Here is a 49,363-nt window from a genome sequence, read left to right as displayed (position 1 = left end):
ATTTAAGACATAGTTAAGTCTTTAAAATAACTACAGGGGTGTAGCTCCAACTGGCAGAGCAGCGGATTCCAAATCCGCGTGTTGGGAGTTCGAATCTCTCCACCCCTGCCATCTTCAAGAAAGCCTCGACAGTAATGTCGGGGCTTTTTTACGTCTGTATTCTTATGGATATTGGGTGTAGCTCCAATTGGCAGAGTAGCGGATTCGCCTTACTGAAAATCAGCGCGTGTTGTGAAGTTTGAATATCGCAACCCCTGCCATATTAAAGAAGGCTCATATCGAAAGATATGAGCCTTTTTGCTATCTGTAATTTATGTTTGTAGCGTTAACTGTCAAAGCAGCGGATTCACCATACTAAAAATCAGCGCGTGTTGTGACGTTCAAATATCGTAACTCCAGCCATCTTCAAGAAAGTCTCGATAGCAATGTGAGGCTTTTTTACGTCTGTATTCTTATGAATGATTGAGTGTAGCGTTAACTGGCAGAGCGGCGGATTCGCCTTACCGAAAATCAACGCGTGTTGAAAAGCATACCGTAATATTGATAGTGGTTATTTCAACGCCATTAGGTCGATGTCGTTAGAGGTAAAATGCCTTAATTTCTATCGCTGCATTCATGCATACTAAGCTTGTTAGCCTATAAATATTTTATAATGCTATTAAGTGTTAAAAAATAGAATAAACAATGACAAAGCAATAAAAGTTAGTTTGATGTATTTGAAATTAACCGCAGTGTTGACACTTTATTTGCAATAAAAAGCTCTTGAATGGAGAGCGAAGGTGGTAATGTAGTGGGGTAAATAGTCAATTTCTTGGAGTTTTTATGCCACATCTTCGCTTTCGTGCTGTTGCCTTTGATACAGTAAAACAGCTATCAACTAAGTTGGTTGATGATTTACAACCATTGATGGATTGTCCTCGTGAGGATTTTACTATTGAGCATATTCCAGCATCATTTATTTTTGATGGCGAAGTCTCTGATGCTTATCCTTTTGTTGAGGTATTTTGGTTTGATCGGGGTCAGAACACTCAGGATCTTGTTGCTAAAGCGATTACTAATATCATCAGAGAGGCTGTTGATGATCCACAGCAAGATGTCGCTGTTATTTTTACTGCGCTGAAACCGTTAGCTTATTATGATAATGGTAACCACTACTAAATTCTCTTTTATGCTTACATTGATGTTGTTATTTCTAATTTTACGATGATATCAGCCCATTACTATGATGGGCTGAATTGTCGATGCAGGCTTGTATTATGGCGCGTAGAACAAAAACAAAGGTGGTTGCTGGCTTAGGTGTTGTCGCTGGTGCCTTGGGGCTAGGAGCATTTAATTCTTCATTTGATGTCTCAGTGCAGCCTGAAATTACTAATGAGGTATTTGCTCCTCATTTTAGTTATCACTGTATTGAAAGTGAAATTGCACCACCGCTTGATAATCATGGCCAATTAACTGTCGCGGTATGGAATATTTATAAGCAGCAACGACCTAATTGGCGTTCAGCGTTAGCATCATTTACTCAAAAAAGTGATTTAGTATTATTACAAGAAGCGAGTTTAAATACTGAATTACAAACCTATTTGAATGATAGCCAATGGCAAGTAAGAATGGCGAATGCATTTCGATTTCTTGATACGCCCGCAGGGGTTATGAATCTATCGCGAGTATCGTCACGTCAGACGTGCGCTTATCTTGCGATGGAGCCATGGTTAAGGCTACCTAAATCAGCTTTATTATCACAATTTGCATTATCAAATGGACAAACTCTCGCAGTGGTTAATTTGCATGGTGTCAATTTTGCAATTGGTTTAAACGAATATAAACAACAATTAGATAGTTTAAAAGCAGTGTTAGAGCAGCATCAGGGGCCGATTATATTAGCGGGTGACTTTAATACATGGCGTAAAGCTCGTATTAAAGTGGTGCGAGCTTTTGCCCATTCGTTAGGTTTAAAAGAAGTGCACTATCATAATGATCAGCGAGTGCGAGTGCTTGGTAAGCCGCTAGATCATCTTTATTATCGTGATTTACGTTTAGTAATGGCAGAAGCACCTAAGACAGATGCTTCTGATCATAATCCATTATTAGCAACGTTTAAGTTAATATCGCCGACTGTACATTAGGCTGAAATAATCAATAGTGGCCATACAATTATGGTTAAGACCCACGGTAGTATGGCGACAATGATAGCTCTAGCACGATCGAGATCTGTCCATGCACTCACTGCTGCATAGGTTAGAGCGATGTACCATGGTGCTAATAGTGGCATTGTGGTCGCAATTGCTGCCCAACGGTTATTCATCGGTAATTTTAATAAGCCATTAAAACTGTTTAAATCGGCCGCATTAGGCAGAATATTGTTGTGGTTAAAAACAATATTAATGTAACTCGCAATGTCACCAATAAAAGATGGCAGCATAATAAAGCAAGTCGCAGCAAGCCATTTACCATAGCTGTGTTGATGCTGGCTGCTTTTCGTGGCTAACTTTAACCATAAAGCTAATACAAAAATTACCACTGTGCGGCCAGTTATATCGCTAAAGACCTCACCAGCAAGTAGCACTTCTCGTGTTAGCCATGATTGTTGTACATTTTCACCAATATTACCAAGTTGAGCTTGAATTGCTTGTTGCAACCATGGCATATCGACATGATTAAAGTAGCTCCCCCATAAAATAAATGAACCCAAAATAGTCATTAAATACGGTAAAATTGCCCACTTGGGACGCTCATAAATTGCAGCAAAGCATTCTATTGGTGAGCGAAACAAGTCAATTATGGCGATGACTGGGTTTTTTGATGGCGTCATGCTTTAACCTTACGACTTATAATTAATTTTAGCTGTTGGCCTTGCTTAATATACTGACTATTACCCAGATTATTCCATTTTTTAATCTCAGCAATCGATACATCGTAACGCTGTGCGATAACGCTTAAGCTATCACCGCGACGAACTTTGTAACTGATCGTTTTACGGCTCGCTGTGGTTTTTTTAACGCTTGCTGATACTTTTAACCGTTGCCCTTTTTTCAGCACTATACTTTTGCTAAGACGGTTAAGTTGTTTCAGTTTAGTAATACTGGTTTTATGTTTGCGAGCAATGCTCCATAAACTATCGCCAGACTGCACTACATAATGTTGTGCTTCGATATTTAAAGCGGCACGATGCTGACGGTTAACCAACGAAATAGGTGATGTTGGAATGGTCAGTAATTGTCCAATACGAATATTGGTTGTTTTAAGCTTATTGACCCTTTGAATCGTTTTAACGCTGCTATGATAACGCTTAGCAATTAACCCTAAGCTTTCACCTGCTTTTACACGGTGATGATGAGTTACGATGCTTGCATTGCGGTTCTGTGCTAATTCACGCTTAAAACGCTTAACGGTATTGATGGGTAGTAATAACTGGTTAAGTCCATTGGGTGCAGTTACACCACGACGGTAAGCCGGGTTTAGATCTTTGAGTTCAGTTAAGCTAATGCCTGCAAATTTGGCTGCAATAGTCAGATCCATTTGCACACCAGGTTTCACGATAGCTACAACGGGTTTATTGCTAATCGGTGGAATATGAAAACCATACTTTTTAGGGTGCATGATGATATCAGCAACGGCGTAAAGCTTAGGAACATAGCTACTGGTTTCGTTGGGTAAATCAAGTGCCCAATAATCAGTAGGCTTACCTGCGGCTTTGTTTTTACGGATAGCACTAAACACACGGCCTTCGCCAGTATTATAAGCTGCTAATGCTTGTTGCCAGTTACCATCAAATTTCTTATTTAAATACTCAAGTAAATTAAGTGCCGCGGTAGTGGATTTAACTACATCGCGACGACCGTCATACCAGCTATTTTGTTTTAAGCCAAAACGGCGGCCAGTGTCGGGAATAATTTGCCATAAACCAGCAGCAGCCATACTTGAATAAGCATGAGGGTCAAATGAGCTTTCAACGATCGGTAATAATGCCAGCTCTAGCGGCATGCCACGCTTTTCGACTTGTTCTGTGATGTAATATAAAAAAGGCTGTGCGCGTTGAGCAATAATTTCAAGATTACGCGGGTTTTTTAGATACCAGTTACGGTAGTACTGGACGCGCTTATTATTTGGAATTTTGGTGGTGATCTGCATTGCGATGCGATCCCATACGTCCTGCTGCTGTTGCGGAGTCAGTTTTACAACTTCTGCTTGAGGCGGTTTAATAACCGATGCTACAGGCACAACAGGCGTATTAGTTGGTTGCTCAACGACAGTGTTTTTTGAATTAGTATCGACCTGTGCTGTCTCTTTTGTCGTTTGACAACCTGCGATAACAAGCACACTTGCTAAAAGAATTTTGAATTTCATGACAGTCGTTTGTAGCCAAAATGGTTGGTGATGATACTTGCCCAACCACCTTGGTTACAAGAGGAGAAACGTTAAAATTCGTCTTTCCAACGTCGAAGTGCTGCAAATGTCTCAATATCTGAATTATCGTACGCTTTATCAGCAACTGAGCGTTTAATACTTGGCTGATCACAACGTAAAAAAGGATTAATAAGTTTCTCGTTACTGAGAGTTGTCGGTAGGGTACTTTGGCCGTTAGCACGCAGTCGGTTGACTTGATCGCGATAACGTTGCAAATGGGCATTATCTTGTTCAGCGACTAATGCGAAAGCAAGGTTACTCGCAGTGTATTCGTGAGCACAGTAAACTTTAGTTTCGTCAGGCAGTGAAGCAAGTTTTTGTAAAGAATTAAACATTTGTGCTGGTGTGCCTTCAAATATACGACCACAACCTGCAGAGAATAATGTGTCACCACAAAAAAGTTTTTCGTCGCCAACATAAGCGACATGACCGAGTGTGTGTCCTGGTACACTAAGCACCATAAAACGTTCACCAAAGATATCGACTTGATCGCCATCTTCTATCGGACGTGTGATGCCAGGAATAGGTTCATCATTAGGTCCAACAACTTTGGTTGCAGGGAAACGACGTTTTAACTCACTGATGCCACCGACATGGTCATGATGATGGTGAGTGATCAAGATCGCATCTAGAATTAAATTGTCTTTTTCTATTGCCTCAAGAACCGGCGTGGCATCCCCTGGATCAACAACGACACAATGATTGTCTGGGTTTTGAATTAGCCAGATGTAATTGTCCTTAAATGCGGGTATGCTTTTAACAGTTAACATGAATTTTGTCTCCAGCCTTATCAGGTGTTGAGCAGTATCTTATGAAGCCAGCGCGTACAGTAACACATATTGAAGTCCCTTATACATGGTCGAATGTGATCAATGGTGAATGGGTAGCAGAATTATTACAAGCACGCCTTGATGAGTGGTGTCCGAAATTGTTTGGCTATCATATGTTAAAGCTTGGTGGCTTAAGTGCAGAGCTGACCAGTAGCCATTGTAATATTCAGCATCAAATTAATGTCGATAAGTTTAGCTCTAAACGCAGTGTCGTTGCTGATGCGATGGCGTTACCTTTTATTGAAAAATCTTTTGATGCGTGTTTGTTAATGCATCAATTAGACTATGCAACTGATCCTCACCGTTTATTACGAGAAATCGATAGAGTGATGGTTGATGATGGTTATTTAGTGTTAAGTGGTAATAATCCGTTAAGCCTATTAGGCTTACGAGGCTTATTACCGTGGAATCGTCGTCAAGCACCATGGACAGGAAGGATGTACCTGCCATTTAGAATTAATGATTGGCTACGATTACTTAATTATGAAGTGGTGTACCAAGAAATGTTTGCAATAGTGCCTGCGACGCGTCACCTTGCTTGCGCAGCATGGCTTGAGCATGTTCTCTCAGAGCCATTATCTGCGGTGGGTAGTTTATATTTTATTGTTGCACGTAAACGTACCTGTCCATTAAAACTGATTAAACCTACTTGGAAATTACGTCGTCAATTAGCTCCTGTGCGAATTAACTGCTGTACTCAAGCTGAAAAAACAGTACCTAAAATTCCACCGCAGTCGTAATCCTAGATTCAGTTTGGCTGATAACCAGTATCTGGTTGAGTAGGATTTTCAGCTGCAGTACGCGCTAAAACATCACAGCGTTCATTTTCTGGATGACCAGCGTGACCTTTAACCCAATGCCATTGGACTTGATGACGTTGTGTTTCTTGATCCAGTTGCTGCCATAAATCGGCATTTTTGACCGGTTTTTTATCTGCTGTTTGCCAACCTCTTTTTTTCCAATTATGAATCCACTGCGTAATTCCTTGACGCACATATTGGCTGTCGGTGGTAAGATCGACGTGACATGGTTGTTTTAAACTCGCGAGTCCCATAATGGCGGCTAGCAGTTCCATGCGATTATTGGTGGTCATAAAATAGCCACCACTAAGTTCTTTTTCGTGTTGTTTGTATCTTAGTACGGTGCCATAGCCGCCGGGACCGGGATTACCTAAACACGATCCATCGGTGAAAATCTCTACCTGCTTTATCATTGTGGGGAGTTTTGCCTTAGATAAAAACTTAAGTCTGACACATTAACTACTATGAAAGCCACTAACACGAATCAACGTATTATTGTATTTGATACAGAAACAACAGGTATGAACATGACCGGCCCTCATTATGAAGGTCATGGTATTGTCGAAATTGGTGCGGTTGAGATCATCAATCGTAAGTTAACCGGTAATACGTTCCATGTTTATATCAAACCTGATCGCACGATTGATCCTGAAGCGATTGCTGTCCACGGTATAACCGATGAATTTTTACGTGATAAGCCTGCGTATGCTGATATTCACCAAGAATTTATTGATTTTATTGATGGTGCTGAACTTGTTGCTCATAACGCATCGTTTGATACCGGTTTTATGGATTATGAATTTCATAAAATGGGCGCATCAATTGCGAAAATTGAGGATATCTGTCAAGTAACCGATACCCTAGAAATGGCGAAAAGGCTATTTCCAGGTAAACGTAATAACCTTGATATTTTATGTTCACGTTATGGCATTGATAACTCTCATCGTACCCTACACGGCGCATTACTCGATGCTGAGATTCTAGCTGACGTTTATTTGATGATGACGGGTGGTCAAACATCATTACGTTTAAGTAGCGGTAATGATGATTCGACAACAGCAACCAGTATTCGTCGTTTAGCCACTGATCGAAAAGTATTAAAGGTTATCAATGCTACTGCCGATGAACTAACAGCACATCAAGATAGGCTTGATCTGATTGGTAAAAAGACTGACGTTATTTGGCGTCTTTAGGGGGAGTATGTTGCGGCGATTATGGGTACTTATTTTTTATGTACCGCTCTGTGCTTGGGCACAAACAGAGACCAGATTAACTTGGCTTGATAATCGTTTTCGCGTTGATCCTGAGATCGAACAAATTACATTTATTGTGGCGCGAGAACAGCCAAGTCAGTCTGTGGTATTAGTCGCACCAAATGGGCGTAAATATTATGCCGATCGTCATGCTAAAACGATGTCATGGTACAGCGATAAGGGGATGGATATTATTTCTATTGATTACCCAATGGCTGGGCCTTGGCAAGCTTTGGGGAAAGTATCGTCCAATAATGGCATTAAAATAGTGTCTAATATTGAGCTCGATGTTGATCAGCTGCCAACACAATTATATCAAACCGAAGTGTTGAAGTTTAGAGCCCGCTTAACCCAAAATAAACAGCCATTATTGTTACGTGATTTTTTAGAACGGGTGCAGCTGGAAGTTATCTTTTATCCGATTAATGTTGATGTAGGTGATGTTAGCGCGAAAGATCCAGCTCCGATAGTAGTTGGAACATTTGCTGATAATGGTCAAGGATATGATGAGATTGGTGGCGATGGCGTCTTTACTGTTGCGCTTGATGTAGATGTTGTACCTGGAAAATATCGTGTCAAAATAGCATCAACAAATGGTGTTTTTGAGCGAGCAGTAGAACAAACAGTATTAGTTTATCCTAGTCTAATAACAACCACGTTTATTCAAAGTCATCAGCCGTTAGTCTCTCATGTCGTTAAGATTGCAACTAACGATGACCAAGCTGTCGTTGGTTCATTAGCGGCTTATCTAAGGGTTAAACAACCTCACCGTCAACCGCAAATTATTCAAACCAGTGCTCAACCGCAACAATCACAATTAACCCTAAAATGGTCTAATAATAGTCAGGTTGGTAAGGCGTGGTGGCGTGGTTGGGCTTATGTTACCGATACGCTGACTCAACGTGAATTGGTGTTTCGATTAGCCAAACAACATTATACTTACATTGCGCCTGTTACCGTGGATACTTCGTCAGTATTGGCTAAACGACAGCGTGAACAGCAGTTAGCCGCAGAAAAGACTGAGCAGCTTCAACAACGGTTATTATGGTTAGGGGGGGCTAATCTTATCGTCATGATTAGTGTCATGGGATGGTTGCTGCTATGGCGACGTAAACGTGTGCCCAAATCGGATTTAGTTATTCCTAAATAAGCGTTATAAAACAGGGAAGCATCATGCTTCCCTGTTGGTTATTAGAATGTTGGACGTATTAAGCTGCGCTATTTATTTGTGATGTTGCTTGGCGTGGATTAGCCGCTAATTGTTGTGGGGCAAAGTCATCAACATTAATAGTGTATAGCCGTCCAGCCTCTGCTCGATGGAGTAACTCAGCTTCTTCGGCGGTAATAACCCCCAGCTCTAATCCTACTGCCGCAACTTTACCTAATTGCATGAAGGGTAACGGTGTATTCGCTGCTTGACAGACACGATCATAAATTGGCTCGGCAATGAGAATATCACGTAGCGCAACTTCCATCATGCCGACAGTATTATTCGCTGTAGCTTCTAAAAATAAACCACGACCAATGCGATCTCGTGTTGCCGATGGAGTCTGAATTAAACCTGCAAGTTGGTGATCAAGCTCATCGATGGGTTTTCGACGACGTAATCCTGTTGGCAAGATCAGTAACCGTAATCCGTAAGCAATGGTTTTATTGGGAAAGTTCGCTAAAAAATCATCAATGGCGACTTCAGTTTGATAAAGGGCATCTTGTAGTCCCCAATGAATGAGGGCGATATCTTGCGATGGCTGGCCGTCATCGATATAACGTTTTAAGGTTGCTGAGGCTAAATATAATTGACTGAGTACATCACCGAGTCGCGCAGATAAGCGTTCTTTTCGTTTAAGTGAGCCGCCAAGAGTAGCCATTGAAATATCAGCTAATAGAGCGAGGTTAGCACTGTAGCGGTTCATTTGTTGATAGTAGCGTTGAGTCTCATCTTTATATGGTGCTGATGAACCACGTCCATCAGTGAGTCCTAGCCATAAACTACGGCTCATATTACTGATTACAAAGCCGATATGACTAAACAATGCACGATCAAATTGTTCGACAGCGTGGTGGGGATCATCGCTATAAGCTGCATTGATTTCCTCAAGGACATAAGGATGACAACGAATAGCCCCTTGCCCAAAGATAATCATTGAACGTGTGAGAATATTTGCACCTTCAACAGTGACAGCGATAGGTGCACCTTGATAGCCTCGAGCAAGAAAATTACGTGGTCCCATACAAATTCCTTTACCGCCAGCGATATCCATTGCATCAATGATGCTGCGTTGGCTGCGATGGGTGCTGTGGTATTTTATAATGGCTGAGATAACCGCTGGTTTTTGGCCTAAATCGATACCAGTAACTGTAAATGTTGTTGCTGCGTCAAGTACATAAGCATTACCCACAATACGAGCAAGAGGCTCTTCAATCCCTTCCATTTTACCTATGGGTAATTTAAATTGACGACGAATACGTGCATAAGCACCTGTTGCCATCGCTGCCGTTTTCAAACCCCCAGTAGCGTTTGAGGGCAGGGTAATTCCACGCCCAACAGAGAGGCACTCAACTAGCATTCGCCAGCCTTGGCCAGCCATTGCTTGACCACCAATGATAAAATCAATAGGAACAAATATTTTATCACCACGGGTGGGACCATTCTGAAATGGAATGTTGAGTGGAAAGTGGCGACGACCAATATCAATCTCATCAATATCGGTTGGAATTAAAGCGCAAGTAATGCCTAAGTCAGGCTGTTTACCGAGTAAGTGGTCTGGGTCGAATAATTTAAATGCGAGCCCTAATACTGTCGCTACAGGGGCTAAGGTGATGTAGCGTTTATTCCATGTTAGCTCCATCCCAAGTACTTCTTTGTCTTTCCATAAGCCTTTTTTAACAATACCAAAATCGGGAATCGATCCAGCATCAGATCCCGCTTCTGGGCTAGTAAGCGCAAAACAAGGGATCTCAGTGCCTGTAGCTAGACGAGGTAAGTAATAATTTTTTTGTTGTTCAGTACCGTAATGTTGCAGTAGTTCTCCTGGACCAAGTGAATTAGGCACACTCACTGTAGTTGATAATACGCTAGAGACCCCCGTTAATTTTTGAAGCACTAATGATTGTGCATAAGCTGAAAACTCTAAGCCGCCATATTGTTTTTTTATGATCATCGCAAAAAACTTATGCTGCTTGAGGTACTGCCACACTTCAGGTGGTAAATCTGCAAGATCGTGTGTGACATGAAAGTCATTTACCATACGGCAAACATCATTGACGGGGCCGTCTAAAAAAGCTTGCTCGGCATCGGTGAGTGTTGGTGGCTCAATAGCATGTAATTTGTTCCAATCAGGCTTACCACTAAAAAGATCTGCCTCCCACCATACCGTACCAGCGTCAATGGCTTCTTGTTCTGTTTGAGACATTTTTGGCATGACTTTTTTGAAACTATTGAGCGCATGGCCTGTGAGTAATTTTTTACGTAAGGGGGCAATATTTATTACTAATGCAATGATAGTAAAAATGAACCAGCCCACTATTCCGATACTGTCTAACAGAGTACCTAAGACCAATAGTGCTGCAATCGTCGTTGTAAAAATAGGACGCGATACACGGTGATAAGCGAGGATGGCAACCACACTAATAAAGCTGATTAAGTATATAAATGTAGGCATAGCGATTCTCCGTAATCATATAGCAGCATTGTAAACAGCAGTAAAATTTCATTTCAGCATCGATTGAAATTTTAAGAGACAACATTGTGCTACGGTTGTGTAGATCATGCTCGATAACAAGGTAAGAGGTCTAACCACTGTTTTATTTAGTGTAAGTTAAATATTAAATTAATGTAAAATATTTATTATTGAATGTGTGGTAAAGATAGTGATGACAATATTAAGGCGATATTTTTACAGTGATTGGGTTTAATGGTTGCGAACTTTTTAGCTAACAATGGAGTGTCGTTGATGTGTTATCCGGTATGGTTGATAGATTTTTCTGACAATGTTTGAGTGGAATATTTACATTACGGCTCCAATTTTGGCATTAGAGTAAATTTTAGTGGTTAATTCCGACATAGCATCACATCAATAGTCGACACTGGAAGTTATTTGTCTGTAAACTGCGATTAATGATGTATTGCAGTATCCAGTGAACAGCTTGTTCACTTGATTTGTATTTAATGGTGAACATTGAGAGAGCAGCTTATGTATAAAGATCTGATCCGTAGCGAATTAACTGATGCCGCTGACGTCCTTAATCGTTTTTTAAATGATGATAAAAACTTGGCAGATATTGAAGCTGCAGCTAAATTATTAGCTGATTCATTTAAACAAGGTGGGAAAGTATTATCGTGTGGTAATGGTGGTTCTCATTGTGATGCTATGCATTTTGCCGAAGAACTGACTGGCCGTTATCGTGATGATCGCCCTGGTTACCCAGGAATTGCCATTTCAGATCCAAGTCACTTATCTTGTGTCAGTAATGATTTTGGTTATGAATACGTATTTTCACGTTATTTAGAAGCTGTGGGCGCTAAAGGTGATGTGTTGTTTGGGCTTTCCACCTCTGGCAATTCGGCGAATATTCTTAAAGCTATTGAAGCTGCGCAAGCTAAAGGAATGAAAACTATTGCCTTAACCGGTAAAGATGGCGGCAAAATGGCAGGATTAGCCGATGTAGAAATTCGAGTCCCCCATTTTGGTTATGCTGATCGCATTCAGGAAATACATATTAAAATCATTCATATTTTAATTATGTTAGTTGAAAAAGAAATGGAAAAATAATCGTATATATTGCTACTTAATAAGTAATAATCATGATTGTTAATATTTAAATGAGCATGACTCAGCGTAAAGAGCAGAAATAAAAATGTGTGAATTATTAGGCATGAGTGCCAATGTGCCAACAGATATTTGTTTTAGCTTTACTGGCTTAATGCAACGTGGTGGGAATACAGGCCCTCACCGTGATGGCTGGGGAATTACTTTTTATGAAGGTAAAGGATTTAGAACCTTTAAAGATCCTAACCCGAGTTGCCAATCACGTATTGCTGAGTTAGTGCAACAATATCCAATTAAAAGTCGTGCTGTTGTGAGTCATATTCGTCAGGCTAATCGTGGTGGGGTGAGTTTAGAAAATACCCATCCTTTTACACGTGAGCTATGGGGTAATTATTGGACGTTTGCGCATAATGGCCAATTGACAGGCTATGAGCAATTAGCAACGGGGCGTAATCAAGCTGTTGGTGATACTGACAGTGAGACGGCATTTTGTTGGTTAATGAATCAATTAGAAATCCGTTTTCCGGTATTGCCGGCTGATATGACGCCTGTGTTTGACTACTTTGCCGAGTGTTGTAATACATTGCGTCAATTAGGTGTGTATAACATGCTACTGAGCAATGGTGAGTATGTGCTAACTTATTGTACTAATAACTTGCATTGGATCACTCGTCGCGCGCCGTTTGGTAAGGCATCATTAATTGATGAAGATGTCACTATTGATTTTCAACGTGAAACAACGGCTAATGATATCGTCACTGTGATTGCGACTCAGCCGTTAACGAATGATGAAAATTGGCAGAAGATGGCAACAGGTGAGTTTCGCGTATTCCATTTCGGTGAGACAATTTATGATGCTATCTCCGCTGATGTTAGTACTAGCTAACGACAAACGGCAATATTCATAGTAGATAATAAAAAGGCGATCTCAATGAGATCGCCTTTTTTATATCATTAGATTAAGTGTTTATTGTGCAGCATAGCCTTGTGGTGGCAGCTTGTTGCCATCGAGTACGGCATAACCATTTTGCATTGATAGCCGCTGACTCAATAGCCACTGTGTGACTAATGGATAGATATTATGTTCTTGTTGTTGAACACGTTCTATTACGTCATCAACATTATCTTCTGCAAAAATGGGAACTTTCGCTTGCAAAATAACCGGCCCACCATCAAGTTGCTCGGTAACGAAATGGACACTGGTGCCATGTTCTTTATCACCCGCATCTATGGCACGTTGGTGAGTATTTAATCCCGAATACTTAGGCAGTAAAGAAGGATGGATATTAAGCATTCTTCCTTGATAATGATGGACAAAATTCGCCGATAAGATCCGCATAAAACCGGCAAGGATAATCACATCAGGCTGATAAGCATCTATTTTTTCCATCAGTGCTTGATCGTAATCTTGACGATTATCGTAATCTGTCGCTATCACACAAAGATTATCTATATTGGCACGTTGAGCGCGTTTAAGACCATAAGCATCGGCTTTATTTGAGATCACAGCAGCAACCTGGCTATTGTTGATAATGCCATTACTACAGCCATCAATAATTGCTTGTAAGTTACTGCCATTTCCTGAGATTAAGACAACGATATTATGCATAAACTTAATTAATCTCTACTTGCTCTTCGCCTGCTGCTGCTGTTGCAATTTCACCGAGCAACCATGCGTTTTCGCCCTCTGCTTGTAAAATTTCAATCGCAAGTGCCGCTTGAGCTTGTGGGAGTGCAATCACTAACCCTACACCACAGTTGAATGTACGGTACATTTCGTAAGTATCGACATTACCTGCTTGTTGTAGCCAGTTAAAAATTGTCGGCCATTGCCAGCTGTTACCATCAACAACCGCTTTTGTCCCTTGAGGTAATACGCGTGGGATGTTCTCCCAGAAACCACCACCAGTAATATGAGAAATTGCGTGAACATCACAGCTTTCAATCATTTTAAGGGCTGATTTTACATAAATTTTAGTTGGGGTTAATAAGTGCTCAGACAGTTTTTTACCATCAATATCTTGATTAAGATCGGCTTGAGAAACCTCTAGAATCTTACGTACTAATGAGTAACCGTTTGAGTGTGGGCCACTTGAACCTACAGCGATAAGTGCATCGCCAGCAGTTACTTTTGAGCCATCAATGATGTCAGCTTTTTCAACGACACCAACACAGAAACCGGCAACATCGTAATCTTCGCCATGATACATACCTGGCATTTCAGCAGTTTCACCACCAATTAATGCACAGCCAGATTGAATACACCCTTCACCAATACCAGCAACAACACTTGCTGCTGTATCAATATCAAGTTTACCTGTTGCGTAATAATCTAGGAAAAATAAAGGTTCAGCACCTTGTACAATCAGATCGTTAACACACATTGCAACCAAATCAATACCAATAGTATCGTGTTGTTTCAGATCCATAGCTAGGCGAAGTTTGGTGCCTACACCATCAGTACCAGAGACTAAAACCGGCTCTTTGTATTTGGTAGGAAGTGCGCATAAGGCACCAAAGCCACCAATGCCACCCATAACTTCAGGGCGGTGAGTGCGCTTAACCACGCCTTTAATACGGTCAACTAATGCATTACCAGCATCAATATCAACACCAGCATCTTTGTAACTAAGAGAAGAGTTTTTGTTGCTCACAGATGATCCCTCAAACGTATTAAAGTAAAAAACCATCGTATGATAACAGCAGTCATTATGTCAGGGCAAACGTTTGCGTTAATTTGTTGTGTGATTAAATTTTAGTCAATTAAACATTTGATACTATCGGCAATCGATTGGCATGGTATATAATAATGCGATTTTTTATTTTTTATAATTTAGTACCCAGGAGTCAAGATGAAAGTCGTTGAGGTGAAACACCCACTGGTTAAACATAAGATCGGTCTTATGCGTGAAGGTGATATCAGCACTAAGCGTTTTCGTGAACTGGCAACCGAAGTTGGTAGCCTATTAACGTATGAAGCGACTTCAGACTTCGAAACAGAAAAAGTGATGATCGAAGGCTGGAACGGTCCAGTTGAGATTGATCAGCTAAAGGGTAAAAAAGTGACGGTAGTACCTATTCTTCGTGCTGGTTTAGGCATGATGGATGGTGTATTAGAACACATGCCAAGTGCACGCATTAGTGTTGTTGGTATCTACCGTGATGAAGAAACGTTAGAGCCTGTACCATACTTTAATAAATTAGCTTCAAATATCGATGAGCGTATTGCATTGGTTGTTGATCCAATGTTAGCAACTGGCGGTTCAATGATCGCAACGCTTGATTTATTAAAAGAGCATGGTTGTACACAATTTAAAGTGTTGGTACTTGTTGCTGCTCCTGAAGGTATTGCAGCACTAGAAAAAGCCCACCCAGATGTAGAACTATACACAGCAGCTATTGATGAGAAGCTAAACGACAAGGGCTATATTGTTCCTGGTCTTGGTGATGCGGGCGATAAGATTTTCGGTACTAAATAATAATTTTATTGTTTATAACTGATATAAAAACCGGACTAAGTGAGTCCGGTTTTTTTAACTATTGGTTGTGATTGGCAATAAATTATCGTGACAATTACAAATGTTCAGTATCTTCAATTTGAGCATTATCAACCACATTGTTTTCACCTAAATCTTGCGGCAGAATAAGATTTAGTAAGATCGCAACAATGCCACATAAACTAATACCTTGTAAGCTAAACTCACCAATACCAAATGCCATACCACCAATGCCAAATACCAAGGTTACTGCAACGATCACTAGATTGCGGGCTTTATGTAAATCAATTTGATTTTTGATTAGTGTATTTAAGCCAACGGTAGCAATCGACCCAAATAATAAAATCATAATGCCGCCCATCACAGGAACGGGAATGGTTTGTAATACCGCACCAAGTTTACCCACAAAAGCCAATACGATAGCGGTAACAGCAGCCCAAGTCATGATCGCTGGATTAAACGCTTTAGTGAGCATTACCGCCCCGGTTACTTCTGAGTAAGTCGTATTAGGCGGTGCACCAATAAGTGATGCAGCCATGGTGGCAATACCATCGCCAGCCATAGTACGGTGTAGTCCTGGCTTTTTAAGGTAATCTTTACCAGTAACATTTGAAATCGCTAAAATATCGCCAACATGTTCGACCGCCGGCGCAATCGCCACCGGGATCATAAATAACACCGCATTGATATTGAACTCGGGTAGAGTAAAGTTTGGTACTGCCAGCCAGCTTGCTTGGATGACAGGTGTAAAATCAATAACTCCAAAACCAAGGCTAGTAATGTAGCCTGCACTAATGCCACCGACGATTGGGATTAATTTCAAAATACCTTTAGCGGACACACTTAAAATAATGGTTACGGTAAGAGAAACCGCAGAGATCCATAATGCGGTATCGTGAGCAATCAATTGAACATCGCCACCACCAGTTTTACCAACCGCCATATTAACTGCGGCAGGCGCTAGTCCTAAACCGATAACCATAATCACAGGGCCAACGACAACCGGAGGTAGTAGACGATGAATAAAACCAACGCCACGAACTTTAATAATGCCACCCATGATCACATAGACTACACCCGCCATCATTAGGCCCCCCATGGTACTAGCAACTCCCCATGTTTGAATGCCATACATCATTGGAGCAATAAAAGCGAAAGATGAGGCGAGAAAAATAGGGACAGAGCGTTTAGTCACGACTTGAAATAACAGTGTGCCAGCACCAGCACCAAATAAAGCAACATTAGGATCTAAGCCGGTAAGTAACGGCACCAGAACTAAAGCACCAAATGCTACAAATAGCATTTGCGCACCTTGAAGAACCTGCATCATGGTATTTATCCATAAGTAAAAAAAATCGCGCAATCCTAGCATGGAAGCAAACGATAACCTATATGCATAAAAGTTAAAATATACTCATAATTGTTCAGATTTAGAACGATTGGCGCTTTATTTGCATGACAATAGCCATCTCGCAGTCAAAAATGTGAGTTATAAAATTATATTGTCGAAATTGTCGAATGAAATTTACAAACTGTGCGCTATGATACTGCACCAATGATAAAACCTGTTGTCTGCCTTACTAGGTCTATTTTTTGAATTAACCATGAGTCTTACTATGTTGCGATTTGCATTATTATTTTTAGCAGTATTGGCATTGCCAGTACGTGCTGCGACGGTAAATGATCTTTATCAAACCCAGGTCGCTTTGATTGGAAGTGATCAGCAAGCTGATCAAGCTGCGCGCGAGCAAGGACTGGCAAATGTGTTGGTCAAAATATCAGGCAATACTGATATTCTTAATAACTCGGCAATTAAAGCGGCAATTACTAACAGTGGTCGTTATATAAGCCAATTTGGTTACAGCCAAGTTGATGGCCAACGTGCGCTTGATCTAAGCTTTGATAAAAATCAGATCAAGCAGTTATTGATACAGTCAAAAGCCAGTATTTGGAAAGATCAACGTCCTAATATTTTAGTATGGATGGTTGATAGTGATGGCCAGCAACGTAATATTTTGTGGGATCAATCAACCAACGCGTTGGTTAATGATACTAAACAAGCAGCAGATAGCCGTGGATTACCATTAACATTTCCAGTCGGTGATATAACAGATGCAACAGCAGTTAATGTGTCAGATCTTTGGGGTAATTTTATTGATCCGATAGCTGCGGCAAGTCATCGTTATCATGCTAATGGCTTGTTACTGGTTAAAGCACAGCAACAACCCGATGGTACTGTAAGCTTGAATTGGCAATTTTACCCCCAACAACCAAGTAAAATTGCAACAGCAGAAACACAACCTATAACGGGCACCGCATCTGGTACATTGGCACAAACATCGACGCAGATGATCAATAAAGTGACTGATTATTTAGCCAATAAATATGCGGTAGCATTAGGCGGTGTTGCTGGTGGTAAGGTTAATATTGAGGTTGATAATATTCAGTCGACAGAAGATTTTTTTGCCCTAGAGAAAATGCTGAATAATTTAACTACCGTGGGTAGCGCTAATGCGATGCGGATTAAAGGTAACAGTGTTATTTTCCAATTGAATCTTCAAGGTTCAGAGCAAGCATTCCGTCAAGAGATCAGCCATGACAATCAAGTAAGTCAGGCTCAATCAGCGGTAGCTTTTGCTGCAGATCCGGTACCAACGCCAGCTGTTGCACCTGCAAGTGCTACCACGACAGCATCGGCTGTTACTGCAACAACACCGTCATCTGTGACACCACTAACGGTATCACCACAAAATATTTATGATTGGAATAGCTAATTTCATTCTAAACTGAATAGATAGTGCTGATAAGTGCAAAAAAGCCTGAGTATTTTATGTACTCAGGCTTTTTTATTGCTGTTTAAATGAGGAAAGATTAGCCGTTATAACGGACTCGCTCTTCACGTTCAACCTGTGATAAGCGTTTTAATTTAATCCCTAATTCTTTGGCTCTTAAACGGGAAAAAAGGATATTACTGATAAAGCATAATGTTACCAGTATAAGCTCGATTGCTGCGAGGCTGCGTTCACCCTCGTTTATCGTTATAAGGGTTGTGGCATGGATAAAATAAAACATTAAAATAAAATTTGCCCATGCATGGGTATAAGGTTTGGCGGTGATCATTCCGACAAGAGGCAATAATAGTGGAGCTATCCATACCAGAGCAATAACAGTAGCAGATAAGTGTAAGTGGGGAGACAGCAATAGTTGCCATATGCCAATAAAAATAATTAAACCACAATGACACAATAGTGCAGATTGGCGTGCAAAATAGGTTAAAGGTCGCATTTGGGGCATGAAATGATCCTTTTTTAGCCATTGAGTTTACCTGCAATCGTTGCTAAACGTCGGCCGATAGCTTGAGCAAGTGCTATTTCATCTGGGTGAAGCTGCTTATTAATGCCATGATTAACGTGTGATGCACCATAAGGTGTTCCACCGTGGCTGGTGGTATGTAATAAGGGTTCAGAATAGGGGATCCCTACCAATAACATGCCATGATGCAACAGAGGTAACATCATTGATTGTAGAGTAGTTTCTTGACCGCCGTGCAGTGATGACGATGATGTAAATACGCAAGCTGGCTTTCCTATCAAGGTTCCCGATAACCATTCACTGCTGGTCGTATCTAAAAAATGTTTTAGTGGCGCTGCCATATTACCAAACCGAACAGGGCTTCCCATTGCTATGGCAGCACATTGGCTAAGATCGTGATGACTAACAATGGGATCGATTGTTTGGTTTGTCGGGGCATTTGGGGTTATTGCTGCCGCTGTTGTTATCTCGGCAACGGTTCTTAGTACCGCTTCACAGCTATCGATTTGTTCAATACCACGGCCTATATGGCGGGCTAATTGACGAGTATTACCGTGTTGGCTGTAATAAAGTACTAAGATTTTAATCATTATAAAATATCCAACACATTCTCAGGTGGACGACCTATTGCCGCTTTATCATTATTAACCACAATGGGACGTTCAAGTAATTTAGGATGCGATACCATTGCTTCAAATAATGCCATATCAGTTAAGCTTGGATCGCTCAGTTGCAACTCTTGGTATTGTTGTTCCTTAGTACGCATCATTTCTCGTACCGTGTTATAGCCTAATTGACGGTACAGTTGTTGTAACTGTTCAACGGTTGGTGGTGTCTCTAAGTATTTAATTATAGTTGGTTTAATACCGCGCTCAGTGAGTAATGTTAATGTTTCACGACTTTTTGAACACCGTGGATTATGGTAAATAGCAACTGTCATCATGAGTCCTTGTTGAATTTGTTAAAATTAAAAAGAAGAACGTAAGGCTTCAAATTGCGCTTGTTGAATACGCAATTGATCTAACCGTGCGTCATACCGAGCTTGATCGAGCGAACCTAATGGTGCTTGTTGAGCCGCTTGCGTATAGTTACTAATTGCAAGTTTCCATTGAGCACGTAATGCTGCCAATTCCCCCATAGCAGCAAGCTCACCAGCACGTTGGTTTTGTTTGGCATAATTTTGCGCCAATAACGCCCAACCATTGGTATCATTTGAATGCTGATAGGTGTAGCGAGTGAGTATATTGAGACTATGTTTATAGCGTTTAGCGTCTAATAAGACATTAGCTAAGTTAAGTTGTAATACAGTATTTTCTGGTTGATATTGCAATGCTTTTTCTAAACGTGTAATCGCTTTATCATAATGCTTTTGATATAAATCTATATCAGTCATGGCATCAATATAAAATAAATTATTGGGCTCTGCTGTGAGTAATGGCATCAGTAATTGTTGAGCTTTGGTATATTGACCGTTATCAAGGTACACCAATCCCTTACCATAATTGAGCTCTTTGCGTTGGTTTGCAGGTGCTTTTTTGAGCTCGGTGTTAAACCAGTTAAGCGCAGATGTTTGACTAAAACCCAAGTTACGTGCCACGATCCGTGATTTTGCTAATAAGTAACGCTCTGACGGTGGCAATCTTACTGTTGAATAATTATCAGCTCGCATACGACTGTCGGTGATACGCGATTCAGGCAGTGGATGGCTAAGTAGCATTGGTGGCAGGGTAGTGGTATAGCGATATTTTTCAGCTAAACGGCCAAAAAAATGGGGCATTGCTTGAGGATTAAATCCTGCTTTAGCAAGGGTGTCTATACCAATCCGATCGGCTTCTTTTTCATTACTACGCGTGTGATTGAGCATTCCTTGCATTGATACTGCGGTGGTGGTGTGTAAGGCTGCCATACCGGCTTCTGGTGCTGCAACGACTAATAATAGTGAACCAATCAAGGCTGCCATCGTGGCAGGATTTTTTTTAGCTTGATCTTCTAAAGTTCGCGCAAGGTGTCGTTGAGTGACGTGGGCAATTTCATGGGCAAGAACAGATGCTAATTCACTTTCTGTTTTAGCATGTAAAAATAGCCCTGAATGGGCGCCAATATTACCGCCAAATAAGGCAAAGGCATTAATGTCATAATTTTGGATCAAGAAAAAGTTAAACGGCGTTTTAACACCATCAGCATTAGCTACTAATTTATGACCGAGATCTTGAATATATTCAGATAAAACGGGATCGTTAATGATAGGACGACTGGCACGCATCATGCGCATGTACATATCGCCGTATTGGATTTCTTTATCAATCGTTAGTGTCGATGCCGCAGTGGTACCGATATCAGGCAGTAATATGGTATTACTAGCAACGGCTGATAAACTTGTAGTGAGCAAGGCTGCCAGTAAAATTGACCTTGGCGCTTTAGCTAATTGGAACATATTAATAATACAACCACCATGTCGATTAATATAGGATAACGGATAATTATCGATAACCTGTCGCGTTGTTATGACAGCAAATTTTAACTTAGGTTCGCTATCGTGATATTCGTTTGTGGTTATCTCGCTTATTCCTTGCGGTTAAGGGTACAATACGACAATGGATAATCACTGTCACTTTATTGGAATGGAAATCCTCACGCTTGATCTTATGGCCTACCGTTGCCCGTTAGCATTATTGATGGTGAAGCGAAGCTGCAGAGACTTATCGCTAACTCAAAAACTGGTGATTAGAGTTCTACAATCCAGTACAAAAACGGATATTTTTCGTTATTTACAAAATAATGGATTTACTATTGATATACAGGCTGAAGCGATTGATCAGTTGGTAATTATTGTGAAAAAAGGACAGTAACGCATGTTGGATATGTTAAAAAGTTGGTATCAACGCCGATTCTCTGATCCTCATGCTGTGAGTTTAATGATCATTTTAGCTGGGGCGTTTTTAACCTTATATTTCTTTGGAGGGTTAATTACACCGCTATTAGTGGCAATCGTTTTGGCTTATTTACTTGAATCGCCAGTGGCACGTTTGGCTCAGTTGGGGCTGCCGCGAACATTTGCTGTTGCGATTGTATTAATTGTTTTTGCAGGATTAATGATCCTGGCATTATTAGGTTTAGTACCGACGATTTGGCATCAAATTTCTAATTTAAGTGCTGACGTGCCGAAAATGTTTAATGATTTGCAGCTATACGTTTCCAGCTTACCTGAACGTTATCCTGATTTTGTTCAAGCTCATCAAGTTACTGTATTTACAGATACTTTACGCGAGAAAGTATTAGCACTTGGTGGCAGTGTTGTTAAAGGTTCATTATCATCATTAGTCAGTTTGGCGACATTGGGAGTGTATTTAATCCTAGTGCCGTTATTGATCTTCTTTTTACTTAAAGATAAAGATATTATTTTGCGGTCATTTATTGGGGTATTACCTAAAAATCGACGTTTAGCCAGTAAGGTTAGTGCCGAAATGAACCAGCAAATATCTAATTATATTCGCGGTAAAGTGATTGAAATATTTATTGTTGGTATCGCGAGCTATATCGTATTTGCGGTTATGGGGCTTCAATATGCGGTACTATTGGGGGTGTTGGTTGGTTTATCGGTATTGATACCTTATATTGGTGCCGCTGCAGTAACTGTGCCTGTTGCAATGGTCGCTTTATTTCAATGGGGCTGGACACCTGATTTCTGGTGGTTATTAGTCGTTTACGGTATTGTGCAAATTTTAGATGGCAATGTATTAGTTCCGGTACTGTTTTCTGAAGCGGTTAACTTACACCCAGTAGCAATTATTGTTGCAGTATTAGTTTTCGGTGGACTATGGGGATTCTGGGGGGTATTTTTCGCGATTCCATTAGCAACCTTAGTCAAGGCCGTATGGGGAGCATTATTGATGAAAGATACTGTGCCGCCAGTGAATTACTGATTTTTACCATAGAATACGAGCTAAACAAAAAGGCCGATAATGGCCTTTTTTCGCTGTTGCTGTTTGAAAATGATTATTGGTTTAGATAATCCAATACCACTTGGTGGTGATCTTTCGTTTTAAATTTATTAAACACATGATCAATGTTGCCATTCTCATCAATTAAGAAGCTGATGCGATGTAGACCATCGTACACTTTACCCATGAACTTTTTCTCGCCCCAGACACCAAATTGATCGGCAACGGCATGATCTTCATCCGATAATAATGTGAAGTTAAGGTTATCGCGCTCAATAAATTTAGGCAGGCGCTTAACAGGATCTATACTAATACCTAATACAACCACATTATGTGTATCCAGTTCAGCTTTACTATCGCGTAAACCACAAGCTTGTACCGTACAACCGGGTGTCATTGCTTTAGGGTAGAAATAAGCCAGTACTTTTTTGCCTTTGAAGTCAGTTAAACTAACGGGTTGACCATCTTGATTAAGCAAAGTAAAAGTTGGGGCGAGCATTCCTGCTGTTAGGGTATTCATGCAGCTGTCCTTTTAATAAGTTTAAGGTAATAACATGTGCTGTTATGCCGTATTTCGTGGAATGAGTTATTAATGGTGGCCAATAAAATTAACTGTACCATTAGCATTTAGTTGCTTACACAATGCTTCGTACTCTTCTTGTAAGCTCACTAAATTACAATCTTCAGGTAAATTGGTACTAATTTGCAGCACCAATTGATTATCAATATTAGCATGGCCACTTTCAATGGTATTGGCACTTAAGGTTGATATATCAATTTTTCGACTGGCCATAAAATGGGTGAAATGTTTAATCAGCCCTGGGCTATCTTTGGCTTCAATATGAAAATCTGCCGTATATGGAAAGAAACGGGCAATGTGTTTATTGGTACGTTTCATCACCGTGATTAAATCATGCTCTTGACCTTTAAGAGGCAATGTTGATTCAATTCTGGAGATGGCATTGCTATTCCCAGAGAGCAGCATAATCAAGGTAAATTCAGAGCCAAAAAGTGCAATTCGACTATCAATGATATTACAGCCACTGTGCGCGACAAGATGGGTGATCTCATCGGTGATACCAGGGCGATCAGTACCTACTGCTGTTATTACGAGATAATTTTCCATATTTAGCGCCATTTTTCGTGATCATTATTAGCATGTTAGCACAGAGTGATTATTCAAAAGAGCGCAAATTAGGGTCAATAATCACAAAGTTTTTTATTATAATTGTATGGTTAACAATAATAATCGCTGAAAAAGATTTGTATTTGGTGTTAGAAACGTTAAACATTAACGACAACTTAAAAATGAATACGATAAAGCGTGCCAGTTAAGGGTTTTCAGTCACCCTTTGCTTGAGTTTATAGTCATGCAAAAGTACCATGACTTATAACTAGCTATATACCGTAACCATTCCTATTGATTGGTTGTTAATGTTGTTAGCTTTGAATCGTTACGCTATATAACAAAGGGAGACGAATATGTTTTCAGGAAGCATGGTTGCATTATTGACACCATTTGATTCATCAGGTGAAGTTGATTACATCGGCCTACAAAAGCTAGTTGATTACCATATTGACGCGGGTACCAAGGCGATCATTTCGGTTGGAACAACGGGAGAGTCGACGACACTAACGGTTGATGAGCAAGTCAAAGTTGTTTTAAAAACGCTAGAGTATGTTGGTGGACGTGTGCCTGTTATTGCTGGCACTGGTGCTAATGCAACTCATGAAGCTGTAACGATCACTAAACTGTTCTCTGGTACTGGAATTGCGGCCTGCCTAAGTGTGACACCGTACTATAATAAGCCGACACAAGAAGGTTTATATCAGCATTATAAAGCGATTGCAGCGGCGACAGATATTCCACAAATCTTATACAATGTGCCGGGTCGTACTGCGGTTGATTTACTGCCTGAAACAGTAGCGCGACTAGCAAAACTTGACAATATTATTGGTATTAAAGATGCAACCGGTGATATTACTCGCGTTAAAAAAACACGGGAACTTTGTGGCGCAGATTTTATCCAATTAAGTGGTGATGATGCGACAGCTGTTGATTTTGTTGCAGAAGGCGGTCATGGGGTTATTTCTGTTACCGCAAATATTGCCGCGGCAGAGATGGCTACAATGTTTGATTTAGCCTTAGATGACAATATTGAAGCAGCTCAAGAAATAAACCAACGCTTGATGCCATTACATACCAAACTGTTTGTTGAAGCGAATCCAATTCCTGTGAAATGGGCAGCTCACCAGATGGGATTAATTGAACACGATAACTTACGACTTCCGCTTACTGTTTTAAGCGAATCACAGCAGCCTATTGTTAAACAAGCACTTATTGACGCTAACGTATTGTAATACATCGTTATTAATTGAGTGATTGTAACAATCAAGGAGCGCAGGAGCATAAATGAATTATAAATACCGGCTAGCATTAGCCGCTGTCGTAGTGACAAGCATTACAGCATGTTCTAGTGGTGCAGATAGTCGCCGTCAGGCAGCGCAAGATTTTAATTATCTTGATACGCCAGCACTTGAAAGTTGGACGTTGCCAGCAGGTGCTCAACCTTTTAGTAATACTAACTACACTATCCCACAACGTGTTTATAAGGGAGAAGTCGGTACTAAGGTTGATATTCGTCCACCGTTGCAGGTGCTAGAGTTGATCCCTGGTGTCACTTCAGCAATTGATGGTCAAGGCGTAACCTTGTTTATGCCGTCATCAAATGAGTTAATGAAGATCTGGCGTGTGACTCAGCAGCTGATTGCTGATAATAAAGTCGGTATTGTAAAACAAAGTGCTGATCGTATTGATACTGATTGGGTTTCTTGGACCAATGAAGATGAAGATACCAAGATCAGTAGCCGTTATACGATTGAAAAATCACCGAATATCAACAGTTACCGTATTACGTTAACCGATTGGCGCGAAGATGGTAAGGTTAAGCCTGTTAGCGCAGATAATAAGCGTCGCTATAGCATTTTAATGACCAATTTAGTGATGGCGAAATACGACAATATGTCTCGTGAACAAGCGCGTATTGCAGCGGCTGAGCAGTTGAAAAACGTGCCTATCATGATGGGTACTGATCGTAGCGGCTTACCTATTATTATTGCCCGCGCTTCTTATGATGATATGTGGGAACGTTTACCGGTAATGCTTCAAAAACTTGGCTTTACGGTTGAAGATCGTAATCGCTCACAAGGTTTGATTGATGTTAAATACCGTCAACCAGATGATGCATTTTGGACTAAGCTTGGTACAAAGCCTATGAACTTAACCAATGATAAGTATCGTATTTTGGTGGGTGATCTCGGTAACCGAACGTCATTAAATATTACGGATAATGATGGTAAGCCAGTAACAGAGTCAGTATTAAACTCAATTGCTCCCGTATTTGGTGCTGCTTTTGCTAAATAACTAATTTGTTATCTTGGTTATTAAAAAACCGCTTTAGTGAATGACTAAAGCGGTTTTTTATGGAAATTAATAACTAACCAATTATTTAATTTCAACGCCTTGAGCTTGTAGATCTGCATGGTAAGAAGAACGTACAAACGGACCACAAGCAGCATGTGTAAAGCCAAGATCAAGCGCGATTTGTTTTAATTCGTCGAACTCTTCTGGTGCTACGTAGCGTTCAACCGGTAAATGGTGGCGACTTGGTGCTAAGTATTGACCGAGGGTTAGCATGGTGACGCCATGTGCACGAAGGTCTTTTAATACTTGAATGATCTCTTCTTTTGTTTCACCTAGCCCCATCATTACGCCTGATTTGGTCGGTACTGTTGGGTGGATTTCTTTAAATTTCTTTAACAGATCTAACGACCATTGGTAATTAGCACCAGGGCGAGCTTTACGGTATAAACGTGGAGCTGTTTCAAGGTTATGGTTAAATACATCTGGGGCTGTATCACGGAAGATATCCAATGCTCGATCCATACGACCACGGAAATCAGGCACTAAGGTTTCAATGTGGATTTGGGGACTTTTTGCTCGAATATCATTAATACAATCGACAAAATGCTGAGCACCACCATCACGTAAGTCATCACGATCGACAGAAGTGACAACTACATAGCGTAGCTTCATGTCGGCAATTGTTTGCGCTAAATGACTTGGTTCTTCTGCGTTGGGTGGTAACGGACGACCATGGGCAACATCGCAAAATGGACAGCGGCGAGTACAAATAGCACCTAAAATCATAAAAGTAGCTGTGCCATGATTAAAACATTCAGCTAAGTTTGGACAAGATGCTTCTTCACATACAGAGTGAAGATTGTTTTTTCGTAGCGCTGATTTGATTTCTTGAATGCGCTTACTGTCAGATGGCAGTTTTATTTTCATCCATGAAGGTTTACGTAACACCTCTTTGGGTGCTTCTTCTTGGGCAACATTACGCACCGGAATCAATGCCATTTTATCAGCATCGCGGTATTTAACGCCTTGTTCAATTTTAATTGGTTTGCTCATAGTTGATTGCTTTCCGTCATCCACTCGACGTGTGAGTAGTCGAGTAATTTTGTTAATTCTTCAATGAGTACCGGCTGAACTTCCATCAATTCATTGGGACCATTTAATAACGCAGTTTGCGTCATTTCCATTCCAGAATAACCACAAGGGTTAATTCGTTGAAAGGGGGCCAAATCCATATTTATATTAAGTGCCAGACCATGAAAAGAGCAGCCGCGCCTGATCCGTAATCCTAATGAGCATATCTTGCGATTGTCGACATACACACCGGGGGCATCAGGGCGAGCATTAGATGTAATCCCAAATTGAGATAAGGTATTAATAACTGTGTTTTCGATGTGGCTGACTAAGTCACGAACACTGAGTTTTTTTCTGCGTAAATTAATCAATATATAAGCGACTTGCTGACCCGGGCCATGATAGGTCACTTGACCACCACGATCACTCTGTACCACTGGAATATCACCTGTATTGAGTAGGTGTTCTAGTTTTCCAGCTTGGCCTTGAGTAAAAACTGGGTGATGCTCAACCAGCCATACTTCATCGGCAGACATGTCGGTGCGGTCGTTAGTGAACTGATGCATAGCATCAAAAGTGGCTTGATAATCACAACGGCCCAGATTTCTAATAATAAGAGATGTTTGCAAATTTGTGCCTATTTATTGATATAACGCAAAGCGCCATTGAATGGCTGTGAACGGAGTTATTATACCTAAACTATTTAAATATGCATGATTAACCAGTTATTCACTTATTATTAATATATTTGACAATTACATTGTGAGTCTATTAAAGAGGGGAAAAGCTGCGAGGAAGGTAATGAGGCATAAAAAATGGCGACTAAGAGATAGTCGCCATTGGTTGTAGTATTAGATTGTTATAGTACAACACGCACAATATCGATAGCGCCAAGTTCTTTGTATAGCGTTTCAATTTGTTCAATATTAGTTGCGTTAACAGTCACAGAGACTGCTGTATAAGTCCCTTTACTGCTTGGCTTTGTCGTTGGAACGTAATCACCAGGGATTGTTTTTTGAATAACTTCAACAACACGATCAGCCAATTCTGGTTTATTCTCACCCATAACTTTAAAGGCAAAGCTACAAGGGAATTCAAGTAAATCTTTAAGTTTTGGTTGCTCTTTATTTAAATCTTGCATAATAGAACTCCAAGGTTCAGGTTTTTCTGGTTTTACACCGTGGTATAGATCACAAATCACGGTAATATGCTGGCATCTTAATGCGTCAGTAGCTGGAAAACAAGGTTGTGATTATCTTGGTTATTAGAAAATGTGTATGCAGGCTTGTAAACTTAAAGAAGCCGCCCGTTGGCAGCTTCTTTATTTTGGCTGGTGGGTGCTATTACAACAACTTAAAACCAGCTTTGGATAAGCATTTCAACATAGTCAACCAAGCGGCTAAAGAAACTACCTTGCTTTACTTCTGTCAATGCAACTAATGGGTATTGCGCGATATCAGTATCACCTAAGCGGTAATATAGTGTTCCCATCACCTCACCTTTTTTAATCGGTGCTTTAAGCTCTTTCGTTAATACGAAGCTTGCTTTTAAGTCTTTCGCTTGGCTACGAGGAATGGTCACATAAGTATTTTCATTAACACCTAGATCAACTTTATCGGTGTTACCCATCCAGACTTTTTCAGTCACAAATGTTTGATCTTTTTTATACGGCGTTAGCGTGGTGAAGAAGCGAAAGCCATAGGTTAATAACTTTTTACTTTCAGCAAGGCGAGCATGTTTACTTGCAGTGCCCATCACTACGGAAATAAGGCGCATGTTGCCTTCAGTTGCAGTGCTCACCAAGCTGTAACCAGCATTGTCTGTATGGCCTGTTTTTAAGCCATCAACATGCATGCTTTGATCCCATAATAAACCGTTACGGTTATATTGGGTAATGCCGTTATAGGTGAATGATTTTTCATCATAGATCTTAAATTCATTTGGTAGATCATGAATTAATGCACGTGCAAGAACAGAAAGATCGTAAGGTGTCGTGTATAAATTTGGGTTATCGAGGCCGTGCACATTAGTAAAGTGGGTTGATTTCATGCCTAGATTTTTTGCCCAGCCATTCATTAGCTCAACAAAAGATTGTTGTGAGCCTGCAATATGCTCGGCCATTGCAACACAAGCATCATTACCTGAGTCAATAATAATACCGCGATTTAAATCAGAGACTTTAACGGTTTTACCCACTTCTAGGAACATCTTTGATGAACCTGGGAAATTTTTAGCCCATGCATTTTTACTGATAACGACATTATCATCGGGAGAAATATTGCCATTTTTGATTTCTTGACCGATAACATAGCTAGTCATTATTTTAGTTAGACTGGCAGGCGCTAATTTTTCATTTTGGTTATGACCAGCAATGATTTTGCCTGAGTTGTAGTCAACAAGAATATAACCTTTGGCCGCAATTTGTGGAGCTTCAGGTACTACTGCTGGAGATGCAGCAACAGTAGCTGAAGCCAACAGAGTGGCAGAGATGGCTACAGAACGGAAAAGCACAGCGGTTTTTTTCATGATATATCTAACTTTAATTAATCTGTGGCTAAAAAGTGGGCTCACTATAACAGATAACACATAGGCAATCAGTGCCTGAACGGAAGTTTCCACAGTTCTGACATAGGGAAATGAAGATTAGCATTGATGGGATTGTTATGGCTAAGAGTAATAAAAAGCCTATAGTTATATGATTTAAATAACAAACTATAGGCTATTGGTATGATTACAGAATAATAATAATAAGGTTAAATTATCGTTTTTCCGTGATCATAAATGCTTGCGGATAATGCTTATTTTTTACTTGCTTGAGCAATAATTCAGCATCTTTATGATCTAAAAATGGTCCTAAGCGAACGCGGAAAATAGCTCGATCAGTAATTTTTTCAATATCAACACTGGTGCTGTAATGTTGTTTTACTTCACGCTGCATTTGATCTGCTTTTTGTTGGTTATTAACCGCAGCTAACTGAATAAAATACTGAATTGGAATTGGTGCTTTTTTTATTTCAGCTTTAGTTGATGGTTTTGGCACCGTTATTACTTCAATTTTTACTGGCGCAGTACCATAGCTGATCACCCCTAATTTAGACGCTGCGGCCATACTTAAATCAATAATTCGACCATCATGGAATGGACCACGATCATTAACTCGTACAATCACTGATTTATGATTAAGGGTATTGGTTACACGTACGAAACTTGGTAGCGGTAAGGTTTTATGTGCCGCAGTCATCGCGAACATATTATACACTTCACCGTTAGCGGTTTTATGGCCATGAAATTTTTCACCATACCATGAAGCAAATCCTGTTTCAGTGTACCCCTTAGGGTTTTTTATAATATGGTAGCGCTTACCGCGTAGAGTATAGTCTTTATTACCACCGCGGCTATAAGGTTCGTAATGAGGAGTAATTAATTTTACTTTGGAAAAATCAGGAACAACCTTAGGTGCGCGATCATCTTTAAGAGAATAACGCCCAGCATTAGGGTCATCGGTATTAGGTTTAGCGACTTTAGTGTTTGTATCCGGCTTAGTTTGTGGCTGTTGAGTTTGTTCAGGCGAAGAACTACACCCAGCAAGGATCAGGAAAAAAATTACAAATAGTGAACGCATTTATTAGGTCGCCTTAGACAACATTTTTCTATGAGTGTGAATAGACATCAGAATACCAAAACCAGCCATAAGAGTAACCATTGAGGTTCCGCCATAACTGACTAAGGGAAGTGGAACACCCACAACAGGCAATAATCCACTTACCATTCCAATATTAACAAAAATATAAACAAAGAAGCTGAGTACGATACTACCAGCCATCATCCGCCCAAATGCAGTTTGAGCACGGCTTGCCAGTAACAATCCACGTCCAAGCACAAACAAATACATTGCTAATAAACCGATAACACCAGTTAATCCCCATTCTTCGGCGATGACCGCGAAAATAAAGTCAGTATTACGTTCAGGAACAAATTCTAATTGTGATTGCGTACCATGGAGCCAACCTTTACCAGTGATTCCTCCTGAACCAATGGCTATCTTTGATTGAATAATGTGATATCCGGCACCGAGAGGGTCTGACTCAGGATTAAATAAGGTCATTACTCTTGTGCGTTGATAGTCATGCATCAGAAAGAACCATAACACAGGAATAAAGGCACCGAGTAATACCAATGCGCCAATTATCACTCGCCAGCTAATTCCTGACAGAAACAGAACAAATATCCCCGATGCGGCGATCAAAATTGATGTACCGAGGTCAGGTTGCTTAGCAATTAAGATGGTAGGAGTGAAAATCATCACTAACGCAATAAAGATATGTCGAAAAGCCGGGGGCAATGGACGATTACCAATAAAACGTGCCACCATTAATGGCACCGCCAGTTTTATCAGTTCTGATGGTTGAAAACGAATAAACCCTAAATTAAGCCACCGTTGTGCACCTTTAGATACCTCTCCAAATGAAAGCACGCTCATTAGCATTACCAAGCCGATACCAAATAAATATGGTGCCCATGCCTCATAGTGACGCGGTGCGATTTGAGCTAATAACAACATTACCCCAAGCGATAATCCCATTCTTATCGCTTGACGTTCCATCATCGGCATACTTTGGCCACTGGCACTGTACATGATCACTAATGAGAAGCTCATGATCGCGAGTAAGCCTAATAACAATGGAATATCGATATGTAAGCGATCACTTATTGTTGGCTTTTGACCCGTTGTTGCCATGATGCTCATTAACGTACCTCTGCGGTTGCTTTGATTAGTGGAATTACTGGTGACGGTATGTCGGCAGGGGATTCTATCAGCATGTGATCAAATATTTTGCGTGCAATTGGTCCGCCATTACTTGAACCACCACCGGCATTTTCCAATACCATAGCCACCACAACTTGAGGTTTTTCAAATGGTGCAAAAGCAGTAAAGAGTGCATGGTCACGTAAATGTTCTTCGAGCTCATCGGCATCGTATTTTTGGTTTTCAGCTAAACCAAATACTTGGGCAGAGCCAGATTTACCACCTGCTTGATAAGGGGTATCGTAAAATGCTTTACGCGCAGTACCACGATTTCCATATAATACTCGGTGCATTCCTTCACGTGCGATTTCCCATGTTTGAGGGGTCACACCAGTAATGGGCGGAAAATTTTCAAATTCAGCCGGTGCTTCTACTTTGTTATCAATGATATTTTTAAGTAGATGCGGGCGATGAACAACACCACTGTTAACTAATACTGAGGTTGCTTTGGCTATTTGTAAGGGTGTCGCAGTCCAATACCCTTGTCCAATACCAACAGGAATAGTATCGCCTTGATACCAAGGGCGTTTATGGCGTGTTTGTTTCCACTCTCGGGTTGGCATATTGGCTTTACTTTCTTCGTGAATATCAATACCAGTATATTCACCATAACCAAACTTGTTCATCCACGTTGATAGACGATCAATACCCATATCATAGGCAACCTGATAGAAGTAAGTATCGACAGACTCTTCAATCGCTTTATAAATATTGACTCGGCCGTGGCCCCAACGTAGCCAGTCACGGAATTTACGACTGGTTGAGTTAGGAATTTGCCACCAACCTGGATCATTACGCGTGGTGTTGGGAGTAATAACCCCTTCGGTTAATGCAGCCACGGCAATTAATGGTTTAACCGTTGATGCTGGCGGATAAATGCCAAGCGTGACGCGGTTAACCAATGGTCGATCGGGGTTATTTAATAAGGCATTGTATTTTTTACTTGAGATACCGCGCACAAATAAATTGGGATCATAACTAGGGCTTGAGACCATGGCTAAAATCGCATCATCTTTAGGATCTAACACCACAATTGAGCCGCGTTTGTGCTTAATGATTTCTTTTCCGGTTTCAGGATCAATTTTACGTTCAGTTAATAAGCTTTGAACATATTGCTGAAGTTTAATATCAATATTGATCTTGATATCTTTACCTGGAATTGGCGGAATATATTTTAATGTGCGAATAACACGTCCACGGCTATTTACTTCAACTTCTTGATAGCCAGATGTACCGTGTAATAGTTTTTCGTAATAACGCTCAAGACCGAGCTTACCCATATCACGAGTGGCTTTGTAATTACTGAGTTGTCCAGCTTTATCCAGTTTTTTAAGGTCACGATCGTTAATTTTAGCGACATAACCTAGAACATGCGTTAAGGCATCACCATAAGGGTAATAACGTTTTAAGTGCGCTTTAACTTCAACACCAGGAAGACGATGTTGATTAACAGAAAATAGTGCTACTTGCTTTTCATTGAGATGATCAAGAATGGGCACTGATTTAAAGCGACGGGTACGGCGACGTTCTTTTTGGAAATTAGCAATGTCTTCATCAGTAATACCCATGATCTGTTTTAGATCGGCAAAGGTTTGATCAAGTTCAGAGACTTTTTCAAGCGTGATTTCAAGACTATAGATAGGTCTATTTTCAGCTAATATAACCCCATTACGGTCGTAAATTAAGCCGCGATTAGGGGATACTGGGACAATTTTAATGCGGTTATCATTGGAGCGGGTTTGATAGTCCTGATGCTGCTCAACCTGAATGTGGAATAGATTGAATAGCAGCAGGCCTACAAGTATGGCTATACCAATAAATGAGACAAGAGCTCGACGAAAAAACAGTGCCGACTCAGCGCGATGATCGCGGATCTGGGTTCGCTTTTGTCTCATTGATGATTATTCCCTGTGGTACGGATGGTTAGCCGTGACACTCCATGCACGGTATAAGCTTTCTGCCATTACCACACGCACTAATGGGTGTGGTAGCGTAAGTGGTGATAATGACCAGCTTTGTTCTGCCGCTGCTTTACATGCAGGAGAAAGTCCTTCTGGTCCGCCGATCAAAATTGATACATCGCGTCCATCTAGTTTCCATGCATCCAATTGTTGTGCCAGTTGTCCAGTATCCCAGCGTTTACCGGGAATATCGAGTGTGACAATACGGTTGCCTTTCGCAACTGCAGCTAACATTGCCTCGCCTTCTTTTTGCAAAATGCGAGGAATATCAGCGTTTTTGCCACGCTTTCCTGCTGAAATTTCAATTAATTCCAGTGGCATATCTTTAGGGAAGCGGCGGCTATATTCTTTATAGCCTTCCTCAACCCACTTTGGCATTTTAGTACCAACAGCAATCAGTTGAAGCTTCATGATCAATTAGCTCCAAAGCTTCTCCAGTTGGTATAGTTCACGAGCATCTTCTTGCATGATATGCAGCATAACATTGCCCATATCAACGATAACCCATTGACCTTCTTTTTCGCCACTGATGCCGAATGGAGGAAAATCAACTAATTTAGATTCTTTGTTTACGTGATCAGCGATAGATGCCACGTGACGGTTAGATGTACCTGTACAGATAACCATAAAATCGGTGATGCTTGATTTACCGCGAACATCAATAGTTACGATATCTTGTGCTTTAATGTCGTCAATTTTATCAACAATGAAATCGTGTAGTTCTTGTACCTGCAAAGGGATTCCCTCACTTGAGTGTTAGTATAGTAGTGGCCGAATGACGCTATAATTAGCATCGGTAATGTCAAATAGACATACTGACCATGAATTGTGCCGCAGTATACCATGCTCTTATCAGACCGCGATAAGAGGACAAGGTTCAGACGGTATTTTTTCACATGTTTGTTGGACGATTTAGTTCAAATAAGTAAAAAGTCGCGATTTTGACCTGTATTGAGACTACTTCATCGGTTGTAAATGGGTTGGAACACCACACATTTCTGCACATAAGCAACTCAAGGCTGACCATGGCTGAGTGTCGTAGTCAGTTTTGACTTGAATTTCTAATAGCGTCAGCTGGCGAATAATAGTAACTAAGGTCGACAGCGGTAGACGATGTAATGCGCCAATATACATTTCACGACGATTTTGCCACACTCTAAATTGCTCAAAAATGAGGTTTAAAGGTGTGCCTTTTTTGCCCATTTCTTGCATTTTATACAGTTGGGTTAGTTCTCGTTGCAAAGTACGCAATAAAATCGTTGCTTCAACTCCTTCAGCTTGCAATTGACGTAATATGCGCTGGCTACGTTTTGCTTGTCCGGCTAATAGCGCGTCAATCAATTGAAACGGGGTGTAGTGATTATGGCGACTTAATGCTTCTTGCAAGCGTACTATTGTTAGCATGCCATCAGGGTAAAGCAGCACTAATTTATGTAAGCTTTGCGATAATGCCAGTAAATTACCTTCATGCCATTGGGCTAACATTTGTACCGATTCATGATCGGGCTTTAAGCCTAACTGCTGACAGCGGCCTTGAATAAAGCGCGGCATTTGGCGTGGATCAGGCGTATTGCACGGTACATACAAACCAATATTATCAAGTGCTTTAAACCATTTGGTCATTTCTTGCTTTTTATTAATTCTTGGTCCGGTAAGTATTAATAAAATATCAGGATGAAGGGCGTTAATAACCTCAATTAATGCTTTAGCTTGATTGGCATTTAAGCCTGTTTCGGCAATTTCAAGTTCGATAATTTGTTGTGCTGAAAATAAGCTCATCGCATGGCAGCAATCTAACACGGCATTCCAATCGATACTATTATCGATAGTAAAGGCATGGCGTTCGAGAAAGCCTTGTTGCTGGGCGATAAGCTTAATACTATCGCCCGCTTCTTGTTTTAATAACAGCTCATTACCAAACAGTAAATAAGCCTGACGCAGGCCTTTTGTTAGCTGCTGCGTCAGTTGTTCTGGGTAGACTCTCATTGCGCGTTGTGATCTTGTTTTTTATGTATAACCGCAGGTGTGGTGGTAATTGTGGTAGTGCTACCATCTTTAATTGAAACTTTTTGCTTCTGCAAGATTTGGTTTAATTCCGCATTTAATTTATCTTCTTCCATCTTATTAAAGACAGTGGTTAGACGTGCGAGTTTACGCATGATTTGTTGCGCTGCTTGTTCACGCATCACATCAATTAACTCATCACGCTCTACAGATTTTGCTAATGCTGAAAGTGGGTTATCTAAGAAAGTACGCGTAACTTTAGTGCTAAATTGCTCAATACCTTGATTTGGAATAGTGACAGTATAGTTAACGGTTAAGGTTAAATCATATTCTGCTTTACCGTTATTTTGGTACAACGATAACGTACTATCGCCAGTTGATTCACTGGTGATATTAAGGTTTGGCACTGTTGCTGCTGGTTTTACTTCTTCAATACCATGCAGTTTAAATTGGTACTTCACCATACGAGTTAATTTACCGTAGGGGTCAAAACTGGTTAATGATAATTTAGCAATTCCCTCTGGTAGCATGTAGTTACCACGAAGGTGAAAACCACAAGAAGCTGTTGTAAGCGCGAGAAGAGTAATGATAAGTAGTCGAGTTAGGCTGTTGGCCGAGAAAAAACTTTTCACGAAAGTCAGCTCCTTGAAATAAAAGAAGGTGCGCTAGGCGCAAAATTAAAGATGACTGTAATTATAAAGATCCCCGCAAAAGCGGGGATCTTGAGGTTATTGTCATGTTAGTCGAGCTAACATAGTAACCTTGATTAGTTTGCTACGATGTTCAGCAGTTTACCTGGTACATAAATAACTTTACGCACGGTATTGCCATCAGTAAAGCGTGTTACGCCTTCTTCAGCCATAGCAAGTGCTTCTACTTGCTCTTTGGTTGCATCTGCCGCTACGGTTAATTTAGCACGTAGTTTACCGTTAACTTGCACAATAATCAGTTTTTCATCTTCAACCAATGCCGCGGCATCAGCTTGTGGCCATGCTGCATGGTCAATGTCTGTTTGACCTAGTGCTTGCCACATTTCAAAACAGATATGCGGTGTCATTGGGTAAAGCATCGTTACAATCGCTTTTAGTGCTTCATCAAGAATAGCACGATCTTGTGCTGATTCTTGTGGCGCTTTAGCAAGCTTGTTCATTAATTCCATGATTGCAGCAATCGCGGTATTGAATGTCTGACGACGACCAATATCATCGCTTACTTTAGCAATTGTTTTATGGATATCACGACGCAGTGCTTTTTGATCGCTGCTTAATGCTGCGGTATCAACGGTAGTCGCTTGACCTTTTTCTGCATGTTCACGTACCAGTTTCCAAACACGTTTAAGGAAGCGGTTAGCACCTTCAACGCCAGATTCTTGCCATTCAAGTGTCATGTCAGCAGGTGATGCAAACATCATGAATAGACGTACAGTATCTGCACCGTATTTGTCGACCATCTCTTGTGGGTCGATACCGTTGTTTTTAGACTTAGACATTTTGATCATGCCTGAGTGCTCAACGTTGTGACCTTGAGAATCAACAGCAGCAGTAATACGACCTTTGCCATCACGCTCAACAGTTACATCTGTTGGTGCAACCCACTCTTTACCACCTTTTTCTGTGGTGTAGAAGAACGCATCAGCCAATACCATGCCTTGACACAGTAGTTGCTTAAATGGTTCGTCAGAGGTTACGTAACCTGCATCACGAAGTAGTTTGTGGAAGAAACGTGAGTACAATAGGTGCATACACGCGTGCTCAATACCACCAACATATTGATCAACAGGTAGCCAGTAGTTCGCTTTAGCAGGATCAAGAATATCATCTGCTTGTGGTGAACAGTAACGTGCGTAGTACCAAGATGACTCCATGAAAGTATCAAAGGTATCTGTTTCACGTAATGCAGGCTCGCCATTAAAGGTGGTTTTTGCCCACTCTTTATCAGCTTTAATTGGGCTGGTTACGCCATCCATTACCACGTCTTCTGGAAGAATAACGGGTAGTTGATCTGCAGGTACTGGATGAACTTGACCGTCTTCAGTGGTTACCATTGGGATTGGTGCACCCCAGTAACGTTGACGAGAAACGCCCCAATCACGTAGACGGAAGTTAACAGTTTTCTTGCCTTTGCCTTGTGCTTCAAGCTTAGTTGCAATCGCATCAAATGCTTGTTGGAAGTTTAGGCCGTCAAATTCACCTGAATTGAACAGAACACCTTTTTCAGTGTATGCCGCTTCAGAGATATCACACTCACTACCGTCTTCTGGCTTAATAACCGCCATGATGTCGATGTTGTATTTAGTTGCAAATTCAAAGTCACGTTGATCGTGCGCAGGAACTGCCATTACCGCACCTGTGCCGTAATCCATTAATACGAAGTTAGCTACGTATACGGGTACTTCACGGCCATCAAGAGGATGGATAGCGATTAAGCCAGTGTCCATACCTTTCTTTTCCATGGTTGCAAGCTCAGCTTCTGCAACTTTGGTGTTACGGCACTCATCGATAAAGGTTGCTAGGGCTGGGTTATTTTCAGCCGCTTTTGCAGCCAGTGGGTGACCTGCTGCAATACTAACAAAAGTAACACCCATTAGAGTATCAGGACGAGTCGTGTAAACTTCTAGATCGTCTTGACCTTTAACGTTAAACGTTAGCTCAACACCTTCAGAACGACCGATCCAGTTGCGCTGCATGGTCTTAACCATCTCAGGCCAGCCATCAAGGGTATCAAGATCGTCAAGCAGTTCTTGGGCATACTCAGTAATTTTAATGAACCACTGTGGAATCTCTTTTTGTTCAACAGGGGTATCACAACGCCAGCAACAGCCGTCTTCTACTTGCTCGTTAGCCAGTACTGTTTGGTCATTAGGACACCAGTTTACAGAAGAAGTCTTCTTGTATACCAAGCCTTTGTTATACAGTTTAGTGAAAAACTCTTGTTCCCAACGGTAGTACTCAGGAGTACAGGTTGCGAATTCACGGCTCCAATCGTAACCAAAACCTAATAGTTTAAGTTGGTTCTTCATGTATTCGATGTTTTCGTAGGTCCACGGCGCAGGTGCGGTGTTATTTTTTACTGCTGCGTTCTCTGCTGGAAGACCAAATGCATCCCAACCAATTGGCTGCATGACATTTTTGCCTTGTAAGCGTTGGTAGCGAGAGATAACATCACCGATAGTGTAGTTACGCACGTGACCCATGTGCAAGCGACCACTTGGGTACGGGAACATAGAGAGACAGTAGAATTTTTCTTTATTAGGATCTTCACTAACAACAAAGGTCTTATTGTTATCCCAATGTTCTTGAACTTTTTGTTCAATGTCCTGTGGACGATATTGTTCTTGCATCGATGACATCCAGAATTTTGTGAGTTTAATACAAACACATTCATTGTAATCGACATAGGATAACCAAAGGTAAAGGTGTCAACAATAGCTGATAGCGATTCGGCGACCTTAATCTTGTATTTGGACGTAATTACGTAATTATTTCGCACATTGGCTGAGGATTAATCCCATGACTAAGCAACAAAAGCAGTATGAAGCAGTATTAGAAAAAGTAACTGAAGCGCTTAAGCATAGTCCAGAAGAGCTAAAGAAGTTTTTTAGAATGACTGAGCTTTATGGTAAAGCGGCCAGTGATATGACGAAAGATGAACTGGCGTTGATTGAAGCGTATATCAAAAATGACCTTAAAACGACCGAGCTTTATGGTAAAGCGGCCAGTGATATGACCAAAGATGAGCTGTCATTAGTGGAAGCTTATGTCAAAAGCGATCTAAAAACGTTTACTGAAGAAGTGAAAAATAGTTCACAGCCATTCAGTGAAAGTCCATTTTATAAGTTAGTTAGCGAAAGTATTTGGAAAAATTTAGCAGAAATTACCGATAAGACCCAACTAGAGTGGATTGAAGTAATGGAAGATATTCAACATAAAGGTGTTTACCAAGCGGGTGAATTGGTTGGATTGGGTAATTTAGTCTGTGAGCAATGTGGTCATACTCAGATGATCACGCATGTGACACGTATTGAACCATGCGTAAAATGTGGTTGTAAGCAATTTTCACGTTTACCATTAAACCCATAATGGGTACTGTGATTTATCGCAATTAAAAACGCAGCGCCATAAACGCTGCGTTTTTTATGTATTGATATTTAATAATCTGGTTGCTCAATGGTATCTACCACTACGGCTGAATCTGCGGGCTTAATAGTATTAGCCGGTTTTTGTAGCTGCTGTTGTTGCTGAGGTGCCGCTTGAGTTGGCTGGTAGTCTTGATTAAATTGAGGCAATACTTGGTCATAGCCTTTGATTTCACGGGTCGCAGCTGTCATTGGATCATAAGTGAATTTTTGACCCGCTAACGATGCTTCAATCATTGCGCCACCTTTGGTGCGGGTAAAGATAGCAACACCATTGATGTAGCTTTTAGTCATGTAATCACTGCCAGCATGCATACCAGCGCCTGCGGTACCGACTTTTGCTGATGCACCTTCATCTAAGGCTACTGCTGATGCTTGAGCATCAAGTTCTAAACCGCCATCAATAAAGCGATCATAAGCACGTTTATCTTGAAAGAATAGAATTTCGCTAAAGGCTTGGCCACCAAATTGTAACCCAATCGATAATTGGTATAACTTAGCAAATCCCATTGCTTTATTAGCTTTAAACACCACGCCTGAGCCATAAGCACCACCAACCCAAAAGCCACCTTTGCCCACTGATGGAAACACAGCATACCCATAAGCAGAATGGAAAAAAGGTTGTGTTTGTGGAGATCTGTAAAAATGTGCTAATGCATCTTTAGTGTCATTTTGTTGTTCTTGAGCAAGTGCTTGGGTTGATAGCATCAGCATCAATAATGAACATACGCTAATAAATAATTTGTATGGTACTTTCATCTGTTGTTCCTTATCGTCGCCATAGGTGGTTAAGACCTGCGGAGTCGCAGCAGTTATTTATTATAATAATTTAACAAATTTGCTGTAAAAAAAAGGTGAAGTTATTAACTTCACCTTAGAGTTTATTCTTTTTCTGTTGGGCGTAAGTCACGGAAATGTCCGCGTTTACGCCGAATGAGTAGCCAAGATAACGCTAATGCCCATAAACAGTAACCGTATAATGGCCAGCTGCCTAAGGTGGTATAAGGTGTCATTCCTATGGTTGGAATCACTTTATCTTTTAATACGCCAGTGACAAATTGTGGTAATTCTTTGGTGATATGGCCATTATGGTCAACCACGGCAGTAATCCCTGTATTTGTTCCACGTAACAATGGCTTACCAAACTCAAGCGCTCGCATTTGGGCAATTTGCATGTGTTGGAACGGTCCGATTGAGCGCCCAAACCAAGCATCATTAGACAGGGTTAGTAGTAACTCTGTTTCTTTGGTGATGTTCTCGCGAATTTGCTCACCAAAAGCAATTTCGTAACACAGTGCAGGCGCAATAGAATAACCATGAGCTTGAATATTCGGTTGAATATAAGCACCACGACTAAATGACGACATCGGTAGGTTAAAGAATGGCGCTAACGGACGTAGAATACTCGCAAACGGCACAAACTCACCAAAAGGTAATAGGTGATGTTTGGTGTAACGGGTTGCGGTGTTGTAGTTATACGGGCCGTCGGCATCGACACCTAGAGTTAAAATATTATTGAAAAATTCGCCATCAGCTTTTTGATCTAAAATACCGGTGATCACAGTGCTGTTATTAGCGCGTGCGGCAGCATCGAGATTTTGCAAGAAGGTTGGAATATCTTCTTCAAGTGCAGGAATGGCAGCCTCAGGCCAAATAATAAGATCAGAACCCCAATTGTCGCGAGTCAGATCCATATATTTCATCAAAGTTGGCCAACGATGACTTGGCAGCCATTTTTCTTCTTGAGAAATATTACCTTGGATCAGAGCCACAGTAACACTGTGTTTAGGATCGGGTTTTACCCACTGCGGAATACCAGCTAATATAGCTAAGATTGCCACTAAAATAGCAACCAATAATGGACGCCAGTTACGGTAATAAATGGTCGCAACAATTGAGCCCGAGATAAGCATCAACGCAAGGGTAATGCCTTCGACACCTAAGATCGGTGCAAAGTGTGCCAATGGTGTATTGAGCTGGCTATAGCCCATCCACAACCACGGGAAACCAGTAAACAACCAACCTCGAATCCAATCAAGCAGCAGCCAAATAACAGGACCGGATAGTAATAATTGATGGAAAGGACGTTGGCGGTTAAAACGATTAAATAAATAGCCAAATAGCGCCGGATAAAGCGCGAGGTAGCTAATCAGTAACACCATTAAGAACATACTGGCAATTTTAGGCATACCGCCAAAGGTATCAATGCTGACATGTACCCAGCTGATACCAGTACCAAACATGCCTAAGCCATAAAAAAATCCAATTAGTGCTGAACGTTTAGGGGATTGTTTCTGTAATAAAAATAAAAACAGAATCAAAGTTAATGGGGCAATAAATGCGTAGTCATAAGGGGCAAAAGACAAGGTCGCAATTGCGCCCGCAGGGACAGCTGCAAGCAACTGTCCCAACAAGATGAGTGTTTTTTTGTCATCATTTACGGAGTAATGGTAGGTTGAAATGCTTCGTCAGGTACCGTTACTTGTAACTGGATAATGCGGCGGTTATCAGACGAGGTCACTTTAAAGGAATAACCATTAACTTCAACGACTTCACCGCGCGATGGCAAGTGACCAAAACTCATCATTACAAGTCCACCGACAGTATCGACTTCTTCATCACAGAATGAGGTTTGGAACAGTTCATTGAAATCTTCAATGGTTGTTAATGCTTTTACTGCATAGGTATGTTTACTTAATTGGCGAACATCTTGCTCTTCTTCGTCATCAAATTCGTCTTCGATTTCGCCAACAATTTGCTCAAGAATATCTTCAATCGTAATAACACCAGATACCCCACCAAACTCATCAACCACAATTGCCATATGGTAGCGTTCTTCGCGGAACTCTTTTAATAATCGATCGACACGCTTACTTTCCGGCACAACAACAGCGGGACGTAATACTTTATCGATATCAAAAGGCTCACTGTCAGGTAATAAATAACGCAGTAAGTCTTTGGCTAATAAAATGCCTTCGACATGGTCTTTATCATCACTAATAACAGGGTAGCGAGAGTGTTGGGCTTCAACAATTAAATCAATTAGATCTTCTAACTTCTGAGAACGCTCGACAGTCGTCATTTGTGAGCGTGGAATCATAATGTCCCGCACTCGCATTTCGGCTATTTCCATCACACCTTCGAGCATGTCGCGAGTGTCATGATCTATCAAATCGTTTTCTTCCGAGTCACGGAATACTTCAACTAATTCTTCACGGTTTTGTGGTTCACCTTGAAAAAGTTGGCCAATACGTTCAAAGAAGGACTTTCTACTCGGACCTTCAGTTGTTGGAGAATTATCTTCGTTCATTATTTACTTTATCAATTAAGTGGACATAGCCACGGAAATGCGGCTTAGCTTAGTAAACCGCGGAATATATGTCGGTATATTACTACTTTTCAGAAATATAAGGATCGACAAAGCCCATGTTTTGCATGATTTCTGTCTCTAATGCTTCCATTTCTTCTGCTTCGTCATCCTTAATATGATCATAACCTAGCAGATGCAGACTGCCGTGTACAACCATATGTGCCCAATGCGCATGCAGTGGCTTTTGCTGTTGAGCCGCTTCAGCTTCGACCACTTGACGACAAATAATTAAATCACCCAGTAAGTCAATTTCAACGGCTGGTGGTGCTTCAAAAGGAAACGACAGCACATTGGTTGGGCGATCTTTACCACGGTATTCAAGGTTTAGTGCATGGCTTTCTTGTTCATCAACCAGACGAATTGTCACTTCTGCGTCGGCTTGAAATGGCGTTACAGCCGCATTTAGCCATTGTTGGAATTGAGCTTCCGTTGGTAATCCCGCTTCGTCAGCTGTTGCAAGTTGTAGATCAAGGTAAATCGCCATTAGTTACTCTTTTTGTGATTCAATTTTAGCAGCGGTTGCCACAGCGAATAAGGCGGCTTCTTTGGCTTCTTGCTCTGTGCGACGACGTTGTTCTGCTTGTTTACGTTGCTTTTGGTCTTCACTTTCCCACACTTCATAAGCTTGCACGATACGAGCAACCACAGGGTGGCGCACAACATCATTAGCTAAGAAGAAGTTAAAGCTAATATCCTCAACATTAGATAATACTTCAATTGCATGACGCAGGCCTGAACGTGCGCCACGCGGTAAATCGATTTGAGTCACATCGCCAGTGATCACGGCACGTGAATTAAAGCCAATACGGGTTAGGAACATTTTCATTTGTTCAACGGTGGTATTTTGGCTCTCATCTAAGATAATAAACGCGTCATTGAGGGTGCGGCCGCGCATATAAGCCAACGGTGCGACTTCAATTACATTACGTTCAATCAGCTTTTCGACACGTTCAAAACCCAGCATTTCAAATAGTGCATCATAAAGCGGGCGCAGATATGGATCGACTTTCTGGCTTAAATCACCGGGTAAGAAACCTAACTTTTCACCTGCTTCAACCGCAGGACGGGTTAGTAGAATACGGCGAACTTCTTGGCGCTCAAGGGCATCAACGGCCGCAGCAACAGCAAGATAAGTTTTACCTGTACCTGCAGGTCCTACACCGAAAGTAATATCGTGTCCGACAATATTGGCAATGTATTGGGCTTGATTGGGTGTACGTGGCTTAATGATCCCTTTTTTGGTTTTGATATGAACTTCTTTACCAAAAGGAATGGTGGTTTCTACCGTTTGCTCTAGTACGCCTGAAGCTTTAATCGCAAGATGAATATGATCAGGTTCAATATCAGGAATGTTGTTATGTACGGGAGCCGTATCAACATAGAGATCTTTAATGATATTGGTGACAGCTTCGGTGGTGTGCGGTTGACCAACAACACTAAAGTGGTTGCTGCGGTGATTGATTTCAACCCCTAAACGACGTTCTAACTGTTTGATGTTGTCGTCAAATGGACCACAAAGACTAGATAGACGCTGATTATTCGCAGGCTCTAAATCAAATTCTACAGTAATTATTTTGCTCAAGGTTTGCCTCTCATTGAGGTCGCCTATTAGCAGGCGACCATGTTTTCAGGGCATGCGGGTTACTTTAAATAACGCATATAACAGTCTCGATGAGACGGCCATTATTACGCATTATTCTGGAGTATATACGCCTACACCTAAGTCATCTTCACGGCGCGTTTTTGCCATCATTGCTGCTGGTGACATTGCTACGCGAAGATCCATTTCTGCTTCTGTGCGAACAAGTTCGCCACGCAATGAGTTAGTAAATACATCAATGATTTTGACATCAACAAATTGACCAATCAATTCAGCAGAACCTTCAAAGTTCACAATTCGGTTATTTTCTGTACGACCACGTAATTCCATCACATTTTTACGCGATGGACCTTCAACTAAAATACGTTGCTCTGTGCCTAACATTTGACGTGCATGGCGCATCGCTTGACTATTTAGTTGTTGTTGTAGGGCGTAAAGACGCTCTTTCTTTACTTCCTCTGTCAGATCACAAGGGTAATCTGCGGCAGGCGTACCTGGACGAGGTGAGAAGATAAAGCTATAACTAATATCAAAGTCGATATCACGAATAAGCTTCATGGTATCTTCGAAATCTTGATCAGATTCGCCAGGGAACGCGACAATAAAGTCTGAACTCATGGTGATATCTGGACGTACTTTACGTAATTTACGGATTTTTGACTTATATTCAAGCACTGTATGAGGGCGCTTCATCATTGTAAGAATACGATCTGAACCACTTTGTACTGGTAGGTGTAAGTAATTAACCAGTTCAGGGGTATCTCGGTAAACATCAATAATGTCATCAGTAAATTCAATCGGATGACTGGTTGTGTAACGTACGCGGTCAATACCGTCTATCGCTGCCACTAAACGTAGTAGTTCTGCAAAGCTAGCAAGTTCACCATCATGAGTAGGGCCACGGAATGCGTTAACATTTTGACCAAGTAGGTTAACTTCACGTACGCCTTGATCTGCCAGTTGAGCGATCTCAAATAATACGTCATCAATAGGGCGGCTAACTTCTTCACCACGGGTGTAAGGTACAACACAGTAAGTACAGTACTTAGAACAACCTTCCATGATAGAAACAAACGCTGTTGCGCCATCAGCACGAGGCTCTGGCAAGCTATCGAATTTTTCAATCTCTGGGAATGAAATATCCATCACGGTTTTTTCATTTGATTGAGAGCGTTTAATCATCTCAGGCAAACGGTGTAGGGTTTGTGGGCCAAAGATCACATCAACGTAAGGTGCACGTTTGCGAATTGAATCACCTTCTTGGGTCGCCACGCAGCCACCAACGCCAATCACTAGATCGGGCTTTTTATCTTTTAGTTTTTTCCAGCGGCCTAGCTGATGGAAAACTTTCTCTTGTGCTTTTTCACGGATCGAACAGGTGTTAAGTAGCAGAACATCTGCTTCTTCTGGGATTTCTGTTAACTCGAAGCCATTAGCAGCATTAAGAAGATCGGCCATTTTTGATGAATCGTATTCGTTCATCTGGCAGCCCCAGGTTTTAATCAGCAGTTTCTTCGCCATCTCTCTTCGCTCGTAGTGTTGATTCATTACATTCAGATTACGGGCTGACAGGGTTACATTACTTTTTTAAGTAACGCCCTGTAGCAAGCCGCGTATTGTACTGCTTTAAACTCGGTCTGACTAGATCATCACCACCCTGAAAAATTTGTGGTCTTTTGATAGCAGCTAACGATAAAGATGGAACGATTTAAAAAGTGATTGTTCATCATAGACTTTATCAAGCGTTCCCATACCTAATTGACGCATTTGTTTACGGATCCATAATGTACGTTGATAAACATAATTGCTCATTGGGCTAGCTTTTATTTTATACGGATCCGGTAATACTGCTGCTAGCTGCGCCGCTTGTTGAACGCTAAGACGTCTGGCTGGAATATGGAAAAAATGTTCACTTGCCGCTTCAATACCATAGATCCCTGGTCCAAATTCAATCACGTTTAAATACATTTCTAAAATACGATCTTTGCCCCAAATGACCTCCATCCATAATGCAAAATATAGTTCGATGCCTTTACGAATATAAGAATGCCAGGGAAATAAAAATACATTCTTAGCTGTTTGTTGAGTAATAGTACTTGCGCCGCGGCTAGGACCATTTTTACCACTGTGCTCTAGTACTGATAAGGTAGCGTTGATATTGATACCATGATGCTCAGGAAAAGTTTGATCTTCCGATGCAATAACGGCCAACTGCATATTTTTTGAAATCTGATTCAAATTTACCCATTGATGCTGAGTTTGGGCTGGATAACCTTGAGGTGGAAAGAGAGTACGGTTTATTTCCCAGCCCCAAAATGGCGGATTAATAAATTTTAAAATAACAATTAATATAATAGGTATAATAAGAGCACATAAAATAAGTTTAACAATAAAGCGTTTAAAGCCTGCCAGCATAGTGATTTGATTCCTTTCAGCAGTAAGAGATCATGGCCTGAGTGGGTGGTTAACGGCAAATACATTACTGTAGTGAGCTGTTAAGCGTATTTTCTTACACAATTATTCAGCATAATGGTTTGCAAGATTATAACTAAATAACAAGCCAAGACATAATAGGCAGATGAAAATATGGAACAATATGATGTTATTGTTGCTGGTGGCGGTATGGTTGGCGCGGCAGCTGCAATCGGTTTAGCTCAGCAAGGATTTGAAGTTGCAGTTATCGAAGGTTACGCACCTGCACCTTTTGTTGCTGAACAAGTGATGGATTTACGAGTATCTGCGATTTCGCCATATTCAGTGGCACTATTAGAACAATTAGGCGCATGGCAAGCGGTGTTAGCGATGCGTTTATGTCCTTTTAAACGGCTTGAGACATGGGAACACCCAGAATGTCGAACTCGCTTTAATGCTGATGAAATGCAACTGCAACAATTGGGTTATATTGTTGAAAATCGCGTGATCCAATTAGCACTATGGCAGCAATTTGAACAATACGACAATATTCGTTTATTGTGCCCTGCAACCATGGCCGCTGCGACAGCAATTGATGATGGTTATCAGGTTGAATTAAATGATGGTGCATTGATTAAATGTAGTTTATTGATTGGTGCAGATGGCGCAAACTCGCAAGTACGCCAGCAAGCGAGTATTGGTATTACTGCATGGGATTATCGTCACCATTGTATGTTAATTAACATTGCAACGGCGTTACCACAACAAGACATTACTTGGCAGCAGTTTACCCCTGCGGGTCCACGTTCATTTTTGCCGTTATCTGGTCATCAAGGATCGTTAGTTTGGTATGACAGCCCAGCGCGTATTCGACAATTGTCAGCCATGCCGTCACTGCAATTACAGGCCGAGATAACTGCTGCTTTTCCGTCAGAATTAGGTGATTTTACGGTACTTAACCATGGCAGTTTTCCATTAACCCGTCGCCATGCACAAACGTATTATAAACCGAATGTAGTGCTACTTGGTGATGCTGCCCACACTATCAATCCATTAGCCGGCCAAGGGGTGAATTTAGGTTTTAAAGATGTTGGTTGTTTATTAGAAAAAATCAGTCAGGCTGGTAAAGACTGGCAACAACCGCAAGTTCTGGCAAAGTATGAGCGTTGTCGTCGACCAGATAATTTGCTGATGCAAACAGGTATGGATTTTTTCTACAGTACTTTTAGCAATGATATTGGACCATTAAAGTTATTACGTAATGTCAGTTTACGGATTGCAGATCATACTGGTGGTATTAAAAAACAGGTACTTAAATACGCGATGGGTATTTAAGCACAGGGTACATTTCTTTTTTAATAGAAGTTTATTGGATAGAGCTGGTTGCTGTGAACTGATTTAATCTGTTATCCAGATAGTGAAGATAATAAAAAAGCCGCAAACAAATTAATATTGTGTGCGGCTTTTTTATGTCTGCTAAATGGTAATTACTGTTTAGCAGATAAAAGAAAACCTACTCAAAGAGTAGGTTTCTAATATGGTGCGGAAGGAGAGACTTGAACTCTCACACCTTGCGGCGCTAGAACCTAAATCTAGTGCGTCTACCAATTCCGCCACTTCCGCAAATTTTTATTCTTAACTGTAATCAGAAAAGAAATGGTGGCTACGACGGGATTCGAACCTGTGACCCCATCATTATGAGTGATGTGCTCTAACCAACTGAGCTACGTAGCCAACATAGAATACTGAAGTTAATCAATACTCTTAAAGAGT

The 49,363-nt window shown here is 41.0% G+C and carries 47 protein-coding genes, 3 tRNA genes and 1 pseudogene; 16 read left to right on the top strand and 35 right to left on the bottom strand.

Translation table 11 applies throughout. The annotated features are described in order from the left end of the window. Positions 1-34: 34 nt before the first annotated feature. The 3 genes from BTN98_RS09445 (at position 35) to BTN98_RS09435 (ending at position 2,123) form a co-directional block, all read left to right on the top strand. Positions 35-111 (top strand) — tRNA-Trp (locus BTN98_RS09445). Positions 112-822: 711 nt separating this feature from the next. Next, positions 823-1,158: a DUF1904 domain-containing protein gene (locus BTN98_RS09440; protein ID WP_061000242.1), complete on the top strand. Its 336-nt coding sequence runs from the start codon at positions 823-825 to the stop codon at positions 1,156-1,158. A gap of 98 nt (positions 1,159-1,256) precedes the next feature. Next, the gene (locus BTN98_RS09435) at positions 1,257-2,123 is read left to right on the top strand and encodes an endonuclease/exonuclease/phosphatase family protein (protein WP_061000239.1); all 867 of its coding nucleotides are present in this window, start codon (positions 1,257-1,259) and stop codon (positions 2,121-2,123) included. Here BTN98_RS09435 and BTN98_RS09430 read toward each other — a convergent pair. The 3 genes from BTN98_RS09430 to gloB form a co-directional block, all read right to left on the bottom strand. Next, complete coding sequence (locus BTN98_RS09430; RefSeq protein WP_061000238.1) at positions 2,120-2,809, bottom strand: Yip1 family protein; 690 nt, start codon at positions 2,807-2,809, stop codon at positions 2,120-2,122. The two genes, BTN98_RS09435 and BTN98_RS09430, sit on opposite strands and share 4 nt — an antisense overlap. Further along, positions 2,806-4,344: a LysM peptidoglycan-binding domain-containing protein gene (locus BTN98_RS09425; protein WP_061000246.1), complete on the bottom strand. Its 1,539-nt coding sequence runs from the start codon at positions 4,342-4,344 to the stop codon at positions 2,806-2,808. The genes BTN98_RS09430 and BTN98_RS09425 overlap by 4 nt, the downstream gene beginning before the upstream one ends. Before the next feature lie 71 nt (positions 4,345-4,415). Beyond that, positions 4,416-5,174 (bottom strand): hydroxyacylglutathione hydrolase, encoded by a 759-nt coding sequence (gloB, locus tag BTN98_RS09420; protein WP_061000237.1) that lies wholly within the window; start codon positions 5,172-5,174, stop codon positions 4,416-4,418. 41 nt (positions 5,175-5,215) lie between these two features. On the opposite strand from gloB, the gene BTN98_RS09415 reads away from it, so the two are divergent. Then, a complete protein-coding gene (locus BTN98_RS09415) occupies positions 5,216-5,974 on the top strand; it encodes a class I SAM-dependent methyltransferase (protein ID WP_061000235.1) in 759 nt (252 codons plus the stop codon). Positions 5,975-5,982: 8 nt separating this feature from the next. On the opposite strand, the gene rnhA is transcribed toward BTN98_RS09415, so the two are convergent. After that, the gene (gene rnhA, locus BTN98_RS09410; protein ID WP_061000232.1) at positions 5,983-6,447 is read right to left on the bottom strand and encodes a ribonuclease HI; all 465 of its coding nucleotides are present in this window, start codon (positions 6,445-6,447) and stop codon (positions 5,983-5,985) included. Positions 6,448-6,498: 51 nt separating this feature from the next. Between rnhA and dnaQ the strand changes: the two genes are divergently transcribed. Next, entirely contained in the window at positions 6,499-7,227 is a 729-nt protein-coding gene (gene dnaQ, locus BTN98_RS09405; protein WP_061000230.1) for a DNA polymerase III subunit epsilon, read from the top strand. Between the two features lie 7 nt (positions 7,228-7,234). Next, the gene (locus BTN98_RS09400) at positions 7,235-8,437 is read left to right on the top strand and encodes a TIGR03503 family protein (protein WP_061000228.1); all 1,203 of its coding nucleotides are present in this window, start codon (positions 7,235-7,237) and stop codon (positions 8,435-8,437) included. 58 nt (positions 8,438-8,495) lie between these two features. Here the strand turns inward: BTN98_RS09400 and fadE are convergent, their stop codons facing one another. Then, positions 8,496-10,949 (bottom strand): acyl-CoA dehydrogenase FadE, encoded by a 2,454-nt coding sequence (fadE, locus tag BTN98_RS09395; RefSeq protein ID WP_061000227.1) that lies wholly within the window; start codon positions 10,947-10,949, stop codon positions 8,496-8,498. Between the two features lie 531 nt (positions 10,950-11,480). Here fadE and lpcA point away from each other — a divergent pair. Both lpcA and BTN98_RS09385 read left to right on the top strand, forming a co-directional pair. Next, positions 11,481-12,059 carry a D-sedoheptulose 7-phosphate isomerase gene (gene lpcA / locus BTN98_RS09390; protein WP_061000225.1) on the top strand — a complete coding sequence of 193 codons (579 nt, stop codon included), beginning with the start codon at positions 11,481-11,483 and terminating at the stop codon, positions 12,057-12,059. An 85-nt stretch (positions 12,060-12,144) separates the two neighbouring features. Next, positions 12,145-12,942, top strand: coding sequence for a class II glutamine amidotransferase (locus tag BTN98_RS09385; RefSeq protein WP_061000223.1), 798 nt, complete (start codon positions 12,145-12,147; stop codon positions 12,940-12,942). Positions 12,943-13,023: 81 nt separating this feature from the next. Here the strand turns inward: BTN98_RS09385 and purN are convergent, their stop codons facing one another. Together purN and purM are read right to left on the bottom strand one after the other, a co-directional pair. Next, positions 13,024-13,665, bottom strand: coding sequence for a phosphoribosylglycinamide formyltransferase (gene purN / locus BTN98_RS09380; RefSeq protein ID WP_061000222.1), 642 nt, complete (start codon positions 13,663-13,665; stop codon positions 13,024-13,026). Positions 13,666-13,669: 4 nt separating this feature from the next. Next, positions 13,670-14,710, bottom strand: a complete 1,041-nt coding sequence (gene purM, locus BTN98_RS09375; protein ID WP_061000221.1) for a phosphoribosylformylglycinamidine cyclo-ligase — start codon at positions 14,708-14,710, stop codon at positions 13,670-13,672. Positions 14,711-14,908: 198 nt separating this feature from the next. On the opposite strand from purM, the gene upp reads away from it, so the two are divergent. Beyond that, entirely contained in the window at positions 14,909-15,535 is a 627-nt protein-coding gene (gene upp / locus BTN98_RS09370; RefSeq protein ID WP_061000219.1) for a uracil phosphoribosyltransferase, read from the top strand. Between the two features lie 94 nt (positions 15,536-15,629). Here the strand turns inward: upp and BTN98_RS09365 are convergent, their stop codons facing one another. Beyond that, on the bottom strand, positions 15,630-16,883 hold the full coding sequence (locus BTN98_RS09365; protein ID WP_065190201.1) for a uracil-xanthine permease family protein: 1,254 nt from the start codon (positions 16,881-16,883) through the stop codon (positions 15,630-15,632). A 349-nt stretch (positions 16,884-17,232) separates the two neighbouring features. On the opposite strand from BTN98_RS09365, the pseudogene BTN98_RS09360 reads away from it, so the two are divergent. Continuing rightward, positions 17,233-18,327 (top strand): annotated as a pseudogene (locus tag BTN98_RS09360) (DUF2066 domain-containing protein); the annotation flags it as partial. 97 nt (positions 18,328-18,424) lie between these two features. Here BTN98_RS09360 and BTN98_RS09355 read toward each other — a convergent pair. From BTN98_RS09355 to bepA, 4 genes are read right to left on the bottom strand one after another with little or no spacing between them, the layout of a single operon-like run. Further along, complete coding sequence (locus BTN98_RS09355; protein ID WP_061000213.1) at positions 18,425-18,847, bottom strand: DUF2069 domain-containing protein; 423 nt, start codon at positions 18,845-18,847, stop codon at positions 18,425-18,427. 14 nt (positions 18,848-18,861) lie between these two features. Then, the gene (gene wrbA / locus BTN98_RS09350; protein WP_061000211.1) at positions 18,862-19,455 is read right to left on the bottom strand and encodes an NAD(P)H:quinone oxidoreductase; all 594 of its coding nucleotides are present in this window, start codon (positions 19,453-19,455) and stop codon (positions 18,862-18,864) included. Next, positions 19,455-19,805 carry an arsenate reductase (glutaredoxin) gene (gene arsC, locus BTN98_RS09345; protein ID WP_061000210.1) on the bottom strand — a complete coding sequence of 117 codons (351 nt, stop codon included), beginning with the start codon at positions 19,803-19,805 and terminating at the stop codon, positions 19,455-19,457. Before arsC ends, wrbA begins: the two co-directional genes overlap by 1 nt. 27 nt (positions 19,806-19,832) lie before the next feature. Next, positions 19,833-21,299: a beta-barrel assembly-enhancing protease gene (bepA, locus tag BTN98_RS09340; RefSeq protein WP_061000208.1), complete on the bottom strand. Its 1,467-nt coding sequence runs from the start codon at positions 21,297-21,299 to the stop codon at positions 19,833-19,835. A gap of 160 nt (positions 21,300-21,459) precedes the next feature. Here bepA and BTN98_RS09335 point away from each other — a divergent pair, with 160 nt between their 5' ends. Both BTN98_RS09335 and BTN98_RS09330 read left to right on the top strand, forming a co-directional pair. Then, complete coding sequence (locus tag BTN98_RS09335; RefSeq protein ID WP_231730729.1) at positions 21,460-21,714, top strand: sulfurtransferase TusA family protein; 255 nt, start codon at positions 21,460-21,462, stop codon at positions 21,712-21,714. Positions 21,715-21,717: 3 nt separating this feature from the next. Beyond that, positions 21,718-22,788: an AI-2E family transporter gene (locus tag BTN98_RS09330; RefSeq protein ID WP_061000201.1), complete on the top strand. Its 1,071-nt coding sequence runs from the start codon at positions 21,718-21,720 to the stop codon at positions 22,786-22,788. A gap of 73 nt (positions 22,789-22,861) precedes the next feature. Here the strand turns inward: BTN98_RS09330 and bcp are convergent, their stop codons facing one another. Together bcp and BTN98_RS09320 are read right to left on the bottom strand one after the other, a co-directional pair. Beyond that, positions 22,862-23,326, bottom strand: coding sequence for a thioredoxin-dependent thiol peroxidase (gene bcp / locus BTN98_RS09325; protein WP_061000199.1), 465 nt, complete (start codon positions 23,324-23,326; stop codon positions 22,862-22,864). 69 nt (positions 23,327-23,395) lie between these two features. Beyond that, on the bottom strand, positions 23,396-23,932 hold the full coding sequence (locus BTN98_RS09320) for an ACT domain-containing protein (protein WP_061000197.1): 537 nt from the start codon (positions 23,930-23,932) through the stop codon (positions 23,396-23,398). Positions 23,933-24,288: 356 nt separating this feature from the next. Between BTN98_RS09320 and dapA the strand changes: the two genes are divergently transcribed. Together dapA and bamC are read left to right on the top strand one after the other, a co-directional pair. Next, a complete protein-coding gene (dapA, locus tag BTN98_RS09315; protein ID WP_061000196.1) occupies positions 24,289-25,167 on the top strand; it encodes a 4-hydroxy-tetrahydrodipicolinate synthase in 879 nt (292 codons plus the stop codon). A gap of 52 nt (positions 25,168-25,219) precedes the next feature. Continuing rightward, complete coding sequence (bamC, locus tag BTN98_RS09310) at positions 25,220-26,230, top strand: outer membrane protein assembly factor BamC (RefSeq protein WP_061000193.1); 1,011 nt, start codon at positions 25,220-25,222, stop codon at positions 26,228-26,230. Between the two features lie 81 nt (positions 26,231-26,311). Here bamC and lipA read toward each other — a convergent pair whose 3' ends face one another. The 12 genes from lipA to leuS all read right to left on the bottom strand — a co-directional run bounded on the left by lipA (position 26,312) and on the right by leuS (position 39,413). Then, positions 26,312-27,283, bottom strand: coding sequence for a lipoyl synthase (gene lipA, locus BTN98_RS09305; protein ID WP_061000192.1), 972 nt, complete (start codon positions 27,281-27,283; stop codon positions 26,312-26,314). After that, on the bottom strand, positions 27,280-27,930 hold the full coding sequence (gene lipB, locus BTN98_RS09300) for a lipoyl(octanoyl) transferase LipB (RefSeq protein ID WP_061000190.1): 651 nt from the start codon (positions 27,928-27,930) through the stop codon (positions 27,280-27,282). The genes lipA and lipB overlap by 4 nt, the downstream gene beginning before the upstream one ends. A 230-nt stretch (positions 27,931-28,160) precedes the next feature. Continuing rightward, positions 28,161-28,442 carry a DUF493 family protein YbeD gene (ybeD, locus tag BTN98_RS09295; protein ID WP_061000189.1) on the bottom strand — a complete coding sequence of 94 codons (282 nt, stop codon included), beginning with the start codon at positions 28,440-28,442 and terminating at the stop codon, positions 28,161-28,163. 212 nt (positions 28,443-28,654) lie between these two features. Beyond that, positions 28,655-29,827 carry a serine hydrolase gene (locus BTN98_RS09290; protein WP_061000186.1) on the bottom strand — a complete coding sequence of 391 codons (1,173 nt, stop codon included), beginning with the start codon at positions 29,825-29,827 and terminating at the stop codon, positions 28,655-28,657. Positions 29,828-30,059: 232 nt separating this feature from the next. Continuing rightward, positions 30,060-30,923: a septal ring lytic transglycosylase RlpA family protein gene (locus tag BTN98_RS09285; protein WP_061000184.1), complete on the bottom strand. Its 864-nt coding sequence runs from the start codon at positions 30,921-30,923 to the stop codon at positions 30,060-30,062. A 3-nt stretch (positions 30,924-30,926) separates the two neighbouring features. Beyond that, positions 30,927-32,048 (bottom strand): rod shape-determining protein RodA, encoded by a 1,122-nt coding sequence (gene rodA, locus BTN98_RS09280; protein WP_061000182.1) that lies wholly within the window; start codon positions 32,046-32,048, stop codon positions 30,927-30,929. Further along, a complete protein-coding gene (gene mrdA, locus BTN98_RS09275; protein ID WP_061000180.1) occupies positions 32,048-34,003 on the bottom strand; it encodes a penicillin-binding protein 2 in 1,956 nt (651 codons plus the stop codon). Before mrdA ends, rodA begins: the two co-directional genes overlap by 1 nt. 6 nt (positions 34,004-34,009) lie before the next feature. Then, positions 34,010-34,480, bottom strand: coding sequence for a 23S rRNA (pseudouridine(1915)-N(3))-methyltransferase RlmH (gene rlmH / locus BTN98_RS09270; RefSeq protein WP_061000179.1), 471 nt, complete (start codon positions 34,478-34,480; stop codon positions 34,010-34,012). Between the two features lie 6 nt (positions 34,481-34,486). Further along, a complete protein-coding gene (gene rsfS / locus BTN98_RS09265; protein ID WP_061000177.1) occupies positions 34,487-34,804 on the bottom strand; it encodes a ribosome silencing factor in 318 nt (105 codons plus the stop codon). Positions 34,805-35,026: 222 nt separating this feature from the next. Then, positions 35,027-36,055: a DNA polymerase III subunit delta gene (gene holA, locus BTN98_RS09260; protein WP_061000175.1), complete on the bottom strand. Its 1,029-nt coding sequence runs from the start codon at positions 36,053-36,055 to the stop codon at positions 35,027-35,029. Next, the gene (locus BTN98_RS09255) at positions 36,052-36,705 is read right to left on the bottom strand and encodes an LPS-assembly lipoprotein LptE (protein ID WP_061000174.1); all 654 of its coding nucleotides are present in this window, start codon (positions 36,703-36,705) and stop codon (positions 36,052-36,054) included. The genes holA and BTN98_RS09255 overlap by 4 nt, the downstream gene beginning before the upstream one ends. A 134-nt stretch (positions 36,706-36,839) precedes the next feature. Then, entirely contained in the window at positions 36,840-39,413 is a 2,574-nt protein-coding gene (gene leuS, locus BTN98_RS09250; protein ID WP_061000171.1) for a leucine--tRNA ligase, read from the bottom strand. A 169-nt stretch (positions 39,414-39,582) separates the two neighbouring features. Between leuS and BTN98_RS09245 the strand changes: the two genes are divergently transcribed. After that, positions 39,583-40,152: a zinc ribbon-containing protein gene (locus tag BTN98_RS09245; RefSeq protein ID WP_061000170.1), complete on the top strand. Its 570-nt coding sequence runs from the start codon at positions 39,583-39,585 to the stop codon at positions 40,150-40,152. 68 nt (positions 40,153-40,220) lie between these two features. Here the strand turns inward: BTN98_RS09245 and BTN98_RS09240 are convergent, their stop codons facing one another. The 7 genes from BTN98_RS09240 to mtgA form a co-directional block, all read right to left on the bottom strand. Beyond that, positions 40,221-40,967, bottom strand: a complete 747-nt coding sequence (locus BTN98_RS09240; RefSeq protein ID WP_061000168.1) for a lipid-binding SYLF domain-containing protein — start codon at positions 40,965-40,967, stop codon at positions 40,221-40,223. A gap of 122 nt (positions 40,968-41,089) precedes the next feature. After that, complete coding sequence (lnt, locus tag BTN98_RS09235; RefSeq protein ID WP_420874916.1) at positions 41,090-42,619, bottom strand: apolipoprotein N-acyltransferase; 1,530 nt, start codon at positions 42,617-42,619, stop codon at positions 41,090-41,092. 26 nt (positions 42,620-42,645) lie between these two features. After that, positions 42,646-43,518 carry a CNNM family magnesium/cobalt transport protein CorC gene (corC, locus tag BTN98_RS09230; RefSeq protein WP_061000167.1) on the bottom strand — a complete coding sequence of 291 codons (873 nt, stop codon included), beginning with the start codon at positions 43,516-43,518 and terminating at the stop codon, positions 42,646-42,648. 82 nt (positions 43,519-43,600) lie between these two features. Then, a complete protein-coding gene (gene ybeY, locus BTN98_RS09225) occupies positions 43,601-44,062 on the bottom strand; it encodes an rRNA maturation RNase YbeY (protein ID WP_061000165.1) in 462 nt (153 codons plus the stop codon). 3 nt (positions 44,063-44,065) lie between these two features. Beyond that, complete coding sequence (locus tag BTN98_RS09220) at positions 44,066-45,160, bottom strand: PhoH family protein (protein ID WP_061000163.1); 1,095 nt, start codon at positions 45,158-45,160, stop codon at positions 44,066-44,068. Positions 45,161-45,271: 111 nt separating this feature from the next. Beyond that, positions 45,272-46,699: a tRNA (N6-isopentenyl adenosine(37)-C2)-methylthiotransferase MiaB gene (gene miaB / locus BTN98_RS09215; RefSeq protein WP_061000158.1), complete on the bottom strand. Its 1,428-nt coding sequence runs from the start codon at positions 46,697-46,699 to the stop codon at positions 45,272-45,274. A gap of 165 nt (positions 46,700-46,864) precedes the next feature. After that, positions 46,865-47,593, bottom strand: a complete 729-nt coding sequence (mtgA, locus tag BTN98_RS09210) for a monofunctional biosynthetic peptidoglycan transglycosylase (protein ID WP_061000157.1) — start codon at positions 47,591-47,593, stop codon at positions 46,865-46,867. 171 nt (positions 47,594-47,764) lie between these two features. Here mtgA and BTN98_RS09205 point away from each other — a divergent pair, with 171 nt between their 5' ends. Continuing rightward, positions 47,765-48,925 (top strand): 2-octaprenyl-3-methyl-6-methoxy-1,4-benzoquinol hydroxylase, encoded by a 1,161-nt coding sequence (locus tag BTN98_RS09205; protein ID WP_061000156.1) that lies wholly within the window; start codon positions 47,765-47,767, stop codon positions 48,923-48,925. Positions 48,926-49,128: 203 nt separating this feature from the next. Here BTN98_RS09205 and BTN98_RS09200 read toward each other — a convergent pair. Together BTN98_RS09200 and BTN98_RS09195 are read right to left on the bottom strand one after the other, a co-directional pair. After that, a tRNA-Leu gene (locus BTN98_RS09200) sits at positions 49,129-49,213 on the bottom strand. A gap of 34 nt (positions 49,214-49,247) precedes the next feature. Continuing rightward, a tRNA-Met gene (locus tag BTN98_RS09195) sits at positions 49,248-49,324 on the bottom strand. Positions 49,325-49,363 lie beyond the last annotated feature (39 nt).

The sequence above is a fragment of the Photobacterium aquimaris genome (assembly GCF_002954455.1).
In the GTDB taxonomy this organism is placed as follows: domain Bacteria; phylum Pseudomonadota; class Gammaproteobacteria; order Enterobacterales; family Vibrionaceae; genus Photobacterium; species Photobacterium aquimaris.
The sequence above is the reverse complement of the archived record's forward strand: the minus strand, read 5'-3'. Positions and strand labels throughout refer to the sequence as shown.

Excerpts from the sequence above, each read along its gene's own strand:
- BTN98_RS09355 (WP_061000213.1), bottom strand. The coding sequence starts at position 18,847 with ATGCCCCAAATGCGACCTTTAACCTATTTTGCACGCCAATCTGCACTA.
- leuS (WP_061000171.1), bottom strand. The coding sequence starts at position 39,413 with ATGCAAGAACAATATCGTCCACAGGACATTGAACAAAAAGTTCAAGAA.
- BTN98_RS09415 (WP_061000235.1), top strand. The coding sequence starts at position 5,216 with ATGAAGCCAGCGCGTACAGTAACACATATTGAAGTCCCTTATACATGG.
- gloB (WP_061000237.1), bottom strand. The coding sequence starts at position 5,174 with ATGTTAACTGTTAAAAGCATACCCGCATTTAAGGACAATTACATCTGG.
- holA (WP_061000175.1), bottom strand. The coding sequence starts at position 36,055 with ATGAGAGTCTACCCAGAACAACTGACGCAGCAGCTAACAAAAGGCCTG.
- BTN98_RS09430 (WP_061000238.1), bottom strand. The coding sequence starts at position 2,809 with ATGACGCCATCAAAAAACCCAGTCATCGCCATAATTGACTTGTTTCGC.
- upp (WP_061000219.1), top strand. The coding sequence starts at position 14,909 with ATGAAAGTCGTTGAGGTGAAACACCCACTGGTTAAACATAAGATCGGT.
- rlmH (WP_061000179.1), bottom strand. The coding sequence starts at position 34,480 with ATGAAGCTTCAACTGATTGCTGTTGGTACTAAAATGCCAAAGTGGGTT.
- BTN98_RS09435 (WP_061000239.1), top strand. The coding sequence starts at position 1,257 with ATGGCGCGTAGAACAAAAACAAAGGTGGTTGCTGGCTTAGGTGTTGTC.
- BTN98_RS09400 (WP_061000228.1), top strand. The coding sequence starts at position 7,235 with ATGTTGCGGCGATTATGGGTACTTATTTTTTATGTACCGCTCTGTGCT.
- dnaQ (WP_061000230.1), top strand. The coding sequence starts at position 6,499 with ATGAAAGCCACTAACACGAATCAACGTATTATTGTATTTGATACAGAA.
- wrbA (WP_061000211.1), bottom strand. The coding sequence starts at position 19,455 with ATGATTAAAATCTTAGTACTTTATTACAGCCAACACGGTAATACTCGT.
- dapA (WP_061000196.1), top strand. The coding sequence starts at position 24,289 with ATGTTTTCAGGAAGCATGGTTGCATTATTGACACCATTTGATTCATCA.
- BTN98_RS09245 (WP_061000170.1), top strand. The coding sequence starts at position 39,583 with ATGACTAAGCAACAAAAGCAGTATGAAGCAGTATTAGAAAAAGTAACT.
- BTN98_RS09320 (WP_061000197.1), bottom strand. The coding sequence starts at position 23,932 with ATGGAAAATTATCTCGTAATAACAGCAGTAGGTACTGATCGCCCTGGT.
- rodA (WP_061000182.1), bottom strand. The coding sequence starts at position 32,048 with ATGAGCATCATGGCAACAACGGGTCAAAAGCCAACAATAAGTGATCGC.
- BTN98_RS09335 (WP_231730729.1), top strand. The coding sequence starts at position 21,460 with ATGGATAATCACTGTCACTTTATTGGAATGGAAATCCTCACGCTTGAT.
- BTN98_RS09365 (WP_065190201.1), bottom strand. The coding sequence starts at position 16,883 with ATGATGCAGGTTCTTCAAGGTGCGCAAATGCTATTTGTAGCATTTGGT.
- lipA (WP_061000192.1), bottom strand. The coding sequence starts at position 27,283 with ATGAGCAAACCAATTAAAATTGAACAAGGCGTTAAATACCGCGATGCT.
- BTN98_RS09385 (WP_061000223.1), top strand. The coding sequence starts at position 12,145 with ATGTGTGAATTATTAGGCATGAGTGCCAATGTGCCAACAGATATTTGT.
- BTN98_RS09440 (WP_061000242.1), top strand. The coding sequence starts at position 823 with ATGCCACATCTTCGCTTTCGTGCTGTTGCCTTTGATACAGTAAAACAG.
- rnhA (WP_061000232.1), bottom strand. The coding sequence starts at position 6,447 with ATGATAAAGCAGGTAGAGATTTTCACCGATGGATCGTGTTTAGGTAAT.
- ybeY (WP_061000165.1), bottom strand. The coding sequence starts at position 44,062 with ATGGCGATTTACCTTGATCTACAACTTGCAACAGCTGACGAAGCGGGA.
- BTN98_RS09285 (WP_061000184.1), bottom strand. The coding sequence starts at position 30,923 with ATGCGTTCACTATTTGTAATTTTTTTCCTGATCCTTGCTGGGTGTAGT.
- BTN98_RS09290 (WP_061000186.1), bottom strand. The coding sequence starts at position 29,827 with ATGAAAAAAACCGCTGTGCTTTTCCGTTCTGTAGCCATCTCTGCCACT.
- fadE (WP_061000227.1), bottom strand. The coding sequence starts at position 10,949 with ATGCCTACATTTATATACTTAATCAGCTTTATTAGTGTGGTTGCCATC.
- corC (WP_061000167.1), bottom strand. The coding sequence starts at position 43,518 with ATGAACGAAGATAATTCTCCAACAACTGAAGGTCCGAGTAGAAAGTCC.
- BTN98_RS09330 (WP_061000201.1), top strand. The coding sequence starts at position 21,718 with ATGTTGGATATGTTAAAAAGTTGGTATCAACGCCGATTCTCTGATCCT.
- mrdA (WP_061000180.1), bottom strand. The coding sequence starts at position 34,003 with ATGAGACAAAAGCGAACCCAGATCCGCGATCATCGCGCTGAGTCGGCA.
- bamC (WP_061000193.1), top strand. The coding sequence starts at position 25,220 with ATGAATTATAAATACCGGCTAGCATTAGCCGCTGTCGTAGTGACAAGC.
- arsC (WP_061000210.1), bottom strand. The coding sequence starts at position 19,805 with ATGACAGTTGCTATTTACCATAATCCACGGTGTTCAAAAAGTCGTGAA.
- bepA (WP_061000208.1), bottom strand. The coding sequence starts at position 21,299 with ATGTTCCAATTAGCTAAAGCGCCAAGGTCAATTTTACTGGCAGCCTTG.
- lpcA (WP_061000225.1), top strand. The coding sequence starts at position 11,481 with ATGTATAAAGATCTGATCCGTAGCGAATTAACTGATGCCGCTGACGTC.
- BTN98_RS09425 (WP_061000246.1), bottom strand. The coding sequence starts at position 4,344 with ATGAAATTCAAAATTCTTTTAGCAAGTGTGCTTGTTATCGCAGGTTGT.
- purN (WP_061000222.1), bottom strand. The coding sequence starts at position 13,665 with ATGCATAATATCGTTGTCTTAATCTCAGGAAATGGCAGTAACTTACAA.
- BTN98_RS09205 (WP_061000156.1), top strand. The coding sequence starts at position 47,765 with ATGGAACAATATGATGTTATTGTTGCTGGTGGCGGTATGGTTGGCGCG.
- bcp (WP_061000199.1), bottom strand. The coding sequence starts at position 23,326 with ATGAATACCCTAACAGCAGGAATGCTCGCCCCAACTTTTACTTTGCTT.
- mtgA (WP_061000157.1), bottom strand. The coding sequence starts at position 47,593 with ATGCTGGCAGGCTTTAAACGCTTTATTGTTAAACTTATTTTATGTGCT.
- ybeD (WP_061000189.1), bottom strand. The coding sequence starts at position 28,442 with ATGCAAGATTTAAATAAAGAGCAACCAAAACTTAAAGATTTACTTGAA.
- BTN98_RS09240 (WP_061000168.1), bottom strand. The coding sequence starts at position 40,967 with ATGAAAGTACCATACAAATTATTTATTAGCGTATGTTCATTATTGATG.
- miaB (WP_061000158.1), bottom strand. The coding sequence starts at position 46,699 with ATGGCGAAGAAACTGCTGATTAAAACCTGGGGCTGCCAGATGAACGAA.